The following is a 57,242-nucleotide window of genomic DNA, read 5'->3' as shown; positions in this document are numbered from 1 at the left end:
CGAAAGATCCAACGGTTTGCCGGGCAATGAGTTCAATTTTCTGATCAGCAACGGGCTTTTTCATAACGAAGTTAAGCAACCCACCAAACTGCGTTCCGTACTGGAGCGAAGCTGCTCCGCGTACTACCTGAATGCGTCCGACTCCCTCAACAGGTGGCGTGTAGTAGCTTTCGGGGTAGCCTAAGGCGTCGGCACTGATGTCGTAGCCATTCTGACGTACGTTAAAATTTGACGTTCGGTTAGGGTCTAGCCCGCGTCCGCCAATGCTTAGTTGCAGCCCCGCTCCTTCGTTTTCCCAGATGTTTAGCCCCGCTACCCGAGCGTAAATCTGACGGGCGTTGTTAGTCGAGAGATTAGCCACCAGTTGTTCAGGAATGATCACCTCCGACTTCTTTCCTTCGTAAATGCCCATACTTTCAACGCCCCGCATTCGGGTAAATCCAAAGTCTGACTGCTGATCCGTTACAACAACTTCACTGAGTGTTTCGGTCCGGCTCAGTAGCATAACGACAATGTTCAGATCCCGGTCAGCAAGATTGGTGGTCACACTGGCCGCTTTAAATTCGGGGTGGCTCGTATGAATTACGTAACGGCCCGACGGCAAGTTTAGAAAACGGAATTGCCCCAGGCTATCCGTCACAGTGGAGCGCTTGCCATTATTGAGGTATACGGTACACCCTGTAACGGCCACGCTATCAGTAAGCGCCTGTACTTTGCCAGACAGCTGAAATTGAGCCAGCACGGCCGAAGAACTAAGCCAGATGGCTAAAAAACTAAAAACCAAAAATTTCGTCATCGAAGGAAGTAATCCAGGATTTGGGAGCAAACGAGTCGTGTTCGTTCGCTAGATTGATCGTTGGGTCAATGAGTGGTTTCCCAAGACGACCATTAAGCGCCACATATGAGTCTACATACACCTCAGGTTTATGAAATCCACGTCGCGAGAACTCATCACGTAACAAATGCGCATACTGCAATAGCATGTCGGGTTGCGTACTCATCATTTTCTCCTGCAAGGGCGTCAGAAATTCTGTGTTATTCACAATGACCCGCTTACCCGCGTTGTCTTTGACCGTAAACTGGGCATATCCGGCTTTTTCCATGAGCATGACCCGCCACGAAAAGCGGTAGCCCTGCTCGGTCCAGAATAGTTCACCCGGATATAGCCGATACCGGAACGGCAGCACCAATTGCACGGCGAAGAAAACTGTGAGACCGCTCAACAGCAATTTTTGAGTAAGAGGTTGAAACGCATAGGTTCGATGAGGGCTAAGAAACGCAACTGGTAACGACAACCATCTGCCAATCTGACGAATCAGCATCCGGTGAAAATTTGGCGAGAAAAAAATCAACGCCGTTACGATCATGATATACGGAAACATACCTATAGGAAACAAAACGGCCGTTAGTCCGTGAAACACGACTACGGCTGCGTAGGCCCAGGGGCGCGTGCGCCGGTTCCAAAGCAGAAAGGGAATGCTGAGGTCGTAAAGACAGCTAAACCAGCTAAATAGGTAATGAATCCAGGAGTAATTAAACAAGAAACCAATAATGGGCATGTCGTTACGTGCCGGTAGCCATATTCGTAAGGGTAAAGCCTCCAGCAGCCAGTCACTATTCAGCTTTGCCACGCCAGCAAATAAATACAGCAAAGCCACTAGCAATTTCACAGAATCTAGACACCAGGCAGGAATCTGACCAGAGAGCAATGCCCAACGACGGTACGCATCGACCGAAAAATAAGCATGGGCAGGTAAGAAGATCAGTAATAAACAAACCAGGCTAGTAAAATAGTAGTGATTGAGGTACGTCGTTTTGTCGATTAGTTCGATGTAGGTAAAGCTCAAAAATAAGCTCACCGCCGACAGGCGATAGAACAACCCCAGCGCCACAAACAACGCCGACACGCCACAAACCGCAAAGAGCCCGTAAGTATACGGGCCCAGCGGCTTGATAAATTCAAATCCGTAGAAGGAAAAGAAAAAATGGGGTTTGATATACAGCTCGTCAATCCAGCCTTTGCTCCAGAAGCGAATAACGCTCCCGAAAAGCATGAGTCCGAAGGCCAGCCGAAACACGGCTAACGGAGCCGCCGACGTTGTTTTTTGAACGTACCCCTGCATATTATTCAGGGTTGGTTAATCGCCGTCGTTATCTGTATAAGTAATCGTGATGCTCATAGCTGTTGTCATGTCTACTTTGAGCATCCGGACGGCTTTCTGCATCTCGGTGTACACCTGCACTACAGCCGCATCGTTGGTTTTTACTTCGTCATACAGGTTATTCTTCAACGAATTGAGTTGCTGCGTGCTGGAAGCAAACTGAGCGTTGACAATGTCAACCAACGACGTACCTGTGCGGCTATCTTTTGCCCCAAGCCCGTTTAGATACGTTTTCAGGCTGGGACCTTCCTGCCCCGTTTTTACGCTTTTGCCATTGAAGAAATCAACAAAAGCCTGGTGAGCCGTTTTGGCCAGCGGCAACGACAGATCTTTCTTGTAATAGGCCTCTACTTTCTCGGGGGCGGGTGTACCATTGGTCATTGCACCTGATGGAATGCCAATCTTGCCCGACCGGATGTAGCGCTCATAATGCAACACATACCCATTGACCAGCTTGGAGGTCGAACAGCCCGCGTTTAGAGCCGTGCAGTTAACGAACGTATCCCGATAACCGGTTGTCCATTCGGAATACACCTTCGTGAACATATCGTTCATCTGGCCAGTGAGTCGCTTGAGATAAGCCACCCGTTTGGCGGCATCGGCAGCGGTGGTGTATCGCGCCACAATCGCATCATCGGTCTGACCCAGGCCGTTGATCATGTAATCCATTGCCGGAAAGCCTTGTTTTGGGTAAGAAGCAGGCACTTCAAATGTTCCTGATCCGGCAGCCACATACGCTTCAATACCAGCCACGTCAGTTGGGTAGATATTGAAGAAATTGCGAAGTGTATACTGCTCAGCGGGGCCAACGTCGAACAGTTCAACTTTTTGCCATTCAGTATAGGCATCAACCCAGGCTTGCCGCAAATCTGTCAGCGATGCTTTGTCAGGTTTGGTTGCAAAGGCATCCGACTTAGCAAGCATCACATCGAACTTTGTTTTGAAGTTGGCGTAGCTCGGTATGATAATGTTATCAGCAATGTTAGTCAGCATAGCCTTGCGGTCGCTGCTTGCCTGATCGGTTGGATTGGTCGGGTTAGTTGGCGTTACGGAATCAGTATTCTCGTTTGACGAACAGGCCCACAACAAGCCAAGGAACATACCGACTACTGCAATCTTTTTCGCGATGAATTGTGTCATGACGTAAAAAAGGCTAGAGCGGTACGTTAAGCACCGCTCTATATACGTTAATAGTGAACCGATTACGTATTTTATCCAGCTATGTTAAACTTAGTCTTGATGGCTGTAGCAGCGGCATCAATCTTTGTGTTTGTCAGACCCCAGAAACCATTGGGAACCGAATACACCAGGTTGTTCAGAATGGTATCGGAAAAGGCAGCATCGGCACCGTTCACCTTAGCATATCGTAGACTGTAAATGAAGCCTAGACCTTCGCCAATGGCATGAGCACGAGCCGCGTCGGTTGTGCCCGTCTTCCACTTGCCTAAGTAACCAAGGGCAGCGCCGGCCACCGCTTTTTCCATGGCCGAGCGAATGATAGCCGCCTGCGCTTTCAGGGTCGTCAGGTCATTATTGACAATCGCTGCGCGCCCTTTCAGCAGGGCGGGATATATTTTAGGGAAATCTTCTTTGTTGTATTCCCAGATGTACGAACCGATGAAGCTCTCGCCTGATGAAGTTGCCGTAGCTTTGGCGCCGTAAATTGGGTTGGCCGTCAGAATGCCGTAAGCCTCATCCCAATTCTGCTCCAACTGCGTATACTTTTTGCCAGCAACCAACGTGGAATTGTCAGCCGAAAGACCCTTATCGCTCAGCAGTACGTTACCAATGTAATCCATCTGGAACGCACCAATCAGGGATTTCTGGATGATTTGTCCCCATTCGATGCCTTTTTCATCGACCAGGTATGTACCCAGTTTACCGGCTTTACCTTCCGAAGCCGTAGCCGAAACAGATTTGCTGGCAGCAGCGATGGCGGGGAAGCCTGCTTCAATAGTCTGACGCTCTTTTTCCGCTTCAGCAGCCGGTAGCGACGAGGCCGTTACGTTACGCAACTGAACACCTGAACTGTTTAAAGCAGCATTGGCTGTTCCAGAAAATGGACTGCCCGTGTTGGCAAACATATTTTTGAGCACGTTTGCATCAAGCGTTGCTCCTGTGCCAACCGCCGTACCGTTATAAGTATTGATGGCCCGAAACATCGACAACCGAGCGCTGCCTGTTGTGAGATCAACCGTTTTAGTGCCAGTGTCGTCCACGAAGAAATTGGCGTAGGTTGTAGTGTCTGTCAGTTTCGCGTAATCAACAGACTTACGCAATTGCGGACTAGTTGGAGGAACAATCGGATTTTCTTCCGAACAGGCCGATAAACCAACGGCTAAAACAACAGGAACGATTGGTAAGAGCAGAGAACGTTTGAACATTGATAGCTTGCTTTAACTTTTTGTGCTGCAAAGCTAAGCGCTATTTAGACTAATTATAAAACGTTGCTTTATTTTTTTGTTAACTAGTGTATGCTGTCCTGCTTATTTCCCGAGAATGTTAGCCATTCGTTGAGAGGGTTAGCAAGGAGCATCTAGTGACAATAACGGAAAAGAGGTATTAACGACTTTGCAACTGGGCTATTTTCAAAAGCAAAAGCCGTGGCCTTTTTAGATGAACTGCTGGCCAATGTCGCGTTTCAGAGAATCAAATCGTATCCTTTGTATCCAGAATAGGTCCAACTTAGAACGTAACTACCTGAACAATAATAGTTTAATGAAGCACATTAGGAAAGAAGGGCCCCTGTAAACAGTGCTACTTGGGTACTGCCGTGCTCTGTGTTTACCTTTGTAACTTCACATCACATTCTGGTCATTTTGATTCATGGCAAGCTTTGAGTGGATACTCCAGCCACCCCAATCCCATCAGTACACGTTTTTAGTTGATGACCTTAACCCCTCGGCTACCTACGGCCTCACGACGGACCCAGACAAGTTTAATTATAACCGAGGGCTCATGGGCGTCAACTTCAACCTGGAAGTGGGCATGAACACCGCCCTGGCCAAAGAAGGAGTTTCGGCCGTCTTGCCGCTAGGACGGTACGTTACCATCTTTCAAATCAGTGGCCAGGAAGACGGCGGGTCAATGACCTTCCTTGACTATCAGATTAACCTGTCTCCCCCTGAGCTAAAAACACTGCTTTCTGGTGCCTTCGCGCCCGAGCTGGTCACAGCTTGTATGGAACTGAAGGAGTTACTGAGAGCGGACTTCTCACCGTCTGATGACATCGTACGGCTGGAGAAGATCTAACCAATCAGGTGATTTAAACTTGGGTAAGCTTGCCTGAGATGTCTTAGGTTATGTTTATACCGGCATCGCAGTAACACCGCACGCAGTAAAAATTCAAGTTGGTCACTGCGTGCGGGTTCATTTCAGCACAAGTACCTAGGCCTGCAACAAAATGGCCGGTAAAATACCGGCCATTTTAAGTATGCTTACTCTTTTTCTTTAGCGATTACAGTATCGGTGGACTTCGCTACGTCAACGATTTTTATAGACTTGCCCGTTTTTCGTTCCTCAATCTGTTCAAGCAGTTTTAAGCCCATCAGTCCATTCATCGATCCATCCGTGCCATTGCCTGACCCATTAATGACAATGTCTGGAATCACACGGATCTGGCCCTTGCCGATTTCCTCAGTGATTTTGAAGCGAGTGAAGTTTTCTTCGCCCATCGCTTTGACCTGTAGCTCATACGCTTCGGCCGTCGAGCGACCAATGGCCAGGATTTTCTCAGCTTCGGCGGCACCGGTCTTGGCAATACGTTCGGCTTCGGCATCAGCGGTCAGCTTGGTAGCCTCCGCATCAGCAGCTGCCTGTCGGCGACGTGCTTCAGCATTGGCCTCCGCCCGAATCTTAGTAGCTTCCGACTCGGCCCCAACCTGTAGTTTTAAGCTACGGGCCTCTCCTTCCGACTTCTTCACGGCAGCATCGGCGGTACGTTGCGCAATCTCGACACTTTGCTGAGCTTTCACCACTTCGCGCTGGATGTCGGCCAGGGCTGTCTCCCGCTCCATCCCCTGCCGCTTTTCCTGCGCCATTCGCTGAGTTTCGTAGGTCTTTTCTTCCTCCTGCGCAATCTTCCGATCAGTCAGGGTCTTCATTAAGCTGTCGGGTGGTACAATATCACCAATGAGCGTGTCCACAGCGTTGACGTTGTAGACCTCCAGCACCTGGCGGATATGTTCGCGGGCCGCTTCCTGCCGTTCTTTTCGGGTACTCAGGAAGGCAATCACATCGGAGTCCTGGGCGGAGTTACGGAAATAGTTACCAATTGTTGGCTCCAGTACCTGCGATACGAGGTTTGTCATACTACCAAAGCGGGCAATCACTTTAGGCGCTTCAACCGCCGGAATGTGAATGATCTGCGCTACGTCGAGGTTAAAGGGGAAACCGTCTTTCGAACGGACCGTAATGGTCGACAGGTTGCGATCGAGCGCGTGGGCTTCGGTACGGGCATTGGCCCAGTTCAGCACCAGATTTGTGGTTGGTACGCCCTCGACCTTCATGGTATACGTATTGATAGGGTACTTACCCGGTCCCAGCGGCTCCATCCAGACACCGCGGAAGCCCCGTTGAACGATATTACCATGCTTGAACGACTCGCCCGTTACATCAACGCCATCTTCACCAATGTAAGAGATAACTACCCCAACATGACCGATGGGCACTTCAGTCATGGGGATTTCTTCAATTTGCACCGCCCAGGGGTTGATGTAGTACGAGCCAGCCAGCACCACCTGCGGCTGAAGTCCCCGATTTCCCCCATTTTGCAGGAAGAAGTCAATATTCTGGAAGTTGTTGTGCCCTTCGACCTGCCGACCCGCAATTTGTCCCGGTTGCAGCGGAGCACCATCGAGGGTTGTAATGATACCGACCATGTTTTCTTTGATCACAGTCATATCAGCAATCGTGATGGTAAAGGCAAAGGTGTTGATACGGTACGTTCCAGGGGTTAAAAGGCTGGTTTGACGCCCCTTCTGACCGCCACTGCTTAAGAAGCGTTCGGTATCCTGAAAATTGTCGGAGTCTACACGCCGAGCCAGAATGTTACCCGTGGGCAATTCAGCTCCGTCGTTTGACAAAACCAGACCGATTTTACCTTCCGGAATCACCGTGAACGGCTGCATGGTGATGCCATACTGCCACGGCCACATCCACCAGTAGAGTCCCGGCGCGAGCGCCTGCGCTTGATAACCAGCTTCGCCTTTGGTAGCGATAATCCGGCCGTCGGGCAGACCGCGATCATTGCCGACGAGTACGTACTTTTTGGTTACCAGACCGATCCGGTCTTCGGGCACGATGACCATACCGAACAAAAAGCGAAGAACCCATTTGTATAATACAACAGCCACAACGAGCACGATTATCCATGCCCAGCTTGACATTAGGGGTAAAAACTCCATAACAAGAAAGGTTTATTTGGTTAAGATGGTTGAAAGGTACGCGGAAATCTGGCCCGGGAACCAACCCGCTTAGTAACCGGAAAAAGAAGACGGAGCGCCTACATTGGAAGAGAGATAAGTCTGTTGAATTGACTCATCAAATGTACAGATCACTCCTAAACTGGTATACTACAATTGGACGATTGGTTGCCGGATGGCCGGATTGGATACGGGAATTGATGAGTGGCTGGTCCTCAGAGCTCTTGGGATAAATTAAAGAAGAAGCCCGTTTTCCCCTGGGCATTGATGGTGCCCGTAAACCGGAAAACCATATTGTAGAATGTAACAACGTCGAGGCTCAACCCCGTACCGAAAAGCAGTCGGTTGGCTAGCTTGCTCTGGTATTGTTCGGCGACGGTACTGCTCACGTAACCGGCATCGGCGAACGTGGTAATATAAGCCGCAATGGGTAAGGTATTAAATTGTCGAATGTGCAGCCAATTCAACTCTTTTCGGACATTAAACAACTGGTAGCGCAAACTATTTCGCCAGGTAACTGACTGCTGCCCGTCTATAACGTAAAGGTCGTAGCCTCTAACCATTTCGGCCGAGCTACCCAAGCCCCGCAGATTAAAATAAGGCTGCCGGTTTGGCCAAGTTGTTCGGCCACGCAGGTTAGCCGCGGCATAAAAGTTCTTACCCAGCGGCCAGTATCGGGTAATGGACGCGGAGGCTTCCAGAAAGTGAAAGTTATCGCCGGGTAATAGCCCTGAAGCACTTACAATACCCGAAAACAGCGTTCCCTGTAACGGATAAACTACATTATCACGCCGGTCGTAGCGGTAGCTGTAACTCATTGACAGGTATTTCTGCATCGTGCGGCCGTCCAGAAAGTAGTCCGGATTCAGCAGGGCCACCGTATCGCCAATTGTATTCCGGTTATAACGAGTGTCGAGCGTATGATAATGATACAACCCTCGCCGGTGCGTCAGTGTCATACCAACGTACATACGCTCGCGCAGTGTCTGCTCCGATTTGACATACACCCATTTATCGGCGTTGGTACGGTATGGAATCTCGTTATTGGTCAGATAAGCCAAATCAACCCGCAAGCCTAGTTTCTGAGCCCGGTCAATATAGGGTTTAGAGTACGAGAGGACAGTGCGTTGCAGAAACCCCCGAATGATCTCAATCTGCAATCGGTCGTTGGTGCCCGTTACGTTCCGATAGCTCAACCGGCCCCCGTAAATAGTCCGGCGCAAATCGCGGCCCCGGTCGTACCACCACTCGTTGAAGTTTCGATCCGCCAGATCAAAGACGGGGTAAGCAATGAGGTACCATCGCTCTTTCATAACAATGGTTAGATCGAGTCGGGCCAGCTCGGTCGAGTCGGTTGGTGTCGTCAGGGCCGTAGCCACATCAACAGTCACGAACAGGTTGGTGTTATTTATGTTGCGTTGATCCCAGGCAATCCGGCTCGGTAAGTCAGTCAAGCGAACGGTATCGCCCACGTGCAGCGTCATCTCGCGCAGAATGATGCGGTCACGCGTTCGGTCGTTTCCTTTTAGTGTCACCGACTGAATAACAATTGACTTCGTAGAGTCAATGGCTCCGCTGGCTACGACGACTTGAGAAGACAATAGAAGTATAATCAGTAGGCTAACAAGGGCTAGCCAGTTTTTTGGAATCATTCTCAAATGTACGTCTTTACAAAAAAATAAGCCAACATTATCTCTATATCCTGCAAATTGCTACGTATTATTGTTGCCTTTTCGTTAAAGCTACGACGGCTCTCTAATTCATACAGTACATGCAAACCGAAAAAATTCAGAAGCCGACAAAGACGGCTAAACCTCGGCTAAGCTTCTGGCAAATCTGGAACATGAGTTTCGGGTTCTTTGGCATTCAATACGGTTTTGGTCTGCAACAGGCCAACATGAGTCCTATCTTCCGATACTTGAACGCCAACGAAGCCGAGATACCAGCACTCTGGCTAGCCGGGCCAGTAACGGGCCTACTGATTCAGCCGATTATCGGTGCCATGAGCGATCGAACCTGGTCACCCCGCTGGGGCCGCCGAAAACCGTACTTCCTGATTGGTGCTCTGATTGGGAGCTTTGCCCTCATCATGATGCCGAACTCATCGACCCTATGGATGGCGGCCAGCCTGATGTGGATTCTGGACTCGGGTCTCAACGCATCCATGGAGCCGTTTCGCGCTTTCATTGGTGATAAGCTAAATACGGAACAGCGTACCATTGGGTTTGCTATGCAAAGCTTTTTCGTAGGATTCGGCCAAACGCTCGCCAATTTAATGCCGCGCATTCTCCCTCTCTTCGGTCTAACAATGGTCGCAACCGGGTCAAACGCTATTCCGGATATCACCCGCTGGTCGTTTTACATTGGTGCGGTAGCCATTGTGGCGGCTGTTCTTTGGACAATGTACACCACCGACGAATATCCGCCGGAAGACATGGCTGCTTTTGAACGCGAAAAGCAAGAAGGTGGTGGTGTTCTCAAAGCGTTTACGGAGGTGTTTCATGCACTGCGCGACATGCCAACGACTATGAAGCAGCTTTGGTGGGTGAAATTCTTTACGTGGTATGGCTTGCCGCTGATGTGGCAGTATCTGTCGCTGGCCATCTCACGGCACGCGTTTAACGCACCAACCGCCCAGTCGCCCGGTTTTGAGCGGGGTATTGAGGTTGGAAACGACTGCTTTGCCTTATTTAATGTCGGCTGTTTTAGCATCTCGTTTTTCTTACCCACCATTGCCAAGCGATTAGGTCGACGTGGTACACACGCGCTGTTCTTAAGCCTTGGTGGATTAGGATTTCTTTCCATGCTACTGGGCGAAGACAAGAGTGTGTTTCTGATCGGCATGACTTTGGTAGGACTCGCTTGGGGCTCCATTCTGTCAATGCCTTACGTAATGCTGTCAACCTCCGTTCCGAGCGAGCGGATGGGTGTTTACATGGGCTTGTTTAACGGATTCATTGTAGTGCCGCAAATCATCAACATGATCACCATTCCCTTCCTGTACAATACGCTCTTGGGTGGTGATCCCCGCAATGCCTTGGTGTTGTGCGGAGTTTGCCTGCTCTTAGCGGCAGGAGCATGTTTCCTGGTGAAAGAAAACGCACAAAGTGAAGCCGCTGCTCTTCCGGTAGAACCCGGCGGAAACTAATAGTCAAACTGTTGCCTATTTTTGTCATTCCACAGCCTTATTGTTCTATTGAATGATGATGTTGCGGAATGACTTTTTCATGAGATGACCACAACCACCCGCCCTTACGCCCTGCTATCTGTTGGCGAATTACTAGCCGATTTCATTGGCCACCACGTGTCAAAAAGTTTACTCGATGCTCAGGATTTCAGGCGGTACCAGGGCGGTAGCCCTGCCAACATGGCCGCCAACATGGCCCGCCTGGGTAACCAAACGGCCCTGGTAGCCTGCGTTGGTGATGATAATGTTGGTCGATACTTAATCCGCGAAGTAGCCGAAACGGGCGTTGACACCCAGTTTGTATCCACCGATCCGCTGGAGCCAACAAGTATCGTCATTGTTTCCCGCACCGCCGGCACTCCCGATTTCATTGCGTACCGTACTGCTGACTGTCAGATTAAACCTGATCAGTTGCCCGACTCCCTGTTAGCTCAGGCTCAAATCTTCCACACAACTTGCTTTGCTCTCAGTCGTCAACCCGCCCAGGAGACCATTGTCGATGCCGCCAAACGTGCACAGGCAGCAGGTTGTCAGGTAAGCATTGATGCGAATTACGCGCCCAGCCTCTGGCCTGACCGCGATCAGGCCTGGCAAGTTTTGACTGATTACTGTTCAGCGGGAGCCCTTGTCAAGATTAGTGAAGACGATGCCGCCCGGCTTTATGGCCAAACGCAGTCAACAGAGCGAATTTTGAGCGATCTTCATCGAATGGGCGCGTTGTTGGTTTGCCTGACACTCGGCCCTGATGGTAGTTTGGTATCGTATAATGGGGGAGCGAAGCAGGCACGGATACCAGGTCGAAAAATTGACGTCGTCGACGTTACAGGAGCGGGTGATGCGTATTGGGCAGGTTTTCTGACTGCTTACCTGGATGGTTATGCTCCTGCAAACTGCGCTTATGCCGGAGCGGCTCTAGCTAAATTAAAACTAACCCGACAAGGTCCGCTGCCTAGTTCAGTCGATCGGCAGCTTTTGTACGAATAAAAACAGAGCCGAATGCCACAAATTGCTACCTGCATTCGGCTCTACTAAGTACATCATTTCAGATCACCTAATTTGGCCAGGTTGATTTCTTCAATCGTTGCTTTGAGTTTATCCATGCTAACGCCCCGTCCTTCGGCACTCACGATAAACCGTTTGTTAACCAACACCGCAATTTCGCCTGCTTTGCTGTCATTGTCGTATTTTTCATAAGACTTGTAATCTCCCATTTTACTAGTCTTTTCATAACCGTTAGCCGTTTCTTTATCGACTTCTATCACCGACCAGGCGGCCATGCCCATTAACATTCCTGTACCGCCCGCGTCTATTATCTCTAACTCAATCGTTTCACTGTTATCGTCATTGGCATATTTGCCCGTCGCTGTCGAAACGGCGAAACCTGCAGCTCCGTTTTTCTCACCTGTAGCTTCTTTACGCGCCAGTCCATCGGCATCGGCTGGCAGTAACTCTTTCAACGAACGGAAATCAACCGTCTCAACAGGTCCGTTTTTTTGCGCATCTTCAGCCTGAGCAGCCATCTCTTTCAATGCACCCAGCGCCCCAACTGCCGAGACTGATTCTTCCTCTTTCTTTTCTTCTTCCTTTGCGCTGCTACCACAACTCGTCAGTAATGCCGCTGGAAGTAGGCTGGCTAAAAGTACGTATGATTTCACATTCATAATTGATAAGGGCTTTTAGGGTTGATCTTACGAGTAGTCGCCAAAGTACACTATCTAACAAACTGCCAATCTATTTTTTGAGTAAACGCAATTGTCATGTATCTATTTAACAGCTATTCGAATATTAAAAAGTTATTAATTATGTCTATGATATACAATTAGTTACCATTTCAACATGAGCCAAATTCAAAATAAATAGAAATTTATTTTACAAAATATATTGTATAAACGGTTGTGAATAATTAACATTGAATGCTTAACGCATTTAAACATAAATAATATTTTATGAAAAAGCCATTTATCCTAACCTCTGTGAAGTATGCAGCTGCCGCGCTACTCGCATCATCCACTTTCATGGCCTGCGACCCCGTAGACGATCTGAAAACTTCACCCTCACCAAACAGTTCAGGTGCCAACGCAAAACTGGCTGCGGGCAAAGATTATGTAGAAGATGAAGTATTGATTCAATTTACGGAAGGACTTGATGAAGACACAAAACTTCAAATCTTCGACAAGATTAAAGGGCAGCGTCTTGAGAAAATTCTGACAAAACTGTTAGACAAAGCCGACAAGAAAGATGGATTAGAGTTAGTGAAAATCAAAAAAGGTGTGCTCGAAGCCATTGCGGAATTACAGGGTACACCAGGCATTGAATTCATTGAACCGAACTATATCTATACGCATGCCGCTACGGCCAGCGATCCTTATTACACAAATGGATCACTGTGGGGCATGTATGGACCCAACACCTCACCGGCTAATCAGTACGGTAGTAATGCTGCAGCGGCCTGGGCAGCTAACGTCACCGGATCGGCAAACGTCTACGTCGGTATCATTGACGAAGGTGTACAACTTACCCACCCCGACCTGAGCGGCCAGGTATGGACCAACCCTAGAGACCCTGCCGACGGCGTTGATAATGACGGTAATGGGTATAGAGACGACGTAAATGGCTGGGATTTTGCCGGTAATAACAACAGTATCTACGACGGTGGTACCCGAGGGTCACAGGACGATCACGGTACACACGTAGCAGGCACCATTGGCGGGAAGGCTAACAACGGAGCCGGTGTGGTGGGCCTCAACTGGAACATCAAATTAATTTCAGCTAAGTTTTTAGGGACAAATGGCGGTACAACAGCCAACGCCATTAAAGCCGTGGATTATTTGACGAACCTTAAGAGAAGCGGAGTGAACATTGTTGCCAGCAACAACTCATGGGGTGGCGGTGGCTATTCGCAGGCGCTTTACGATGCCATCAGCCGGGCAAATGCAGCAGGCATCTTGTTTATTGCAGCAGCCGGTAATAGTGGCACTAACAACGACACATCGCCTAGCTACCCAGCCAACTATAACCTCCCTAACGTAATCTCGGTGGCAGCCATTGACCGTAACGGAGCGCTGGCTAGTTTCTCGCAGTATGGCGCCACAACAGTCGACATTGGTGCGCCGGGCGTAGGGGTTATCTCAACAACCGCTTATAACACGTACTCATCGTACAACGGTACGTCGATGGCAACGCCACACGTAACCGGAGCTGTAGCGCTTTATGCGTCTACACATCCTGGTGCCAGCGTAGCCCAGATTCGGAATGCTATCTTGTCAAGTGCGGTGCCAACGGCTTCACTTAGTGGCAAGACAGTTACGGGTGGACGCCTAGATGCCTTTGGCGCACTGTCTAAGTAACAGACTCACATTCATTTCTGACAGGGACGGCTTACACCGTCCCTGTTTTTGTTGGAGCTCTATCTTGACTCACAGGTATATTTCCTTGATTTCGGTAACCGCGAATCAGGAAGTATACACCCAGTAATACCGCGGGGATGCTCAATATCTGCCCCACGTTCAGCGGTAAGCTATCTTCAAATGGTACCTGGTTCTCTTTGAGATATTCATAGAAAAACCGTAAGCCAAATACCCAGATCAGGAAAATGCCCAGCATGCTGCCTCGTGGGGTACGCTCCTTATACCGGTTCCAAAACCATAGTAAAAAGAAGAATAGAACAAGGCATGACAGCGATTCGTAAAGCTGAGCCGGGTGGCGAGGAATTTTGGCGTACTCTGGATTATTTATAAAAATAAACGCCCAGGGCACATCCGTTGGCCGACCCACTATCTCGGAGTTCATCAGATTACCAAACCGGATACTGGCTCCTCCAAGGGCAACTGTTATAACAATACGGTCGGTTACCCACAAAAACGTCTGGCCAGTTTCGAGACTAGATTTTCGGCGCGAGTAGAGCCACAAGCCCGTCAGGATACCGATTGTTGCGCCATGACTAGCCAGCCCCCGATAAGGCGGCAGAATAACTTCGAGCGGATTTTTAAAGAGCACTTCGGGTTCGTAGAACAAAAAATGGCCAAACCGTGCCCCAAGAATAGTGGCAACGACCATGTAAATCAGTAAGGTATCAGTGTCGGCAACGGGCTTGTCTTCTTTCTTAAAAATATAGGTCATGATCTGCATACCAATCAAAAAACCTAAGGCAAACAACAAACCATACCAGCGTACGGAGAAAGAACCGATGTGAAAAATTTCGGGATCTACGTCCCAAATAACGTATTGCAGCATAACAAATCGGGGTCAAAGCCGCCTGGTTACAAACGACGGTGGGCAAAGATACGGATTGCGGGAAAGTTTTCGGGCGTTTTGGTGTTTACGAGTTCATGATGAAATCAATTCTGATCGGATTCGTAAAAGTGTATCAGGGAATCGTATCGCCTTACTTCCCCAATGCGTGCCGCTACACACCAACCTGTTCGCAATATGCCATTGAAGCCATTCGCAAACATGGTGCTATTCAGGGTGGCTGGCTTGGGTTGAAGCGCATTAGTCGTTGTCATCCCTGGGGTGGTCATGGCTACGACCCAGTACCTTAAGCGACTCAGCAAGTCAGTCAATTTATCTGTTCATTTTCGATGACTCTGACAAGTTGGCTCATTTAGGGATTCTGCCCGATTTTTGACGTATTGATTTCTTAACTTTTAGTGTGCTGCCTAGAAACGTACCGACTGATTATGATTGGAATTACTGCTGATAACAAGTTGAAACGCCTGATCATCGTGGGGGATCGGGTATTGATTAAACCTAAAGACCCAACCGATCGCACGGCTAGTGGGTTATATCTACCACCTACCGTACAGGAAAAAGAACAAGTACAGTCGGGATACGTTATTAAAGTAGGGCCTGGTTATCCGATTCCGGTACCAACCGAAGACGAACCCTGGAAAGAAACAGAGGAAAAAGTGAAATATATGCCTCTTCAGGCGCAGGAAGGCGATGTAGCTCTCTATCTACAGCGCAACGCTATTGAGTTACAGTACGAAGGTGAGCAGTACGTGATTGTACCTCAGGCGTCTATCCTGATGCTCGAACGTTCAGAAGATTTGCTTTGATGCGGCTGAAAAGTCGCTTCTTGAAAAACAAGACTGGCGGCTTTCGGGCCGCCCAACTTCAAACACTATGCGAAGCCGTTGGTTGATGAGTTTAACAGCACTCTTAATCTTGCTGACTCTTGGTATGGAAAGCATAGCAAATCAAAGTAAATCGCTCAGAGCGATATTAAACGAAAAGAAAGACCACCGGCGCGTGTTGCTGGTTTACGGCCGCGACGACGCCCAGCATTATATTATTGAACAGCAGGAAGCTCTTAATGAACAAAGAGATGGGCTAGCCGAACGCGATCTGGATGTTATTGTCCTTGTAGCGTCGCTGGTAATGGAGCCCGACCGTCAGTTCCTCATGCATGAGTACAAGCTCAATCCGTCTGACGATTTTGCCGCCTGGTTGATTGGGAAAGACGGGGGCGTGAAGCAATCCTACAAAAAGCCGGTGGCTCCTAAAGACTTATTCCAACTCATCGACAGCATGCCGATGCGCCAGCAGGAAACGAAACATTAATCTGAACCGAGATTGAGCAGATTTAAGGATTAACAAGATTTTGCTATTTACTTCCATCTATTAAAAACAAAATTCCGTTAATCCTTAAACTCCTCTTAATCCCCGTTCTGACTACTCAAACTTAACAGCCTCTGTAACACCCGGCCACGTATCGGTGCGGAAGGGTGCAGCCGGAAAGCCTTGCTGATTATACAGGTTCAGGTCGCCATTATCATCGGCCCAACCGTATCGCACGGCGACTGGCGCAGTTACCGAATCGCTGTGAACAATTACTGAATTCCCCTGTATTTCGGCTTTAGCGTAATGGAATTTCTTGTCGGCTCCGGCAACTTCAAAGCCTTTGAGATAACCGTATTTGTCTTTGGCCAGTAAGCCGCCCCCCACATGGCGAAACGTTAAGACAACCCGATTACCGTCGCTCGTCATTTTATCCAGCATTGGCCCCCGCGATGGTTCCCCGCGTCCTGCCTCATCAGCCGTTTTTTGGTAAGCAACCCGCATAGCCTCCGCAGCCAATCGTTTGCCTACATCGAGTTTATTTTTTGGATGAATATCACCCGACTCGCCAATGTCCGACGTAATAGCCATGCCAGTATTAGGTAACTGAAGCGCCATTGCCTGCGCTTCCCGCAGTTCGGCCCAGGCACTCCCCCGCTGGCTGTTGCCGTTGTTCGCATTGAAGCTCGCCAACTGAACAAACAGGAACGGAAACTCTTGTCCCCAATGCTGTCGCCAGTCCTGAATCATAAGCGGAAACGTCCGTCGATATTGATAAGCCCGACTGGCGTTGGATTCGCCCTGGTACCAGATTACGCCTGCCATAGCATAGGGAATCAGTGGGTTCACCATAGCATTAAACAGCTGAGTAGCATACGTATTTGGTCCTGGATTGTAGGACGACGCAAAGGCCTGAGCCACCCGATATTGCCACTTACCAGCCAACGGAATGGTTAATGCGCTTCCCGACAGCCGAAGCTGCTCTGCCTGGCCCAATATGCCACCTGCTGCCCCCACGTCTACAACTCGCACGGCAATCACATTCCGGCCGGGTTTCAATAAACCTTCGGGCAATGCATAGGCACGGGCCCCACGCCCTTTCATACTCCCTACCAGCTGGCCATTTACGTAGGTAGAGTCGTTGTCATCTACCGAGCCCATGTGCAGGGTGATTTTAGCGAGGTTAGCGCCTTCAGGAATGATCACATCACGCCGAAACCAGACCACGCCATCTAACGTTGGCAAGCCCCCCCACTCCCAATCCGTAGGCACGGTCATGCTTTTCCATTGGTCAACGTTATGCGCAGGATCGGCCCACGTTTGTTCTTCAGCCGCCGATGGCAAACCACCCTGCTGATTCCTCAACAAAGTTTCGATACGCTGTTTTCCGCTCTGAATCACTTCCTCGACTGAATTTGGCAGTTTAGCAGCCACGGTTTTGAGCTCAGTGTCTTGGTTTATAGCCTCGCGACTAGTCCAGGTTTCAGAATGAGTACCTCCCCAGGACGTATTGATTAATCCGATTGGTACGTTTAGCTCCTGCTGTAGTTGTTTGGCAAAAAAATAGCCGACCGCCGTATAGCCCGACGCCGTTTGAGGACTGCATACCGTCCATTCTCCATCAATGTCTTCTTTCGGTGTCAAGCTTATCGCTTTTTTAACCATAAGCTGACGAATCTTGGGGAAGTTGGCAACAGCAACTTCTTTCTGACCGTTGGCCGCAGCACCTAGTGGCCATTCCATATTTGATTGTCCCGAGCAGACCCAAACCTCACCTGTCAGCACGTCATCCAGCGTTATCGTATTTTTCTTGCCTTTCACGACCAGCTGATAGGGCCCACCGGCTTCCATTGGGTCTAGCATAACGCGCCACTTACCGTCTTTGCCAGCCTTCACTGATTTAGTTTGGCCATTCAGCGTAACAATTACCTTCTCAGCGGGATCAGCCAATCCCCACACGGGTACGGGTTTACGCCGTTGCAGCACCATGTGCGAACCAAAAACTTTGGGCAGGCGAACTTCAGCAAAGGCACTCTGTACAATAAGAATAACTGAAAGTAACGCTGTCCATCTTAAACTTTTCATGCATATTCTAGATTTAGTTATACTGTCATTTCATGAGGTAGTGCACCCTGGTCCTGATTGTAAAAAGGTAAAATAGCTATTTTATCCTTATTAAATCTATAAATCCTATTGTAAACGTGGCATCAGAACGTATCATGATTACGGGTGCCAGCGGCAACGTTGGTTTGGAGGCTCTGCGCGAGTTAATGAGACATCCCGACAAAAGTAAATTTGAGGTAATAGCAGGCGTTCGCGCACCGGCCGAATGGAAAATAAATAAGGGCGTACAACCTGATAGTTTAATTACGCTTGATTTTACCAAGCCGGATACCTCCGCTCCGGCTCTGGCGAATATCAACCGCGTGCTGCTGGTACGTCCTCCTCAATTGGCCGACGTTGATAAATTTTTCAGGCCGTTCATAGAGGCCATGAAACAGGCAGGTGTACAGCACGTAGTTTTTCTTTCGCTACAAGGCGTAGAAAGCAATCCTGTAACTCCACATCACAAAATTGAAAAGCTGATTGTCGAGTCGGGAGTACCGTTTACATTCCTGCGTCCTAGTTTCTTTATGCAAAATTTAAGCACAACCCACCAGGATGAGATTCGGCTCAGAAGCGAAATCTTTGTGCCAGCCGGTAACGGTCGTACTAGTTTTGTGGATGTTCGGGACGTTGCCGCTGTTGCCGCGCTTGCTCTTACAAGTCAGCGAGGAGAGCACTTAAACCGAGGCTACGAGTTAACCGGCTCAGAGGCTTTGACTTACGGCGAAGTGGCTCAGATCATGAGCGAAGTGCTGGGTCGGAAGATTACGTATCGTGACCCGTCTATTGTACGATTTATCTGGCAGAAATGGCACAAAGACCATACTCCCCTTGCTTTTACCATGATTATGGTTGCCCTTTACACCGTATCAAAGTTAGGGAAAGCGGCTGGACTCACGAACGAAACAGAACAGCTTTTACAACGCCCTCCCATTACGTTCCGAACATTTGTGGAGGATTACCGGGGTGCCTGGCAACCTTAGCGATTTAAAGACGCTGCCCGTTACGATGCTTACCGTTTAATTCGAGCACATTTGATAAGTTACGGCGCATGGCATATGTATACCGTAGCGTTACGCCATAGCTCATGCCCGTTCCGGAGCCCTGCAATTGAGCCTGCTCCACCACCTTACGATTGACGGAATACGTAACGTCTGTAGTTAATGAATTACCTAAGCCCCAAAATTTTCGGGCAGAAAAACCCAGATCGAAATTGTTGCTTAATCGAACGTTATATTCTGCTCCTAGTTCGGCCAAAATGGTGGCGCGGGAGTTTGTTTGGGTAGAGCTAATCAAACGTAGCGTATCAGGCGTTTCACCCCGTCCATGATATCGGTAGCCAATCAGAGAAAAACGGCCTTCCTGTTGCCCATTGTTAGGCACAAGTCCTACCCCACCGCTTAGCCAGAATCCCGAACGTAACCATGGGCCACTGGTTGACAGTATTAATCGTTTACCTCGTATGATAAGTGCATTTCGGTCGTTTGTGTAGCGAAACACCAAAGGCGAGTTCGCGTTGCTAACCGATACCTGTGAGTGGAGAGGCATGCGGGCGTAGCCAGCCTCAACCATCCATCGTTCGCGGTAAGCCCAGCCAATCACTACACTACCTCCAAACTTCGCTACCCGATCGCTCTCAATTAACCCATTAAACGAATTATCGAGGTGCGCCCGATCTGTCCGCAGGAAGCCGTCAAGGGCTATGTACCAACGGTCTCGAATGTAAGGTCCGCCATAACGCGTTAGTAGCCGACTGTATTGCCGACTACGATCGGGGAGCCGGTAATAATCGGCAACACCTTGCCCACAGGCTGGCAGCACGACTAAGCCGAGTAGTATATACAGTAAGTAGCGTTTTATCATGGGGCCGTCAGTTAACAATTACGCAAATAACGCGATAAACTGTTGTTTGTTAATCACTTATATTTATTTTAATCAACTATCAGACCGTTTTATTTATTGTTGCTACACAAATTAGAATTTAATTAGAGAAAAAACGCTTCATAGCACAAAATGACTTAAAATAACGCACTGACGTACAGAGGCTTATAAACAAACAAGCTCGACTATTCTAGCCGAGCTTGTTTAGGGATACGTTTAATAAATTTAATCTCTCACCTTAGTTTCCAGACCCGCTTCCCTGACCATGCTTCATGACGGGTACAGACACGGTCATGTTATCCCAGGCAATAGCAATGCTGTTGTTTGCTGGGGTAATAGTTAGCTTTTCAATAGGCGTTTTATTCGACGACACAGGGACTTTCACCATAGCTACGTCGCTTCCTTTAATTTTTTCGTAATCGTAGGCTCCCCACTGACCCAGTGTACTGTTTAACAATACACTCCACTCTTTTTCACCAGGAATAGTGTATAGCGTATAGGTACCGGCTTTCACCATTTTTCCGCCAAACATAACATCGTTTTTAAACGTCACTTCGGTTGCTTCGTTAGCGCCTGTCCGCCAAACCTTGCCGTATTTTTCAAGCCCATTGTCGCCAAAGATTACCCGTCCACGTTTAGATGGTTGTCCATACACTACTTTGATGTTTTTGTCAGGGCTTTCTGCAGTAACGCGCGGGCTCATCGGCGGCTTCTTATCCTGGGCCTGTATCACTGACACCATCCCAAATAGGAAAATGAAAACTGCGATTAAATTTTTCATGTGTAAAACTGTTGGTTTGTATGATTTTATAGTCGTATACGACGCAAAGTAAACGATAGTTTTAACAGAACAATATAAACATTATTCCAAAACCTGGTATTTTTACGCATATAACAGTATGCACGCATACTAATTTCTCCATTCAGCCTGTATCTAATGGCAACGACTTATTTCAGCAAGCGTAATCTGCATTTTCTGCTCCATGAAGTGTTCAAAGCAGAAGAGCTAACCAAGTATGATTATTTCAGCGCCCACGACCGCGAAACATTCAATCTTGTTCTGGACTCGGCAACTTACATTGCCGATACGCTTATACACCCCTATCTGAAGGAGGTAGATAAAAATCAACCTGAGCTTACGAACGGACAGGTTACGGTTCATCCTAAAGTAAAGGAGTTTATGAAGGCGATGGGCGAAGCCGGGCTCATCGGTGCGGGTTTCTCTTTTGACCAGGGTGGCCAGCAATTACCCCAGATGATCAGCTCGTGCGTTGGTTTTATTCTCATGGCAGCCAACAACGGGATGATGTACACGGGCTTGTCAACAGGAGCGGCCCACCTCATCACTTCATTTGGATCGCCCGAACTAAACGAATTCTATGTGCCTAATATGCTTGCCGGTAACTGGCAGGGCACCATGGCGCTGACAGAGCCACAAGCAGGGTCGTCGCTCTCAGATGTAACAACGTCAGCGACACCTCTACCCGACGGCACTTATAAAATAAAGGGACAAAAGGTGTTTATTTCGGCGGGTGACCACGACGCTGCCGATAACATCATTCACTTAATGCTAGCCCGTATTGACGGTGCTCCCAAGGGCACAAAAGGTATTTCGTTGTTTGTTGTTCCTAAATACCGCCCGGCTGTTGACGGTGTGAGTAACCATAGTTCCTTTATTGATAATGACGTTCAATCAACGGGTATATACCACAAATTAGGTCAGAAGGGCGTTCCAGCTCTGCACCTGACCATGGGTTCAGACGACAACACCATCGGTTACCTGGTCGGAGAGCCTAATAAGGGCCTTTCGTATATGTTCCAAATGATGAACGAAGCTCGGATTGGCGTGGGCATGACGGCGGCTGCAATTGCTACGGCGGCTTATTACTCAGCGCTGCAATATGCTAAAGAACGTCCGCAAAGCCGCCGATTAAACGAGAAGAACCTGCTGGATGCTCCACAAACGCCCATCATCAATCACCCCGATGTTCGGCGGATGTTGCTGTTCCAGAAAGCCATCACGGAGGGTTCTTTGTCACTACTGATCGAAGCGGCTCGACTCTATGACATTAGCCGCGTTGCCGAAGGAGAAGAAAAAGAAAACGCCTTTCTGCTACTGGACTTGCTGATGCCGGTGGCTAAGTCGTACCCATCTGAGATGGGCGTACAGTCCGTGAGTCAAAGTGTGCAGACGTTTGGCGGTTACGGCTTTACGGAGGATTTCCCGGTTGAGCAACTCTACCGTGACATTCGCATTACCCCTATTTACGAAGGTACAACAGGCATTCAGGCGCAGGATCTGTTAGGCCGGAAAATGACCATGAAGGGCGGCAAAGCTCCGCAATTGCTCTTCGCTGAGATTAGTAGAGCCATTACCGAAGCCAGTACGTTTGACGATCTGAAACCATATGCAGATCAGCTTGGTGAAGAATTGAAGCGGACGCAGGACGTAGTAATGAGCCTGATGCCGCACGCCATGAAAGGCGATACTGAACGCTACCTCGCGGATGCTACCCTGTTCCTGGAGATGTTTGGCATTGTGGTGGTAGCCTGGCAGTGGCTAAAGCAGGCTCTTGTGGCGAAACAGACCCTACTAACCCAAAACCCGCAAGGTGATGATCTGGCATTCTACGAAGGCAAGATTCACACAATGAAGTTCTTTTACCATTACGAAGTCCCCAAAACACTTGGCTTAGCCGTACGACTCAAAGACACTGAAGTCCTGACGATTGTGTCCGAGAAAGAACTGGCGTTGTAGTGCATAAGGCGAATGGCTCTCGTAGACAGGATAACCATTCGCCTTATTCGTGATGAATAACTACTTCGTGTTTGAGCTTTCCAGGTGCCATTGTCATTAGCTCGTCCAGTTCGACAAAAAGTTTACGCACTAGATGTTCGTACTGTCTCACGCCTAAGTCGGTGCCATGGGTTCGCTCTACATTGATACATTGCTTGAAGCCCGCAATCATATCTAAATGTCGACTTAAAGCTTGGGCGTACTGCTGTTCATTCATGATATATTGATGATTAAGAATCCTTTGAGGGCGTCAGGTGGTGTGCCAGACGCCTTGGTTCTCGTATATAACTGATACCACTTGGTAAGGGCAACTCTAAAGTCAGGGTATCTATAATCATCATCTGGAAATATCTCCACCAGATACGCATCTATACCCTCCCGTTCCCAACTGTCTGACCAGTAATAATCCAGCCGCTTTTTAAAATTACGGGAAAGATGCGACGGAATAAAGCTAACAACGTCTACGTCCTTAGGATTAAGCTTCTTTGTTACGAAGCTGCCATTGACCCATTGGGTAAATTCAACGCCGATTTCCTGTCGCAACATCTGGTTGTATTTTGCCCACTCCCGAAATAAGTTCTCACGGGTTTCAGAGGCTGGAAACGGTCTAACAAATTCATCATACAGATTATTCAAGGTAACGGTAAAACCTTGGGCCGGTGTCAGTAGCCCAAATTCATTGAATGTAAGCACGGTGGTAAGTTTATGGGCAAAACTATGATTTTTAGGGTTTATCAGGCACCTATTTCATAAAAGCAAGTAAGAACCCTTACCTTTGCGGCTCAATCACCCGCGCCCTGTAATGCCGCTGATTGCTTCGTCCAATTACCAGCCGCCCGCCCGCTTATGGAACGGGCACCTGCAAACCATCATTCCTTCGCTGTTCCGCAAGGTTACGGTTCCATACGTCCGCGAACGGATCGAAACAGCTGATGATGATTTTCTGGACCTGGATTGGGCGTATGCAGTAAACAGTCATCAGCCAACAGCTAACAATGAGCTGTCATTAACTGCTGGCTGTTCGTTGCCCACTGATCACTGTTTGGTTATTCTTTCGCACGGTTTAGAAGGTAGTTCAACCAGTCAGTACTTAGCGGGCATGGTAAAGCACCTTACCGAAAGCGGATTTGACTGTTTGGCCTGGCATTACCGATCGTGCAGTGGCGAGCTGAACCGCCAGCAACGGTTTTATCACATTGGCGAAACGGGTGATTTACACTTCATCACGAACTACGCGCTCTCGAAGGGCTATCAAACTGTTTACGTAATGGGCTTCAGCGCAGGCGGCAGCGTCACGCTGAAGTATTTAGGCGAGCAAGGATCGAATCTGAATACAGCCATTAAAAAAGCGGTCGTGTTCTCGGTACCGCTCGATTTGATGGGCTCGGCCCGACGGCTTGAACAGTGGGATAGCCTGGTATACAATTACCGATTTAACCGAACCCTTAAACGAAAGGTGTTGCAAAAGGCTGAAGTCATGCCAGGTGTTTTTCCGACAGCGACCGTAAAAAAAGCACGTAGCGTACGCGAGTTTGACAACTTATTTACGGCGCCACAAAACGGCTTTCGTGATGTTACTGACTACTACACGCGTAGCAGTTCGCTCCAATTTATCCCCAACATTGTCATACCAACGCTGATTGTAAACGCGAAAAACGACCCGTTTCTATCGCCCGAGTGTTTCCCGGAAAAATTAGCGCGGGAACTACCCCATATCTGGATGGAGTTTCCGGAACAAGGTGGACACTGCGGATTCCCCTCCCGAACAGGAGGCATTCATGGCACGTACTGGTCAGAAGAAAGGGCGGTCGACTTTTTAACATCGCCACCTCTTGATTAGTCCGCGGCAATTTGTTTAACGAATCAACTATTAATTGCTCCAGACCTTAATTCGGGGCTTCTACTATGCTCACCAAATCACCAACTGCCGAACACACGTTTTACATCATTGATTTCGACAGCACGTTCACCAAAGTGGAAGCGCTCGACGTGCTGGGTGAAATCTCACTCATTGGCCGCCCCGACCGCGACGACGTACTGGATCAAATTAAGGCTATTACAGATCGAGGTATGTCGGGCGAAATTTCATTTACTGAATCGCTCGACTTGCGGCTCAATTTATTGAAGGCTCACCGCGATCATCTGCCTGCGCTTATTGAAACGCTAATGGGTAAAATCTCGGATTCGTTTCAGCGCAACAAGCAGTTTCTCTCCGAGAATGCCGACCATATCTACATCGTATCAAATGGCTTTAAAGAGTTCATTGTTCCGATTGTTACTTCTTTAGGTGTTCGGGCAGAGAACGTCTTTGCGAATACGTTCGTGTACGACGAAACCGGAGCCATTGTTGGTTTTGACGCCGAAAATCCCCTGTCGGCCAATGGGGGCAAATCGCAGGTAATTCGTAATCTTAACCTGGACGGCGAAGTGTACGTCATTGGCGATGGCTATACGGACTACGAGATCCGGGCATCGGGACTAGCCAATCGGTTCTACGCCTTTACCGAAAACGTACTGCGCCCCCGTGTGGTTGAGAAAGCCGATCACGTAGCGCCATCCCTCGACGAATTTTTATACCATAACCACTTGAACCGTAGTCAGTCGTACCCCAAAAGCCGAATCAAAGTGCTTCTGCTGGAGAACGTACACCCAGTAGCCCTACAACTGTTTGAGCAGGAAGGCTTTAACGTCGAGATCCGTAAGGGAGCGCTGGATGAGGACGAGCTTATTGAAGCCATTCGCGACGTATCGATCCTGGGTATCCGGTCGAAAACAACCGTGACACGGCGAGTACTCGAACACGCTAATAAACTCATGTCGATTGGTGCGTTCTGCATCGGCACCAACCAAATCGACCTTACGGCCTGCACCGAGCGAGGCATTGCTGTTTTCAACGCGCCGTACAGCAACACGCGTTCGGTGGTTGAACTAGCGATTGGTGAAATCATCATGCTCATTCGAAATATCGTCCCGAAGAGCAATTCGATGCACAAGGGCGTATGGGATAAGTCGGCCAAAAACAGTTTTGAAGTCCGGGGTAAGAAACTGGGGTTAGTTGGCTACGGCAACATTGGTACCCAACTCTCAGTAGTGGCCGAAGCGTTGGGCATGGAAGTTTACTTCTACGACGCCGTTGATAAGCTCGCGCTCGGTAACGCTCGTAAGTGCAAAACCTTGGACGAGCTGTTGGCTATTGCCGATATCATCAGCTTGCATACCGACGGTCGCAAAGAAAACAAAAACCTCATCAGCTACCGTGAGTTTGCGTTGATGAAAAACGGCGTCATCTTCCTAAACCTGTCGCGCGGCCACATTGTCGATATTCCAGCTCTGGTCGACGCCATTGAGCGGGGGAAAGTTGCGGGTGCGGGTGTGGATGTATTCCCGCAGGAGCCGAAGACCAATAACGAAGAATTTATCAATGCACTGCGCAATTTGCCAAACGTGATCCTGACGCCCCATATTGGTGGTAGCACCGAAGAAGCCCAGGAAAACATTGGCAACTTCGTGCCCGGCAAACTGCTCGAATACATCAACAACGGCAGTACGTATGGTAGCGTAAATTTCCCGGAGTTGCAGTTGCCGCTGTTGAAAAACTCTCACCGCTTACTGCACATTCATGCCAATGTGCCCGGTATTCTGGCGAAGATGAACAATATTTTTGCCAAGTATCATATCAATATCCATGGCCAGTACCTCAAAACAAATGAGCAGATTGGCTACGTGATTACCGACGTGGCTAAAGAATATGCCGATGAGGTAGTAGAAGAGCTAAAGGGCATTGATCAGACCATTAAGTTTAGACTACTTTACTAAAGAGTGAATGAGCGAATGAGTGGTTAGCTGCATACTCATTCTTTCGCTCATTCACTCTTTCGCTCTCTATGAAACAAACCTACTTTACGCCCGGCCCAGCCGAACTTTATCCAACATTCTATCAGCATCTGCAAACGGCGCTCGATGACCAGATTGGTTCAATCTCGCACCGTAGTGAAAAGTTTCGGAGTATATACCGGCACACTGACGAGCAACTCCGTATTCTGCTGAATATTCCGGCTTCGCACGGTATCTTTTTCACGGGTTCGGCTTCGGAGGTTTGGGAACGCGTACTGTTCAATTGCGTCGAGCACGAGAGCTTTCACCTAGTGAATGGTTCGTTTTCCCGAAAATTCTACGATTACGCAAACTCGCTCCACAAGTTCGCTCACCTGTTTGAGAAGCCTTTCGGCGAAGGGTTCGACCTGGCAGAGATTGATGTGCCGGAATATGCTGAACTAGTTTGCTTAACGCACAATGAGACCTCATCGGGGGTACAAATGCGGCCGGTTGAGATGCATAAACTAAAGCGCAAATACCCTAAGAAGCTGTTTTGCGTCGATATGGTCTCCTCGGCCCCTTATCCGGATTTAGACTTCAGCCTGATCGATTCCGCGTTTTTTTCGGTGCAGAAAGCGTTTGGCATGCCCGCAGGCTTAGGCGTATGGATTGCGAGTAAGGCTTGTCTGGAAAAAGCGGAGCGTTTGCAGAAATACGATTCGCTCACCATTGGCGCCCATCACACGCTGCCGACGCTTTGGAAGCACTACGATACGTTTGAGACACCTGCTACGCCAAACGTATTGTACATTTATCTGCTGGGAAAGATTACCGAAGATTTTAATAAAATTGGCATCGACACCATTCGTAAGCAGACCGAAGAGAAAGCACGGCTGCTGTATAAGTTCTTAGACGAGTCTAGTGCTTACGAAGCTTTTGTGAAGGAAGAGCGCCACCGGTCACAAACAGTCATCGTAGCGAATACAGAACAACCATCCGCCGACGTCATTGCCGCCACGAAAGCCGCTGGTATGGTGGTTGGTAGCGGGTATGGTAAGCACAAAGCCACTCAGATCCGGATTGCCAACTTTCCGGCAACCTCCATCAGCCAGGTGAACGCGCTAATCAATCAGTTAAAAAAATAACGTACTCATTTATAGTCACCTTCAAGCAAACGTCTTCTCAATACGAGGGGGCGTTTTTTCATGTGTCTATTCAATCATTGCCCTCCATCCACAACAAACCTTATTTTCGGTTTATAGTTAATGAAACAGTGTTTCTATTAACACAGTACGTAAACTCAACGACTATGAGAAATTTCATTACAGCTACAACCTTGCTCGTATGTTTAACGACGGTTGGTTTTGCGCAAGACAGGTCAGACTCGACAGAGCGTTCTCGGCCACTCATTAACGAGAATACGAAGCAGGAAGCCCGCGAAAAAGCGGCCCAAGCTGAAGAGAAATTTAATGAAGAAGTCGAAAAGTCCCGTAGTTATCAGCAGACCAACCAGCTGAGTTGGTTTCAGCCTAACAACCTGTTTGTTGGCGGAGGACTCGGTCTTGGAGCAGCCAACAGTCAGGCATATGTAGCGATAAACACCCGACTCGGCTATTTCTTTCAGCCAGGCTTCGCAGCTGGACTCCGTTATGACTATGACCGGTTGGTAGGAAACAAATACCGCGCACGCCAGGCAGGTATTTTTGCCCGATACTATCCGTTCCGGACGCGAATCAGCAGCTTTGTCGGTGCCAGCCTGAACTCAGGCCGGGAGTTCTCGGAGACGATTCCAGCCGACGAAAAAGCGCGCTACACCAGCGTTGGTCTGGAAATTGGCGTAATGGCCTGGATTTTACACCGGCTTGGTGCTGAGATCACCTACGAAAGCAGCTTTTACAACAAAATAGACCCTACAGCTAGCCGGGGTAAAGGCGGCCGTATTAAGATTGGTGTCAATTATTATTTCGGCCAGGTGGGTAACCGGGGTGTGCGACTGGCCCGCTAACGTAATAGATTATTTAGGAGAAGCCAATTCGATAAGCCGGATTGGCTTTTTTAGTTGATGGGCAATAACGCCAGGTGATGCTGAGTGTGGATGCTAACAAAGCTCAGCATCTCGCGAACCGTCAGTTTACCCAGGGCAGGATGGGGCATTACGTAACTATCCAGTTCTTGCTCTGACCATGACTTGGTCGCCTGGGCCAATGTATAGTACTCATTAGAAAAGCGCTCCAGTACGTCGGCCTGCCCAACGTTCAGGTCGTCCGGTCGGGGCGACATGCTGGCTGGGGCTTTTACACCCGTGTTCAGCACTGTCCGGTATAAAGATTCTATCACCGCATACGACCGAGAGGGTCCATCAGGCTCACCCCATTGCGTTAACACACCACGCGGACCGGTCATCAACCGAACCACCGGCCGGGCTGACAAATACAGATGCTGGGTTACATCAGCGACTGACCACTTTCCCGCTGGATTGTGATTGAATTGCTGCTGCGAATAACTATTGGCGGTATCGACAAACTGATGACAGTCGCTTAACAGTCGAGACTTTATTGATTCTTTTGTTATGCGCATTGCTCCCCTTTTCGCGTCAAGATTAGATTATTCAAGTCAAAATACCAAGTTATAAAAGGTTAAAACTAATGTAGAAAAATTTTTTAAGTTATTGATATTCAATTATATAACCACCAAAGTATTTATACATCGGGGGATTTATCCAGCTTAGTCAAGTGTTATATATTCGTAGCGGCAGCCTGTTTAAATAGGGCTAAACTGCCCATTTCTTACTCTCGTTATGACCACTGAATCAATCGTACTACCCCAGGCCAAATCGCCTGTCCCCCCCCTTGTTAAGTCTGCCCGACTTTGGATGCCTAAACGTGTAGTCTTCACAGCTGACGCCCTTAAAGAGCCGTTTGGCCAGGCTATGTACGAGCGCATCTCTGCGTTTGACTTACCTATTGAGATTGCCAAGAATAACCGCATCACCGGCCTGCGCGGAGCCGACGAACGCGAAACCTTTCGTATTGCTAAAAATACGTTGGCTATTGTGAACGCTCCACCGAGTGCATTCCGTTTGCAGCCTATTCCACCCTCAGCCGACTGGCAGATGAACCTTGCGGAAGGCTGTCCGGCCCACTGTCATTATTGCTACCTAGCCGGTAGCCTATCTGGCCCTCCGGTGGTGCGTGCCTATGCCAACCTCCCTAAAATGCTTGAGCACACGGCTACATATGAAGGCACTTATCCTCCCAACAAAACCTGGCAAGGTTACGACGCTAATCGCTCTACGAGCTTTGAAGTGAGCTGTTATACCGACGTCCTGGGCATTGAGCACCTCACGGGTAGCTTAGCCGAGTGTATTCGCTACTACGGTACCCGAGAGAACGCCCAGCTTCGGTTTGTGTCTAAGTACAATCAGATCGACAGCTTGCTCGATCTACCGCATAACGGCCATACCCGTGCGCGCTTCAGCTTAAATGCGGAGTCTGTTGCCCGACGGTTAGAGGGTGGTACAGCTTCTGTTGAGGCTCGTTTGCAGGCGATACGCCAGCTGGCACTTCCCCACGAGTTGGGCGGTGGTGGTTATCCCGTTGGCGTTGTTTTAGCGCCCATCATGCCCATACCCGACTGGCGAGAACATTACACGGACCTTCTCGACCGTATCCAGGCTACGCTTGATTTTCCCTGCGACCTGACGGCTGAGTTCATCAGCCACCGCTTCACGCCCGGCTCGAAGGATGTGTTGTTACAGTGGTATCCGAACACGTCGCTGGAGATGGACGAAGCCTCACGGGCGGAGAAGCGTAATAAATTTGGTGGCACTAAGTACGTGTACCGCCCTGAGGATATGAAGGAAATGAAGCAGTTCTTTTATGAGGAATGGGCCAAGCGATTCCCGAACGCTCCGGTGCTGTATTGGACGTAGTGCCCCCTCACCCCAACCCCTCTCCCATTGGGAGAGGGGCTTTTGCTATATGAGGTTTTCGCTAATCATACTAAGTACTTTGTCGATGTGATGCATCACATCATCGTTTGAGAAACGCAGTATTCTCAGGCCAAGGTCTTGAAGAATGAGTTCACGCTCCGCATCGTCGATACGTGCTTCTAATGTATTGTGAACCGAGCCGTCAACTTCGATGACTAGCAGATACTCGTGGCAATAGAAATCAACGATAAATCTCCCAAAACTGTGTTGCCTCCGAAACTTCTTACCATCCAGCTGACGATTTCGAATCTTCTCCCATAAAACAATCTCCGGATTAGTTTGATTTTGTCGCAACTCTCTGCGCAATTCCTTTATTGAAGGTGTACTCGATCCACCTCGGGCCATAAATATGAAAACAGTTAACAGCTGAACATTCACAGAAGCCTAAAAAAGCCCGTCTCCTTTGGGGAGACGGGTTGGGGCGAGGGTATGAGCTATCTACCAAACCTTCGCCTGCTGTACTTCGGGTTTGTACAGCTTCTGACCAGGCTTAACATTAAATGCCTGATAGAACGGTTCAAAGTTTGTCAATGGACCATTGACCCGAAATTTAGCGGGCGAGTGCGGATCAGTGGAAATACCCACGCGCTCAGCTTCATCGCGTACCTTGATGCGCCACACCTGCGCAAACCCTAAAAAGAAGCGCTGGTCGGGCGTGAAGCCGTCTATTTTTTCAGTGCTCTGGCCCTGCTTTGTCAGTTTAAACGCTTGGTACGCTAACGTAATACCGCCTAGATCGGCTAAGTTCTCGCCTAGTGTTAATCGTCCGTTTAGGTGCAAGTTATCCAGCACTGTGTACCCGTTGTATTGGTTAACAACCACCTGAGCTTTTGTTTTGAACCGTTCAGCATCCTGCTTTGTCCACCAGTCGCGCAGGTTACCACTGGCATCATACTGGCGGCCCTGATCGTCGAACAAGTGAGTCATTTCATGGCCGATGACCATGCCGATACCTCCGTAGTTAATGGCATCGTCAGCGTCTTTGTCAAAAAAAGGAAATTGTAAGATGCCCGCCGGAAACACAACCTCATTGTTTGTAGGATTAGCGTAGGCGTTGACCGTTGGTGGCGTCATGCCCCATTCAGCCCGGTCGACAGGCTGGTTAATCTTGGCAAACTCTTCCTTAAGATAATGTTTGCGGGCGCGTTGTACATTGCCGAAGTAATCGTCGCGCTTTACGTCCACGTCCGAATAATCTTTCCATTTATCGGGATAGCCGATTTTCTTAACAAACCGATCAAGCTTTACTAAAGCCACTTTTTTAGTTTCGGGAGCCATCCAATCTAACTTTTCGATACGCTCCCGATACACTTTTTGCAGGTTGTTTACCAACGTTAACATTCGCTCTTTCGCTTCAGCCGGAAAATATTTCTTGACCCATAGCTGCCCCAGTGCTTCACCCAGCGAACCATCAATACGGCTGGCGATACGTTTCCAGCGTTCAGGTTGCTGAGGTTGGCCATACAGCGTTTTGTTGTTGAATTCAAAACTGGCTTTTTCAAACTCTCGGCTTAAGGCGCTGGCATTATGGTCTAACACATCGAACACTAACCGATCTTTCAAAACGGGCATAGGGACCGTCGGCAGCATCTTGTCTAACGCCTGATAATATCCGGGCTGAGACACCAAAACGGTATCTATTCTGGAGAGGCCCATGGTATTCAGCAGCGTCCGCCAATTCAGGTTAGGCATCCGCTGGGTCAGGTCGGCCACAGCAAATTTGTTGTAATTGGCCACCGGGTCGCGTAGGTCCGTAGCGGATTTGTGCGACTTTGCCAGCTCGGTTTCAAACTGAAGGATGGCGTCGGCTTTTGTCTTAGCCGAGATCGAATCTACGCCGGTCAAGGTGAAGAGCTTGGCTACGTAGGCGACAAAAGCGGCTCGAATCTTCTTGGTAGGCTCATCGGTTTTGGTGTAGTAATCTTTTTCGGGTAACGACAGCCCTGCCTGACCGAAGTTAATCCGATTGATTGAACTCTGCCGGTCATCCGCGCCAACGTACAAACCAATGAACTCGCCCCCCCGGTTAGTCTCATCGGCCGCCAGGTAATTGAGTACCTGTTTGTAGTCGGTCAGGGCAGCAATCTTAGCGAGTTCAGCCTTTACAGGCTCATAACCGAGTTTATCGATTGTAGCCGTATCCATACCACTAGCGTAGAAATCACCGACCTGCTGCTCCACCGTACCGGTTTTAGCATCGGCGCTGGCAGCCTCCTCCAGAATCGACTTAGTCTTCAATTGGTTATCTTCATACAACTGATAGAACGAACCCCAGCCCGTTTGGTCGCCCGGAATTTTCGTTTTCTTGACCCAAGTGCCGTTAGCGTACGTAAAAAAATCGTTGCCGGGACTAACAGTGGTATCCATCCCCGACTTATCAAAGAAAGATGTACGCGTTGGTGTTTCCTGTTCTTTCTGACAAGCGGTGAATACGAACACGCTCATTCCGAGCGCTAAAAATTGTTTAGTACGTTTCATAAAGGGTTTTGTAATGAAGTCAATGTGGTGGTACTTTTGGGTAAAGATAATGTATTGGCAACATACTGATTTGTTAGCCATTCGCGTATTTACGTTATACACTAATCGCATCATTAACTCGTAGTACTTATGAAGAATTTCCTGTTAACCTGCCTCATTGTTGGCGTATCACTTGGCACGTATGCACAGACCGAACTGAGCTATCACGGAAAAAAGATCAATGAAAAAGGGGCCATTCCGGCCGCTCAGCTACCGGCTAAAATGGGCAACAAAGAAAAAATGCCTGCTAAAGTTGAAGGTACTGTCGAAGATGTCTGCAAGATGAAAGGATGCTGGATGAAAGTAAAAACCGCCGACGGACAAACCATGCGGGTTACCTTTAAAGATTACGGCTTCTTTGTACCTAAAGATATTGTCGGCAAAACCGTAGTGGTTGAGGGAACCGCTGAAACAACGACCACGCCTGTTGACGAACTCCGGCATTACGCCGAAGATGCAGGAAAGTCAAAAGAAGAAATCGCTAAAATTACCGAACCCGAGAAAGCGCTAACATTCGTCGCTGATGGCGTGATTGTGAAGAAGTGAGTCTTCACCTGCTTGTTGTTATCAGCCATATGCTTAATTTTCGTTCGAAGCAGTGACCCGTCTATTGGTCAAGTACTCCTGCTAAACCATTTACCCAATAGTAACCCCACCACTTATGTACTTAGAAGAACGCGTTGAACAAGTTGAGCAAATCATTACAGATCATGGCCGTCAAATTGAAAGCATCGCTAAGGGATTAGCTGATTTAACTTCAGACGTACGAGCCATTCGGCAGGATATGACTGAAGGATTCAACAAAATTGACGGCCGTCTTGATAGCATTGATACTCGACTTGATAGTATTGATGCCCGTCTCGACAAGTCTGATGCCCGCTTTGATAGTATTGATGCCCGTCTCGACAAGTCTGATGCCCGCTTTGATAGCATTGACGCCCGTCTCGACAAGTCTGATGCCCGCTTTGATAGTGTTGACTATCGACTCGCTGAAATGCAGCAAACACAATTATTAATATTGAAACTACTGACTGAACGTTCTTAATAATTCACTGACCATTCATTAATTTCAAGGCCGCAGCCGAGTACTGCGGCTTTTTTATACCTAACCACTAACAGACTCATGAAAAAATTGTACCTGCTGGCCGGGCTCTCGCTGCTGGCGTCACCCCTACTTGCCCAACGGACGCTTATTCACTGCGGTAATCTTTTTGATGGCGTTCGCAACGACCTGCAACGCGAAATGACTGTTGTGGTCGAAGGCAACAAAATTACCGCTGTCCAAAAGGGGTTCACGTCGCCCATGGGTCAGGATAAGGTGCTTGATATGAAGTCTAAAACCGTTTTACCCGGCCTGATTGACATGCACGTCCACCTAGAGACCGAAACCCGGCGCGGTGGTCTGGTCGATCGGTTTACGCAAAACGTGCCCGACGTAGCGTTTCAGGCAGCTAAATATGCTAAAACAACTTTACTGGCTGGCTTCACCACCGTTCGCGACCTCGGCGGCAGTGGCATTAACGTAGCGCTACGTAACGCCGTCAATCGGGGGATGGTGGACGGACCGCGCATTTTGACCGTTGGTAAATCCATCGCCACGACGGGCGGTCACGCTGACCCGACCAATGGTTATCGTAAAGACCTGATGGGTGATCCCGGTCCAGAAGAAGGCGTCATCAACGGCCCCGACGAAGCCCGCAAAGCCGTACGTCAACGCTACAAAGACGGCTCTGATCTCATTAAAATTACCGCCACCGGGGGCGTATTGAGTAACGCCAAAGATGGGTCAGGACCGCAATTTTCGGACGAAGAGTTAAAGGCTATCATTGAAACGGCTAAAGACTATGGATTTGCCGTAGCTGCCCACGCTCACGGAGCCGAAGGTATTAAGCGGGCCGTGCGCGCTGGTGTGCAAACCATTGAGCACGGCACCTACATGGACGACGAAGCCATCGAACTATTCAAAAAACACGGCACTTATTACGTGCCCACAATCATTGCGGGTAAAACCGTAGCTGATTCGGCCCGGATGTTTGGTTATTATCCGGCACTAGTTACACCGAAGGCGCTGGCGGTTGGTCCGAAGATTCAGGCAACGTTCGGTAAAGCGTATAAAGCGGGGGTAAAAATCGCTTTCGGCACGGATGCGGGCGTGTATATCCACGGCTACAACGCAAAAGAGTTTGAGTACATGGTTGAAGCGGGCATGCCTCCGCTGGAAGCGCTCAAGTCAGCCCTGATGACCAACGCGAAGCTGTTGGGCATGGATACTCAGATTGGCTCCGTTGAAGCGGGTAAGTTCGCCGACATCATTGCCGTTGACGAAAACCCGATTCAAAATATCAAAACGCTGCAAGCCGTCCGGTTCGTCATGAAAGACGGAAAGGTGTATAAGCAATAGAGATGTAAAGCGGTTTAAGCGTAGCCTGGACGGCCACGTCCGAGCAAGAGAAGCTTTATCATTCCCGGACGTGACCGTCCAGGCTACGTTTTACGTTTGGTTAGTTTATTAATTTAGCTTACAGCGAAATACCCAGGTAATGAGCCTAACTCTTTCAACCACCTGAGCGGTCAGCTATTTATAAAACGAATCAGTTCAGCGTTCACCTGCTTGGGTTCCTCGTGGTGCACCCAATGAGTCGCCTTTTCATGAAAAATAAGCTGTCCATTTTCGCAAAGGTCAATGCTGGGCTGAGCCATTTCTCGCTTTAGAAACTGGTCTCTAACACCCCAGATCAGCAGCGTTGGCACCGTAATGCGTGCTTTCGCGCTTCGCTTTGGCGCACGTCGTAAAGCAGCCCGATACCAGTTTACCATTGCCCTAAATGCCCTGGGCTGCCCCCAGGCTTCTTTATAGAGCTGAATGTCGGCTTCTGTAAATGTACCGCGTCGGCTGGTGCTTCTTAAAGTTCGGGCGGGCGCATACCAGTTACCTACTCTAAATAACGTTTCTGGTAACCACGGCAGCTGGAAAAACCCGATGTACCAACTGCGTAGCATCTGCCCTTTGTCGCGACTAACGAACCGTTTCATTACAGTTGGGTGCGGAACATTGATAACCACCATCCGCTCTAGCCGGTCCGGATACGTAGCGGCTGTCCACCACGCTACAGCCGCTCCCCAGTCATGTCCAACAATCACCGCCTTTTGCCGACCAGCCGCGTCGATTAATCCGATTACGTCGGCAGCCAAATGGTCTATTGAATACGCACCGAGTCCTTTTGGTTTTTCGCTTAGGTTGTATCCGCGTTGATCGGGTACCCAGACGCAGTAGCCAGCTTGGGCCAGTTCATCAATCTGATGGTTCCAGCCATACCAGAACTCCGGGAAGCCATGCAACAAAATCACGAGCGGACCTTCGGTCGGCCCAGCTTTAATGACATGAAGCTTTATGCCATTGGTTTCAACGAAATCATGCTCCATACGTATTGGAATAACTTCCTTATGTCGCACTCGGTCTTCCAGAAGCATGTATCTTCTGGAAGGCTAATCTTGCTTCCCCCGAAACCGTCAGCAATGCTAAATGTTAGCGCTGATGAGGTAACTCAATTCTGGTTGAATGATAATCCTAACATTAGTCCACGCAGTTCAGCAAGCCCACGCAATCGACCAATGGCCGTGTAGCCAGGGTTCGTGCGCTTACCAGACGTCAAATCATCGAGCATCCGGTGGCCATGATCGGGGCGAAAAGGCATTCGTAGGTCCGTTCGGCCTTCGCTAGACCGCCGTTTTTGTTCGGCCAGTAACGCTCGCATCACGCCAGGCATTGGTACATCGCCTTCGAGGTGATTAGCCTCCTGAAAACTACCTCGGACTGAATGGTCTCGGACCGACTGGTCGTCAGCATCACGTTCGGTACTGCGCAGATGAATAAAGTGAATTTTGGGACCCAGTCGCTCAGCCATACCCACCAGATCATTATCAGGCCGAACGCCATAAGATCCTGTGCAAAAACATAACCCATTGGCGGGCGATTCGGCAGCGGCCAGCAAAGCACGAGCATCAGCTTCGGTACTGACCACACGCGGCAATCCCAGAATTGGGTATGGTGGATCGTCGGGGTGAATGGCCAGCCGAACACCTACTGTCTCAGCAACCGGTACAATTTCACGTAGGAAGCTGTATAAATTTTGGCGCAGATCATGATCGCTGATATCTTTATACGTATCCAAAGCATCACGAAACTGCTCGACTGTATAACTTTCTTCGGAGCCGGGCAGACCGGCAATGATTGTTCGTGTCAGGCGCTTCACGTCTATGTCGGTCATTTTGTCGAGGCATGCCCGCGCCCGGCGTTTACCCTCATCGTTATAGAGATACTCAGCACCGGGTCGTTGAAGAATATACAACTCAAAAGCCGCAAATTCCGTCGCATCGAATCGCAAGCCGGTAGATCCGTCGGGCATGGGATGATCCAGATTCGTCCGGGTCCAGTCCAGCACGGGCATAAAATTATAACAGACCGTGTCGATACCCACCTGCGCCAGATTGGCGATAGACTCCTTGTAGTTTTCAATGTACTGCCGGTAGTTACCAGTACGTGTTTTAATACCTTCGTGCACCGGAATACTCTCAACAACAGACCAGGTAAGCTGCTGGTTTTCAACGATCTCCTTCCGCTGTTGTATCTGATCAACCGGCCAGACTTCGCCGTTACGGATGTGGTGGAGGGCCGTTACGATTCCTGTGGCGCCCGCTTGTCGGACGTCGTTAAGCGATACGGGGTCGTTCGGTCCGAACCACCGCCAGGTTTGTTCAAGCATAGTGTGCGTATTGAGTAGGGATAGTCATGGACTGATGCAAAACTAGTACTGATTCATCAGTCCGTAACTGATCAATGATCTGGGGTTTTTACTAGGTATTTAGGTAAAAAAGCGTTTTACCCTGCTTTTCTCCTGAAAAGCTCCTACTTGTTTTGGTAAATTCAACCACAACTGGCCGTTTTCGTTGGCGCATCGTTACGCTGCTGTTCCTGGCAACAACGATTAACTACATTGACCGACAGGTATTGTCGTTCACGATGACCGACGAGGTATTTCGGAAAGAGATGCTGGACGTATCCCCTGATGCCGTGCTCACAAAAGAAGCGACTGACCGGTTTAAGGTGCTTTACGGCGACGTTGATGCTGCGTTTAAGTTTACTTACGCCATCGGCTTATTACTGGTTGGCTGGCTCATCGACAAAATAGGTACCAAACGCGGCTTTTCACTGGGCATCATCGTGTGGAGTGTTGCGGGAGTGCTCACCGCTTTTGTCAATAGCATGGCGGGGTTACGCTGGGCCAGGGCGGTACTAGGATTAGGGGAAGCCGCTAATTTTCCGGCGTCTGTGAAAACAATAGCCGAGTGGTTTCCCCGACGCGAGCGTTCGTTTGCCAATGGCCTTTTCAACGCAGGTACCAACATCGGCATCATTCTGACAGCCCTTGTTATACCCTACCTGATCTTGCAATACGGCTGGCGTAGTTCGTTCTTCATAACAGGCCTATTGGGCTTTCTCCTGCTGGCTTTATGGTGGTTCACCTATAGCAAACCAGAGCGAAATCCGAAGCTTTCGGCCGATGAACTAGCTTATATCCGGAGTGATAACGAGCAAGCCCCTCCGTTAAAAGTCTCATGGGGGCGGTTGCTTGGCTATAAACAAACATGGGCCTTTGCCGTCGGTAAGTTCATGGCTGACCCGATCTGGTGGTTCTACATGTCGTGGTTACCCGATTTTTTCAACTCAAACGACGCCCTCGATCAGAAACTTGACCTCAAAAGTTTTGGAATGCCCTTTCTGATCATCTATGTCGTATCCGACGCCGGTAGTGTATTTTTCGGTTGGCTCAGTACGCAGTTCATGAACCGGGGCTGGTCGGCGAACCGCGCGCGCAAAACAACCATGCTTATTTGCGCCCTATGCGTTGTCCCGATTTTTTTCGCGGCCCAAACAAGTAGCCTTACCGTCGCCATTGCGCTGATTGCGCTGGCCACTGCGGCTCACCAAGGTTGGTCGGCAAACATGTACACATTTGCTTCCGACCTCTTTCCTAAAAACGTTGTGGCATCAGTCACTGGCATCGGTGGCATGTTTGGAGCGGTTGGCGGTATTTTACTGGCACTTTTGGCAGGACGTATCATTACGGCCTTCGGTTATTTACCCATGTTTATCATAGCGAGTTGTGCCTATTTAATCGCCTTAGCCATCATTCATTTAGTTTTACCTAAATTAGAGCCCGTTAAAACAGAAGAGCTACTGGAAGAATTTGTCGTTGGTGCTAAATAAGCAAGTGTACACTTGCTATGCATCAATCGACGATTACCCACTGTTACGTATGAAAATAATTACCTTCGGCGAAGTCATGCTACGGCTAAGTCCGCCGGGCGTTGAGCGATTCGCTCAGACTGACACGCTGACTATGCATTTTGGGGGAACGGAAGCCAACGTCGCCGTTTCGTTGACTCAACTTGGTTTACAAGCAGCCCATGTTACCCGCTTCCCAGACCACGCTCTCGGTCGGGCAGCCGCTGGTTATCTCCGCCGATACAATGTCGACACCCAACACATTCGCTTTGGCGACGGACGACTAGGGCTTTATTTTCTGGAAACAGGTGCCGGAAGCCGCGCTAGCCAGATTATTTACGACCGGGTCAATTCGGCCTTTTCGCGCATCCAACCCGACGACATTAATTGGGAAACGGTGCTGCAAGGTGCCAGCTGGTTCCACTGGACCGGTATTACGCCCGCCCTCTCGCAGGGAGCCGCCGACTGTCTATTGGCCGGTATTCAGGCAGCGAATCAACTGGGCGTTCCGGTCTCGGGTGATATAGTTTACCGCAGTAACCTCTGGCAATACGGACGTCCACCCCAGGAAATCATGCCCGCCCTCACTGAAGGCTGTACGCTCGTTTTGGGTAGTAAAGCCCTCTTTTCGGAGCTATATGGCGTTGTAGGCAGTACGTTTCAAGAATCGGGGCGGGCGCTGATGGAACGCTTTCCAAAGGTTAAGTACGTCACCGATACCAAACGAAACTCAATCAGTGCCTCGCACAACCAACTTTCGGCCAAGCTGTTTGACGGCACAACGGTTCATAAATCAAGAGTGTATGACATTCAGCCGATTGTCGATCGCATTGGCACGGGTGATGCCTACATCGCTGGACTGATTTATGGCTTGTTAACCTTTGACAATCTTCAGCAGGCCGTTGATTTTGGCGCAGCAGCCTCGGCGTTGAAGCACACCATACCCGGCGATGTTAACCTGGCAACGGTCGCCGAAGTACAAACCCTGGCGAGTGGTGACAGCTCAGGTAAATTGAAACGATAATTCATTGTCATTAGCAGTCATTAAGTGGCCATTCACGTCATTAGGTAATCATTCTTTGAGTGATTGGCACATGACCACTTCACAAACAATGACCACCTAATGACCCAATAACAACTATCTGATGGCTAAAACAGCCCGACTATCCGTCTATCAAACCATCCGGCAAGTACCGCTGGTGCCTGTATTTTACAATCCTGACACTGAAATCTGTGCTGAGGTCTTGAAAGCCTGCTACCGGGGCGGTGTTCGGGCGTTTGAATTCACAAACCGGGGCGACTTTGCCCACGAGCGCTTCGCCGACCTCAGCCGGTTATGTGCCCGTGAGTTTCCGGATATGGCCTTAGGAGCCGGTACTATTCTAGACGGCCCAACGGCCGCGCTTTATCTTCAGCTCGGTGCCGACTTCATAGTTGGGCCAACGTTTAGTGAGGAAGTGGCCCGCGTGTGCAACCGCCGGAAAGTGGCTTACCTGCCCGGTTGCGCTACCCTTACCGAAATTACGACGGCTCACGAGTGGGGTGTCGAGATTGTGAAGATCTTTCCGGGTGAGGTACTCGGTCCTAATTTCGTCAAGAGTCTGAGCGGCCCCTTACCGTTTGTCAGCGCTATGGTTACTGGGGGAGTTGAACCGAATAAGGAAAGTCTATCGAAGTGGTTCGGGGCGGGCGTAGTGGCCGTTGGCATGGGATCGCAACTTTTTCCAAAAAATGTGCTTGCCGACCGTGCTTTCGATAAGATCGAAGCCACGGTTAGCGATGTAGTTCGTATTATTGCCGAATTATGACCAATCGGGTAACAAACCTAATTTTCAAGTAATAAACTCAGAGCTGCTCATTGACCACGGCAGACTGCTTCTCTACTTATCATGTCCCGACTTAATCGTTCGACGTATCCCGCCCCAACATTTCCTGAAAAGATTCTGCAATTTGGTACGGGCGTACTTTTGCGCGGCTTACCTGATTATCTGGTGCAAAAAGCCAATGCAGCCGGAAAGTTCAATGGCTCTATTGTCGTTGTAAAGTCCACCGATAGCCGAACGGATGAATTTTCGAGTCAGGACAACTTATATACAGTAGCCGTTCGTGGGGTTCAGCAAGGCCAAGACGTAGCTGAAACAACCCTTGTGTCGGCTGTTAGCCGGGTGTTAGCGGCTCAGACACAATGGAATGAGGTGTTGATGATTGCCCGCAATCCGAATCTGCAAATCATTATTTCGAATACTACGGAAGTTGGCCTGAACTATACAGAAGAAAGCATATTTCAGCACCCGCCCCAGTCATTTCCAGCTAAACTGACCGCTTTTTTATACGAACGATTCCGCAGTGTTGGAGGCTCGAAGGCGAAAGGCCTGGTTGTCATCCCGACTGAGCTGGTTACGGATAACGGCCTCAAGCTCCGCGAAGCCGTTGAAAAGCTGGCAAAATTTAATGAGCTGGGTAAACTGTTTACAAAATGGCTCAAATTTCATGTTCGCTTTTGTAACTCACTCGTCGATCGGATTGTCACCCGCCCAACTGCCGAAGCTCAACAGGCTCTGGAAACTGAACTGGGCTACGAAGATGGCCTGTTAACATTTACAGAACCTTACCACCTCTGGGCCATTGAAGGCGACGACCGCGTTCGGCAAACACTAACCTTTGCCGATGCCTCAACGCCCCAGATTATCATTGACGAAGACATTAATTTTTATCGGGAGCGCAAACTTCGTGTCCTCAACGGTACTCATACGCTGACGATGCCTCTGGGATACCTCCTTGGTTTGGAGACAGTCGCCGATGAGATGCAACATGCAGCCATGAGTCGGTTTGTTGAGTTACTAATGCTCAACGAAATTGTGCCTACAGTTCCCCATTATGGTATTCCAGGTATGGACAAAGCCGCCGTTGCTCAATTCGCTCACGACGTGCTCGACCGCTTCCGCAATCCCCACCTCGATCACCTGTTGCTGAACATTTCGCTACAGGAAACGGCCAAGATGCAGGCTCGGAACGTAGCAACGATTCAACGCTATTATGAGCAGTTCAACGCAGTCCCTCCCCTTACGGCGTTAGGGTTTGCCGCTTATCTGTTGTTTATGAAAAGCGTTCGGGTGGAAGAGGGCCAGTATTTAGGCGAAATTTCGGCCAATGGCGGCATCATCACGTATCCCATTCGCGACGAGCAGGCAGGCTATTTCCACGAAACATGGCAAGGCGTTGATCCTAAAAATCCAGCTACGTTACAGGCGTTTGTCGGAAGCGTACTAGCCAATCAATCTATTTGGCAAACCAACCTAACCGCATTGCCAGGCTTTGCCGACACCGTTACCGCTCAACTGAGTGCCTTACTAACAGACGGTGCCGCTAGCGTGGTAGAAAAAGCGGTTTCGTAGGTCATTGCTATATAGCACGCTCGCTACCGACGAGGCTCGCAACTCTCTGTTTGTGAGCCTCGTTTATTTTCATGCAGGCAGACGAACGCGGTTATCAGCTTCGCTTGTTTGCCTGCATGAACGTAATAAATTTGTAATGGACTCAACCAGGTAGGGGCCAACTAAACGTTCAACCAATTCCAGCCTATTAGTAAGCAGCTATGATTACACCCGAACTCATTGGCCAGATTGCTACGGCTCTGTCTGTAATCGTGAGCAGTATTGCCATGGGTGCTAACTTATTTGATATTATCGTTAACGAAGTAAATCTGATTAAAGGTTTTCCGAACAGTGTCGAATACGTTCGCAAGTATTGGGCCTACCGCAACCCAGGCGATTTTTATAAGATTATTACTCCGCTTTATGTGCTGGTAACGCTCGTCGCCCTGGCCGTCTTTTGGGACGTGACTTATGAGCGTCGATACCTATTGCTTGGCGCTTTGCTGGCGTACGGGGCCACCCAGGCCATTACGGTCATTTATTTCTTTCCGCAAAATGCTATTCTTCGCGAGGGCAGGCTGGAGGAGGTTGAAAAGCTATTTACCCAATTTGCCACGACCCGCTTATACCTGGATTTGCTTCGCAACCTGTTAACGTTAACTGCCAGCGTTTTAGCCTTGGTAGCTCTAACCAGACCCCTTCCCTGATTTTTTATCCACGTTAAGCTGGTAGTCTATGGTGAGCTACTCTCAAAGCGTAACTTGCAGCCTTCGTTCGCGTTCGACATCATAACGAATTCCATGTTCATCCGCGGTTTGTTTTTCGTTTTGTTAAGCGTATCAGCTTACGCTCAGAAACCAGTTCCTCCGGCGCTTCATTCGGACCCCGAGGGGGCTTTGTCAGCGTATCGTGAAAATTTGGCACAGCTACGGAAGGAGCATCATAACCATCACGATCTGCCTGATTTAAAGTTTTTTCTCTTCGGTATGGGCGACCGGTTAAAGCTTATTTATCGTAGCGGGCGGCTGTTGAACGCGTTAACGGGTAACATTGAAGAGCAATGGGACGTAAAGCATGAGATCATTGTACCATCCGAATATTTAGTACACTTAACGCTTGCCGACGGACTGATCTTACAAATTCGGGAAGACGAAACAGGTATCTGGCTGCTGCAACCCAGCAAACGCCCAAAACTGATCCCCGGCACACGTAGTCGGGTAAGTTTGCCCCGCTTTTCCGACAAAGCCTATGGTCCTGTGTTGCGCGTTTTACACCAGGAAGTCCTTGTTAATATTGTCAATGGCCGACCGATCCCAAACTTTCTCGTCTACACGAAACCAAAGCTTCGCAATGCAGCCTCAATGGCCATGGTGATCCGCGAAACAGATAATCTTCATCTCATTCGCGACTGGATCATGGCTATTCGTAGTCCGTTCAATCGCGTTCATCCAAGCATTGTGGAGCCAGACAATGCCGGCCAGACCATGTTTTTAATTTCTCTGGTATCCGATAAAACTCATCCGGCGGTAGCCCCAGCCGTTGATTCATTGAAACAGTTCCGGAAGGGTGACCACATTATTGGCAAAACCGATAATGCAGAACACCCCGTTTTCCAGACAAAATGGATTAAATACGGACTTAAATCGCTTGGCTTACCCGATCCGTACGTCATTCCCACCCAGTACGATAGCTATTCATCGCTGTTTTGGTGGGGATATAAAGACCAGCACGTCTCCGGAAAGCATTTCGACGAGAGCATAAGCGCTACCACTCCCCACTTTGTTTGGGCTGAAGATCATTTCTACGACCGAGCCGATGTGCCGCAGCGACGCGGCACTGTCGGAAATGTAGATTATCCCTTAAGCTGGGAGCAGAAAGCCAGCGATGCGCATTATCCCGGTTTAACCGTATTAGACAAAGGGCTGGCTAAACAGAAACTGGCCTTCCCGCATACTAGTCAGGCCGCCGAGATGTTTTTGCTGTTAAGCAGTCGGTAAATAGTAAACTTCTACGGCAACGACCCGCGTGTGCCTACCTTTGCCATCATGAATTATCTATACATCTTCCTTGCGTTTCTGACCGGCCTGGCTGTAACGGTTCAGGGTGGCGTAAATGCGAACCTGCGGCAGGCTATGAACAACCCTTTATTGGCCGCAGCCATCTCATTTGGCTCAGGATTTCTGGCATTGATTTTAGTGCTGCTTACGTCGAGTCCGGCCATCCCAACGCTGGATACGGTTCGGCAGGTAAGTTGGTGGAAATGGACCGGTGGCGTTATTGGCGCTGTATACGTAACCACCGTTATCATCAGCGTTCCTAAGATCGGTACGGCCAACTTAGTGAGCCTGAGTGTAGCCGGACAATTGTTGGCCGCTATTGTCCTTGACCACTTCGGATTACTGGGCTTTACGCTGCATCCTGCCAACGGTTGGCGGCTGCTTGGCGTTGCCCTGATTATGGTTGGTGTTCTATTAGTCGTAAAAAACTAAGCGATTCATTTACAGTTCTTCGTTTAGGCCCGATGGGTATAACCTTACTCAAAACCGTAGACTGACACCGTAAACCGATGATAAACTACCGCTTCTATCCATCGCTACTGAACGTCTTTTCGCGTTACGTAGGCGGAGGTAATCTCTCCGCGCAGGAGTTGATCGACTCCATCAACCGGGTGCCGACACCGACTACAGCGGCTCAGGAGCGCGGCATTTCGTTCGAAGAAGCCATTGTGAAAGGAACCGACGAAGCCCGTTTTGATCCTGATATTGTAAAACGCGTCCGTAAACTCCTCCCCCGCCCCATCGTCGATACGCAGGTTTATTGCCAGTGGCAGATTGACGACGTATTGTTTTACGGGTATGTCGACCTCATTGGCAAGTTTAAAGCGGTTGACCTTAAAACCACGGCTTCGTATCAGCCCGGGCGTTACGTGCATAATCACCAGAACCTGTATCTCCATGCCCTCAAGCGGAAAGGCATTAAGCTCATGGAATATGTCATTACTGACTTCCAGGATGTGTACGTAGAAAGCTATGCCTTAACGCACCCCATCGACAAGCAATTAGAGGAAATTCGGTTGTTTAAGGCATTTCTGGAAGAACACCGTTCGCTCATAACTGACAAGAAAATCTTCGTGAATGCGGGCGAAGACCCCAGTGCAGCCCGTTGAAGTGCCTAACTTTGAGGCATGATTCAACAAACGCTTCACCTATATCGTAGCGCCTATCAGGGCCTTTCACCATCCGTTTGGTTGCTGGCGGGTGTTATGCTCATCAACCGGTGTGGCACCATGGTGTTGCCGTTTCTGACGCTCTACTTAACGCAGCACCTGCATTACAGCGTAACCGACGCCGGTATTGTGATGGCTGTTTATGGTTCTGGCGCCTTTGTCGGAACGTTTCTCGGCGGTCGCCTGACGGATCGGTTTGGCTTTTACCACACGCAATTGTTTAGCTTGTTGTTCAGTGGTTTCTTCTTACTTGGCCTGCAATTCGTGACTCATTTTTACGCGCTCTGCGCCAGCGTTTTCATCTTTACCCTACTGGGTGATGCCTTTCGACCGGCCAACCAGACAGCCATTGCCCATTATAGCGACGCCGACAGCCGCACGAGGGCCTTTTCCTTAAACCGACTGGCTATCAACCTCGGCTGGGCTGTGGGGGGCGGTTTAGGTGGTTTTTTAGCGGGTATCGACTATAGTCTGCTGTTCTGGGTCGATGGTCTGACCTGTATTGCCGCTGGGCTAGTGCTTGGGGCGCTGCTGCCCGCTCCGAATCGAGTAGAGGATAATCAGGCTACGTCGGCGGTAAAAGATGCGCAGCAAGACACAGTTCAAGTAGTTAAATCACCGTATCGCGATGTCTTATTCTTAGTTTTTGTGTGTTTCGTTGCCTGCTATCTAATGGTATTCATGCAGCTCTTCAGCATTGTTCCATTGTTCTTCAAGCAAGTTGTGCATTTGAATGAGCAACAGATCGGCGCATTGATGGCCCTGAATGGCATTCTTATCGTTATTATTGAAATGGCGCTCGTTCACAGCCTGGAGCAACAAAAACGGTCTAAAATCAGACTCATTACGTGGGGCGTCCTACTAACGGCTGTTTCTTACTTTTCGTTAGGACTGGGCAACCAGATCGCCATTGCATTTGTGTATGTTGTTCTGGTAACTATCAGCGAAATGCTGACCATTCCGTTCATTCAATCCTTTACGGTCGACCGGTCGAGTCCGGCGACGCGTGGGCAGTACCTTGGCCTATACGCCATGGGTGGAGCGTTAGCTCAAACAGCAGCGCCAGCATTCGGGTCCTTCATGGTTGAGCAATTTGGTTTTCAAACCCATTGGCTGGTCATTACAGCCATCAGCCTGGTAACGGCCGGTGGATTTTGGTGGCTGGCAAAAGCATTGGAAACCAAACCCCATGAAATTTCTATCAACTACTGATTAAAGCCTACGCTTCTCGATTTACCTTCGCCCGTGTCTCCACCTAGCCTGATCAGCATGCGATTTACGTCATTTTGCCTTCTGCTATTTGCTGTAACGATTCTACGCAAATTTGTCGGATCAGTCATATTCCAGTTTGGACCTTCCACGGAACGGCCGACGATATAATTCTTATTTCCGAAACCGAACGGTTGGTTCATCGGCTGAAGCAGTGCAACGGCAACGTAACGTTCTCCCGCTTAGCGAATGAAGGGCACGGGATTCAGTACCTCTACGAAGACAAACGCATCTTCGACTGGTTGTTAAAGCAGAAGAAGCGGTAAACTAGCCGACTTTTTTTCAATTGAGATCGGTTCAACGGCCTGTGTTCCACACAAAGTGCAACCTTCAACTCAATTGCCTCTCCTAACTTTCTTTACGACCTTTGCCGAATGCACAGCGTGAGAAATGGACTCCCTTGTGGCCGGTCGTTCTTTCACTCTTTCACTCTTTCACTCTTTCGCTTTGAAACTTTGGCAAAAAGAAGGCGTCAGCACGTCTGACCGCATTGAACGCTTTACCGTCGGGCGCGACCGCGAGATGGATCTTTACCTCGCTCCTTTTGATGTATTGGGTAACCTGGCTCATGCGCAAATGCTCGAAACCATCGGCTTACTTACGAATGATGAACTAACGGCATTAGAAACCGAGCTAAAAACCATCTATCAACAGATTCTGGCTGGTGAGTTCATTATTGAAGAAGGTGTTGAGGATGTTCACTCACAGGTTGAGCTGATGCTAACCCGGGCGTTGGGCGATACAGGTAAGAAAATTCATGCCGGTCGCTCACGGAATGACCAGGTGCTAGTTGACCTTAAACTCTTTACGCGCGACCAGCTGTGGCACGTAGCCGAAGCCGTTCAGCAGGTTTTTGATCGGCTAATAAACCGGTCGGAGCAGCATAAAAACGATCTATTACCAGGATATACGCACCTGCAAATCGCCATGCCCTCCTCCTTTGGGCTGTGGTTTGGTGCCTATGCCGAAGCCCTCGCCGATGATATGCTGACCTTACAAACAGCTTACCGATTAGCCAATCGAAATCCGCTTGGCTCGGGTGCCGGTTATGGTTCGTCGTTTCCCCTGAACCGGACACTAACGACGGAGCTTTTGGGCTTCGAAGGCATGAACGTAAACGTAGTGTATGCCCAAATGAGCCGGGGCAAAACCGAACAAACTGCCCTGACCGCCATAGCTGCCATAGCCGCTACTATCTCGCGGATGGCGATGGACATTTGCCTGTACAACAGCCAGAACTTTGGGTTTCTCACCTTGCCCGATGCCCTCACAACCGGCAGCAGCATCATGCCGCACAAGAAAAATCCTGACGTAGCTGAACTCCTCCGCGCCAAAACGAATCGCCTGAAGGCCCTACCGATGGAGGTTACGCTGGTAATGAGCAATCTACCTTCCGGCTATCACCGCGACATGCAGATTTTGAAAGAGATTTTAATGCCTGCCTTCGATGAAATACTGGATTGCCTCAGCATTACCGATTTCATGCTCGAACACCTTCAGGTAAAGCCTAACCTGTTGGATGACCCGAAATACGATTTACTGTTTAGCGTCGAACGGGTCAATGAGCTGGTGTTGCAGGGCGTGCCCTTTCGCGAAGCGTACCGGACCATCGGCAAGGAGATCGCCGAGCATACGTATCAGCCTCCCCGCGACTTACACCATAGTCACGAAGGTAGTCTTGGTAACCTCGGTAATGACCTGATCAGGCAACAAATGAACCAGGCCATGGCTGGTTTTGGCGCGGAACGAGCGCGGGTCGCCGTTGAACGCTTGTTAGGACGGAATAGTTAATTGAGTAACTTTCCAAAAACTAGGAGCTTGTATGGTAACGACAAACGAATTTGTTGAAACATCAGCCATTCCCAAGTCGCTGGTGTATGAAACGCTCAACGGACGCCCTTTATACTACAAGGGATACCACGACGTCGTGGCTGGCATTCTCAAACCCGAAGACATAATGGGAAGTAGTGATTTACAAAGCATCATTGTGATGGTACTAGCGGGAACACTTTGGAATAAAGTCGACCGTAAACAATACCAGCTTGCCACAAATCAATCTAGACTTCATGTAGGTCTTGGCGATAATCTGTCCGCTGATGTCGCCATTTTTGAGAAGTCATCGTTACCCAGATTGAAAGGCAAATATTTCGATGTTCCCCCTAAAATAGTACTGGAAGTAGATATCAAGATCGATCTCAACGAAATCGGTAGCGATGTTGCTTATATCTCTGAGAAAACGCAGGAGTTGATCAATTTTGGTGTAGAGCGGGTGTTTTGGGTACTTTCCAAAATTCGAAAAGTAATCATAATCCAGCCTAATCAAGATTGGATCGTCACCGACTGGGGAAACGACATAACAATAATGGACGATTGCATTATAAACATCAAAAGACTGCTGGACGAAGAAGAAATTACCTACTAGCAAGCAATGAGGGCTGGCAAATTGCCAGCCCTCATTATTTGTTACTCTACTCGATACGCGATCAGCTTATTGCCGAAGAACGTTGGTACAATCAATAGTTTCTTTTTGGCGACGTACTCAATATCAGCCGAATTTACTTTCTGCTCACGCGTATCTAAAAGTTTTTCTTTCTGGCCGCTGCCCATGACATGAAAAATTTGCCCGTTCCAGTCCGATACGAAGTAGTTGCCTTTCCCTTCGGGCACGATGCCATCTGTAACCGTCATTCCATCGGCAATCGTCGTCGACGTTTTTGTATTGATGTCTACGGATCTTAATTCACCTTTTTTCGTAGCGCCAACCATTAATCTGTCTTTGCCCACAGCCAGTAGTCCGTTGGGTTTGTCAAGCTGTTCGCCTTCCATCCACACTTCCCAGTTGTCGTCTTTGAGCCGATAGATTTTATCCGAACGACTATCTGATACGTATACAGTACCATCGTTCGCTACGGTTACGTCGTTCAAGAAGGCTCCCTTCTGGTTTACGGCGTCCCAGGTTTTCTCGGCCTGACCGGTTTCGGTGTTGATAGCCACCAATCGGTACACATCCGTTACGTAGAGCCGGTTTTTAAACAAGCCCATGCCTTTGGGTGCATTCAGCCCCGATGTCCACCGCAGGTTTTCAATTTTCCCATCGAGCGACACTTTAGAGATAAACCCGCTGCCATCCAGCTCATCGGCTTTCCCGTCAATATTCGCTACGTAAAGCGTGTTTTTCCCATCATAAAGCACCGATTCCGGAACGCGCAGGGTTGTGTCTGTCTCCCATGCCTTTACTAACTTCAGCGGCTTGGCGGTAAACTCAGGCCGCATCGCCACTAATGAGGCAGAAATTAATAGACCAGCAGTGATGGCAGGGTACAATTTCATAAATAGTGTTAAAAGTCTAGCGAGTGAAATATTTGAAAAAATTTTCGTTGTACCTTATTAATAGAAAAGTCACAAGCAAGCTCAAAAATGGTAGAAACAATGGTATTTTTCTAACCTATTCGTTATCAGGGTAAATTTTTTAATAAACATTCTGATAATGAACGCGTTTACAAACTCGCACGCAAACAATAACCTCCTTTTTCTGATGGAAAATCTTCAGCCAATGGCCGCTCGGTCGCCAGTGACAACTGCGCCCTTAAAAGAAAGCATCCGTGATATGATACGGCTGCAAAAGGATTATCAACTCTCAGACGAATTGTTCTGGGAAGTATTTAACACCCGCGTTCTACTCAATGAAGAGATAGATGTAAACGCTTTTATTCATGACATGAATAGTTCATCAGCTCGGGCTTAACTGCCGATACTGATTGTGTGCGCCTGAATACCCGCCGGAAGGCCGCTATTCAGGCGCATATTTATTTGTAAAGCAGTACATCGGATCCCTAGTTCAACTTTACCGCCAGCAGCGCCTTGGATTTGGCATACACATAAGTCACAACCACCAACGTAACGATTCCTCCCAATAACACCGAAGGCACGGTACCAAACAACCGGGCCGCCAGCCCCGACTCGAATGCTCCGATCTCGTTCGATGAGCTCACGAAAATGCCATTGACGGCCGCCACTCGACCCCGCATGTGGTCGGGCGGGAAAATCTGCATAATCGTTTGCCGGATAATGACGCTTACACTGTCAAACGCACCCGTTAAGGCAAGCATGACAAGCGACAGATAGAAATTTGTCGACACCGCAAAAACAATGGTCGCAACGCCGAAGCCCGCAACGGCTAACAACATATTTCGCCAGGCATTATCGATGGGTGGATACTTCGTCATAACGGCCAGCGTTAGCACGGCCCCAACCGACGGAGCTGCCCTTAAAAAGCCCAGCCCCTCGGCTCCTACTTTCAGAATATCTTCGGCAAAGACTGGCAAAATTGCGACAACTCCCCCAAACAATACCGAGAACAAGTCAAGAGAGATAGCGTAAAGCACAATCTGGGTTTTAAACACAAATCGAAATCCTTCTTTCAGGCTTTCCCTAAAACCCAGAACTGGTGCATCACTGATGGGCACAGGCTTTCGACTAACCAACGTAATAAGCAGAAAGCACACCACCAGCAAACCAATCACAACGAGTAGGGTATTATCAAACCCTAGTCCACTGTAAAGAAAACCCGCTACACCTGGCCCGACAATGGCTCCAGCCTGCCAGAATGAACTGCTCCAGGTGGCCGAATTAGGATACAACTCCCGAGGTACCAGAAACGGCTTCAGCGATGAACTGGCGGGCGAGTAGAATCCTTTTGCCGTACCAATCAGCATGAGAACACCGTAGATAGTGGCTAGCTGCGTTGTCTGCGACAGCTGAGATACAATGGCGGGTTGAAAAACCGCGTATAAAATGACCGAGCTAAGCGTAATGACGCCCAGGCTCCATTGCAAAATCCGCTTTTTATCCCGCCGGTCGGCCAAGTGTCCGCCAAACAAAGAGAGCGCAATGAACGGTATGGCCTCCGCCAGCCCTACCAGACCCAGCGCCAGCGGATCGTGCGTGATCTTATAGAGTTCGTAGCCCAGCACAACCTCCTGAATCAGCAGCGTAGCCGTGATCAGGAAGCTATTCATCACAAAATAACGGAAGTCGGGAATGCGCAGAGAAGCGTAGGTATCGTTGGGGTATTCCTGAACCATAGTTGTTGTGTTGGAGCCGTTGACTTTATCTTTGACCATCCAACCTTAATTAAGGAACAAATCAATGTCATCTCAGTTCAGGACCCGAATTAAAATTTGTTGCATCAGTAGCTCGGAAGAGGCTCGGCTGGCCATCCGGCTCGGAGCCGATGCCCTTGGGTTAGTGGGCCGCATGCCCAGTGGTCCGGGTGTGGTAGCCGATGAGCTGGCCGCTCACATTGTTCGGTCAACCCCGCCCCCTATTGCTACGTTTATGCTCACCAGCGAAACGATTACGGCTGATATAATAGCCCATCAGCAGCGCGTCGGCGCAAACACTATTCAGCTTGTCGATGCTGTATCGCCAGCTACGTACGTTCAAATTCGGGAAGCTTTGCCCGCCGTCAAACTAGTGCAGGTCATTCATGTCATCGACGAACGTAACATTGCTGAAGCCTTACAGGCTGTCGAGGAGGGAGCCGATGCTTTGCTGCTCGATTCTGGCAATCCAACCCTGGCGGTAAAAGAGCTGGGGGGCACAGGACGAATTCATAACTGGGCCATCAGCCGACAGATCGTTGAGCAATCGGCCGTGCCAGTTTTTCTGGCGGGTGGACTGAACGTACAGAATGCTCGTGAAGCCATTGAACAAGTGCAGCCGTTTGGCTTAGACATTTGTAGCGGTGTTCGTACAAACGGCCAGTTAGACGAACGGAAGCTCGAAGCGTTTATCGCGGCCCTTAGTTAACAACAAAAACCCGTGCCATAAGCATAGCACGGGTTTCACTTCTATAATGGCGAAGATTCCGAGCAATTAGGCAACGGTAATCTCTTTCACCAGTTTCTCTTCTTTCACCTCAACTTTTGGTAGTTCAACCGTCAGGATGCCGTCGGTGTAAGCCGCCGTAATCTGGTCGGCGTTCACATTCTTAGGCAAACGGAAGCTACGCTCGAAAGCGTTGAAGCCGAATTCATGACGAGTGTATGTCTCGGTGGTTTCGTCAGCCTTCACTTCGTGCTTGTAAGCAATGGTGAGCTTGTTGTTCTCAACGTTAACTTTTACGTCTTCTTTCTTCAAACCCGGAGCTGCTAGTTCCAGTTGGAAAGCAGTTTCGGTTTCTTTAACGTTCACAGCGGGAGCATTTACGTTCGTGTTTTGATAGCGCGCTACGATGGGGCGGCCATACACACGAGAGCCGAAGAATGGGTTGAAGAAAGTGGGAAGGCTGTTATATCGAACTAAAGTTGCCATGTTCTTGGTACGTCTTAATTGGGTTATCTATCAAGTGTTACACTCTCTATTAGTCAAACTTTGTACCAAGCATTGTTTCAGTCAAATTCAAGACATTATGTCATAATAATTACATTATCGCTTCTTTTTCATGACACAATGTCTTGATAGCGTAGGTTAATAGATGACACATAGATAGCCAGACGTCGCTATCATCGCTTGTCGATACGCTGTCTATTATAAATTTAATATAAGGTGGTTTGCCTATGACTCATCAACATCTAATTTTACCATTTAATAAATTACTCACCATTCACTTACAAATCAGCCTCATGCGTAAACTTTTATTATTTTTTCTGGTATTAGGGCTCCTGCTCTTATCACCGCCACTAGCCATAGCTCAGCAAACAGCCGTTGATTTTTTTGAGAACGGTATCGGTAAAAGCAAGTCAGGCGACTACACTGGTGCTTTGCAAGCGTTTAGTATGGCTATTACTATGAACCCCGAGAACTCGGCCAGTTATTACAACCGAGGGCTTGCTAAAGCTAATTTGAAAGACCACCGGGGCGCTGTGCTGGATTATGACCGGGCCATTGAACTGAATGCCAAAGATGCGCTCGCTTACCTCAGTCGGGGCGTCAGTAAAAGTAAACAGGAAGACCACCGAGCCGCCCTGCTTGATTTTAGCCGCTCCATTGAATTGAATCCCGACGATCCACAGGCTTATTACAACCGGGGGGTTAGCCGTAGCCGTGTTGACCAACCTAAGGGAGCTCTTACCGACTTTTCAAAAGCGATTGAGCTCGATCCCACCAACGTGCAGATTTACTACGTTCGCGGAGTTACAAAGCAGCGGCTCGAAGACTATTCCGGTAGTGTGGCTGATTTTTCTAAAGTAATCGAAATGAGTCCCAAGCGTTCACAGGCCTACGCGGGTCGCGGTTTGTCGAAAGTAGAGTTAAACGATTTTACGGGGGCCGTAGCCGATCTGAACAAAGCTATTGAGCTAACCCCCGAAGATGGTGATTCTTACTTCTACCGCGGTTATGCCAAAAGTAAGCTGGAAGATTACAAAGCGGCCTTGCCAGACTACGACCGGGCCATCGCGCTCAAAGGAGACAACTATCAGGCTTACTACGGCCGGGGTTTCTGCCGCAGCAAACTAGGCGATCAGAAGGGAGCTGTTCAGGATTTCAATCAGGCTATTGATATGAACAATGCCAACGCCGAAACCAAAGTGATTTATAACGGGCGCATTACGCACGCCGTTCTGGACAATCTGCGCAACGTAGTGCAGGAACGTAACAAGATTAACGAGCTTAGCTCCGAACGAGCCGAAGCGTATTTCAGCCGTGGTCTGAGCAAAAACAAGCAGGGTGATCCTAAATCGGCCATCGCTGACCTGAATAAGTCGATTGAGCTTAGCCCGACCTATGCCGAAGCGTATTTCTCGCGGGGTATGATCAAATCGTCCCAGGGCGACCAGAAAGGGGCTATTATGGACTGCAACAGCGCCATTAAACTAAATCCTCGCTATGCCGAAGCCTACTACGTCCGGGGAATCATCAAACATAGCCTCGGTGACGAAAACGGCGGTTGCCTGGACCTCTCGAAAGCGGGTGAATTAGGCTACAATCCCTCTTATAAAGTGATTAGCGATTATTGTAACTAATAGAGAAGTACTCGTGCTGTTTTAATAAACGGGTCCAAAACTTAGGTGTAAGTTTTGGACCCGTTCTATTGTTTTCGACCTTGAAACAAGGCAGGCTCATAAGGTACGTTTGTCTACTTTAACCTTTGGAGGGTTTGTTGACTATCAACAATGGATAAAGGGCTTAAGCTTTCCGTAACTACTGTTATAAATTTTACCTTCTTTCGGATGAGTGAATTTTATACTACTCCCCAAATGTTGGACAGGTTTTGGGAGTAGTATAGCCGGAAGCTGAAATTGTAAGTTAAAACCTGCCTAACCGGGGCGTTCGCTCTGTCGCCGGGGAGCTGAATTACTAAGTTGCTAGACGTACAATAACGTGTTGAGTGGGCGTGTAGGCAAGCAGCTTTGTTCCACCCAACGCCCGGGTGTTGATGGTGGGCAAGTAAGCTAACACAAACAAACGTACCTGACACCTTTACACACTTGGCTTCGTTGGGCTGAAAACTCTCCTCCGGGGGCGAGCAATCTGTCGCCGGAGAGCCACTTACGGCGAGCGAATCACAGAACACGTTAGTTTATAATTTCTGCTGTTGGGTCCGCATTAATTCTCGCCACGTTTTCCCGCCATGTACGCAGTTCATCCGGTGTCAGCCTTATCCAATCTGTGACTTCGCCAACAATTTTCAACGGTGCTTGACTTCGATACGAGCGTGTTGGGTTGCCTGGAAATTTTTTGTCTGTAACATTTGGGTCATTCTCAAAACTCCCTGTAGGTTCAACAATGTAAACACGTTCGTCTCCATCACCTTTGGCTAAGGCCGCGGCAAGCCCCGCCCCGTTAGCTAAGGCTGTAAAATAAATGTGATTCATTATGACTTCGGGCTTATAATTCGACCTAAACCCTGCTGTTAGCAAATCACCAATCTGCAAATCCGCTTTCGTTCCGTGATAAAAGGGGCCGTTGTCTACAATGTCAGACCCGTCAGGTGCGATATTCTTGCTTTCCATTCTTTCTAACCTTGTTTACCTTGTCGCCCGCAACCCGCCGAACTCAAAAAAATGCCCAACGACCCCATGTGGTGATGGCACGTAGTGCCTTTACACCCCCTGTCTGATGTACGCATGCTTTCTAAGACTCTCATTATCAAGCCGTGCCTAAGTTAGTAAAAAGACCCAAATCTGCACCTGTGATGCCAAACTGAGCGCATATTACTTTTGACTTTACTTCTGTTCGGCGTTGGGCTTGTCGCTGGAGAGCCACCTAATTCACTTTTTTGACTATACCAACTGGGGCGTTTCTCGTGTCAACCGAAGCTGACCAACAAGCCAAACAACTTGCCTTCGGGACGTGCGGCCTGTCGCACAGAAACTGGACTTTGAAACACTATCTGTTGTGTTCACCCAACGACCGCAGAGGCCGATGGGCGTAGCCCTTTACGCCCCTGCCCGGTTGGGCTGTCGGCCTGACCTCGCGGCTGGCATCCTGTCGCCGGGGAACCGACTTACGCAGATTCAGGACCGTATTGATGTTTGTATTTAGGCCGGTAAAAGCTGATGCCCTCGACAAAATCAAAATCTTTTTTGTTGAAGGTGAACAGTTCAACCGGATACGTTAAAGCAGTTGCCGCAATAATCATGTCGGCTATACCCGGTCGCTTGGCGTAGTGTTCCCAAGTCAGAGTGAGGAGTCGGCGCGAGA

General features: G+C 49.0%; 55 protein-coding genes (1 of these 55 running past the window's edge). 32 read left to right on the top strand and 23 right to left on the bottom strand.

Annotated elements, in window-relative coordinates:
• The 4 genes from ACFSUS_RS27840 to ACFSUS_RS27825 form a co-directional block, all read right to left on the bottom strand.
• On the bottom strand, positions 1 to 796 hold the beginning of the coding sequence (locus ACFSUS_RS27840) for a TonB-dependent receptor domain-containing protein (RefSeq protein WP_381528184.1). 1,628 nt of this gene lie to the left of the window's left edge; only the first 796 of its 2,424 coding nucleotides appear in the window; its start codon is at positions 794 to 796; its stop codon lies beyond the left edge, outside the window.
• On the bottom strand, positions 774 to 2,123 hold the full coding sequence (locus tag ACFSUS_RS27835; RefSeq protein ID WP_381528182.1) for an HTTM domain-containing protein: 1,350 nt from the start codon (positions 2,121 to 2,123) through the stop codon (positions 774 to 776). Before ACFSUS_RS27835 ends, ACFSUS_RS27840 begins: the two co-directional genes overlap by 23 nt.
• A 15-nt stretch (positions 2,124 to 2,138) precedes the next feature.
• The gene (locus tag ACFSUS_RS27830; protein ID WP_381528180.1) at positions 2,139 to 3,302 is read right to left on the bottom strand and encodes an imelysin family protein; all 1,164 of its coding nucleotides are present in this window, start codon (positions 3,300 to 3,302) and stop codon (positions 2,139 to 2,141) included.
• A gap of 71 nt (positions 3,303 to 3,373) precedes the next feature.
• The gene (locus ACFSUS_RS27825) at positions 3,374 to 4,546 is read right to left on the bottom strand and encodes a DUF4856 domain-containing protein (protein ID WP_381528178.1); all 1,173 of its coding nucleotides are present in this window, start codon (positions 4,544 to 4,546) and stop codon (positions 3,374 to 3,376) included.
• A gap of 442 nt (positions 4,547 to 4,988) precedes the next feature.
• Between ACFSUS_RS27825 and ACFSUS_RS27820 the strand changes: the two genes are divergently transcribed.
• Positions 4,989 to 5,414, top strand: a complete 426-nt coding sequence (locus ACFSUS_RS27820) for a hypothetical protein (protein WP_381528176.1) — start codon at positions 4,989 to 4,991, stop codon at positions 5,412 to 5,414.
• A 185-nt stretch (positions 5,415 to 5,599) separates the two neighbouring features.
• Here ACFSUS_RS27820 and ACFSUS_RS27815 read toward each other — a convergent pair whose 3' ends face one another.
• Both ACFSUS_RS27815 and ACFSUS_RS27810 read right to left on the bottom strand, forming a co-directional pair.
• Complete coding sequence (locus tag ACFSUS_RS27815; RefSeq protein WP_381528174.1) at positions 5,600 to 7,567, bottom strand: SPFH domain-containing protein; 1,968 nt, start codon at positions 7,565 to 7,567, stop codon at positions 5,600 to 5,602.
• Positions 7,568 to 7,800: 233 nt separating this feature from the next.
• Positions 7,801 to 9,237, bottom strand: a complete 1,437-nt coding sequence (locus ACFSUS_RS27810) for a BamA/TamA family outer membrane protein (protein WP_381528172.1) — start codon at positions 9,235 to 9,237, stop codon at positions 7,801 to 7,803.
• 119 nt (positions 9,238 to 9,356) lie between these two features.
• Between ACFSUS_RS27810 and ACFSUS_RS27805 the strand changes: the two genes are divergently transcribed.
• Positions 9,357 to 10,733: an MFS transporter gene (locus ACFSUS_RS27805; protein ID WP_381528169.1), complete on the top strand. Its 1,377-nt coding sequence runs from the start codon at positions 9,357 to 9,359 to the stop codon at positions 10,731 to 10,733.
• A gap of 84 nt (positions 10,734 to 10,817) precedes the next feature.
• Complete coding sequence (locus ACFSUS_RS27800; protein WP_381528166.1) at positions 10,818 to 11,756, top strand: carbohydrate kinase family protein; 939 nt, start codon at positions 10,818 to 10,820, stop codon at positions 11,754 to 11,756.
• 53 nt (positions 11,757 to 11,809) lie between these two features.
• Here ACFSUS_RS27800 and ACFSUS_RS27795 read toward each other — a convergent pair whose 3' ends face one another.
• Positions 11,810 to 12,433, bottom strand: coding sequence for a transposase (locus tag ACFSUS_RS27795; protein ID WP_381528164.1), 624 nt, complete (start codon positions 12,431 to 12,433; stop codon positions 11,810 to 11,812).
• A 285-nt stretch (positions 12,434 to 12,718) separates the two neighbouring features.
• On the opposite strand from ACFSUS_RS27795, the gene ACFSUS_RS27790 reads away from it, so the two are divergent.
• Positions 12,719 to 14,119, top strand: a complete 1,401-nt coding sequence (locus ACFSUS_RS27790; protein ID WP_381528162.1) for a S8 family peptidase — start codon at positions 12,719 to 12,721, stop codon at positions 14,117 to 14,119.
• Positions 14,120 to 14,150: 31 nt separating this feature from the next.
• On the opposite strand, the gene lgt is transcribed toward ACFSUS_RS27790, so the two are convergent.
• Positions 14,151 to 15,005, bottom strand: coding sequence for a prolipoprotein diacylglyceryl transferase (gene lgt / locus ACFSUS_RS27785; RefSeq protein WP_381528160.1), 855 nt, complete (start codon positions 15,003 to 15,005; stop codon positions 14,151 to 14,153).
• Between the two features lie 98 nt (positions 15,006 to 15,103).
• On the opposite strand from lgt, the gene yidD reads away from it, so the two are divergent.
• The 3 genes from yidD to ACFSUS_RS27770 all read left to right on the top strand — a co-directional run bounded on the left by yidD (position 15,104) and on the right by ACFSUS_RS27770 (position 16,334).
• Entirely contained in the window at positions 15,104 to 15,313 is a 210-nt protein-coding gene (yidD, locus tag ACFSUS_RS27780; RefSeq protein WP_381528198.1) for a membrane protein insertion efficiency factor YidD, read from the top strand.
• Positions 15,314 to 15,451: 138 nt separating this feature from the next.
• A complete protein-coding gene (locus ACFSUS_RS27775) occupies positions 15,452 to 15,829 on the top strand; it encodes a co-chaperone GroES (RefSeq protein WP_381528158.1) in 378 nt (125 codons plus the stop codon).
• A 124-nt stretch (positions 15,830 to 15,953) separates the two neighbouring features.
• Positions 15,954 to 16,334 (top strand): DUF4174 domain-containing protein, encoded by a 381-nt coding sequence (locus ACFSUS_RS27770; protein ID WP_381528156.1) that lies wholly within the window; start codon positions 15,954 to 15,956, stop codon positions 16,332 to 16,334.
• A 111-nt stretch (positions 16,335 to 16,445) separates the two neighbouring features.
• Here the strand turns inward: ACFSUS_RS27770 and ACFSUS_RS27765 are convergent, their stop codons facing one another.
• Positions 16,446 to 18,416: a sialate O-acetylesterase gene (locus tag ACFSUS_RS27765; RefSeq protein ID WP_381528153.1), complete on the bottom strand. Its 1,971-nt coding sequence runs from the start codon at positions 18,414 to 18,416 to the stop codon at positions 16,446 to 16,448.
• A gap of 116 nt (positions 18,417 to 18,532) precedes the next feature.
• Between ACFSUS_RS27765 and ACFSUS_RS27760 the strand changes: the two genes are divergently transcribed.
• Positions 18,533 to 19,420 (top strand): NmrA family NAD(P)-binding protein, encoded by an 888-nt coding sequence (locus ACFSUS_RS27760; RefSeq protein WP_381528151.1) that lies wholly within the window; start codon positions 18,533 to 18,535, stop codon positions 19,418 to 19,420.
• A gap of 4 nt (positions 19,421 to 19,424) precedes the next feature.
• On the opposite strand, the gene ACFSUS_RS27755 is transcribed toward ACFSUS_RS27760, so the two are convergent.
• Positions 19,425 to 20,300, bottom strand: a complete 876-nt coding sequence (locus ACFSUS_RS27755; RefSeq protein WP_381528149.1) for a hypothetical protein — start codon at positions 20,298 to 20,300, stop codon at positions 19,425 to 19,427.
• Positions 20,301 to 20,556: 256 nt separating this feature from the next.
• Positions 20,557 to 21,099 carry a DUF2911 domain-containing protein gene (locus ACFSUS_RS27750; protein ID WP_381528147.1) on the bottom strand — a complete coding sequence of 181 codons (543 nt, stop codon included), beginning with the start codon at positions 21,097 to 21,099 and terminating at the stop codon, positions 20,557 to 20,559.
• A 156-nt stretch (positions 21,100 to 21,255) separates the two neighbouring features.
• Here ACFSUS_RS27750 and ACFSUS_RS27745 point away from each other — a divergent pair, with 156 nt between their 5' ends.
• Positions 21,256 to 23,076, top strand: coding sequence for an acyl-CoA dehydrogenase (locus ACFSUS_RS27745; protein ID WP_381528145.1), 1,821 nt, complete (start codon positions 21,256 to 21,258; stop codon positions 23,074 to 23,076).
• Between the two features lie 43 nt (positions 23,077 to 23,119).
• Here the strand turns inward: ACFSUS_RS27745 and ACFSUS_RS27740 are convergent, their stop codons facing one another.
• Together ACFSUS_RS27740 and ACFSUS_RS27735 are read right to left on the bottom strand one after the other, a co-directional pair.
• The gene (locus ACFSUS_RS27740; RefSeq protein WP_381528143.1) at positions 23,120 to 23,332 is read right to left on the bottom strand and encodes a hypothetical protein; all 213 of its coding nucleotides are present in this window, start codon (positions 23,330 to 23,332) and stop codon (positions 23,120 to 23,122) included.
• The gene (locus ACFSUS_RS27735) at positions 23,329 to 23,808 is read right to left on the bottom strand and encodes a DUF6932 family protein (protein WP_381528141.1); all 480 of its coding nucleotides are present in this window, start codon (positions 23,806 to 23,808) and stop codon (positions 23,329 to 23,331) included. Before ACFSUS_RS27735 ends, ACFSUS_RS27740 begins: the two co-directional genes overlap by 4 nt.
• Before the next feature lie 109 nt (positions 23,809 to 23,917).
• Here ACFSUS_RS27735 and ACFSUS_RS27730 point away from each other — a divergent pair, with 109 nt between their 5' ends.
• From ACFSUS_RS27730 to ACFSUS_RS27715, 4 genes are all read left to right on the top strand, one after another.
• On the top strand, positions 23,918 to 24,955 hold the full coding sequence (locus ACFSUS_RS27730) for a YheT family hydrolase (protein ID WP_381528139.1): 1,038 nt from the start codon (positions 23,918 to 23,920) through the stop codon (positions 24,953 to 24,955).
• Positions 24,956 to 25,020: 65 nt separating this feature from the next.
• Positions 25,021 to 26,931, top strand: a complete 1,911-nt coding sequence (gene serA, locus ACFSUS_RS27725) for a phosphoglycerate dehydrogenase (RefSeq protein WP_381528137.1) — start codon at positions 25,021 to 25,023, stop codon at positions 26,929 to 26,931.
• Positions 26,932 to 26,999: 68 nt separating this feature from the next.
• A complete protein-coding gene (locus tag ACFSUS_RS27720) occupies positions 27,000 to 28,076 on the top strand; it encodes an aminotransferase class V-fold PLP-dependent enzyme (protein ID WP_381528135.1) in 1,077 nt (358 codons plus the stop codon).
• Positions 28,077 to 28,240: 164 nt separating this feature from the next.
• Complete coding sequence (locus ACFSUS_RS27715; RefSeq protein WP_381528133.1) at positions 28,241 to 28,936, top strand: hypothetical protein; 696 nt, start codon at positions 28,241 to 28,243, stop codon at positions 28,934 to 28,936.
• 50 nt (positions 28,937 to 28,986) lie between these two features.
• Here ACFSUS_RS27715 and ACFSUS_RS27710 read toward each other — a convergent pair whose 3' ends face one another.
• Positions 28,987 to 29,508: a DinB family protein gene (locus ACFSUS_RS27710; RefSeq protein WP_381528132.1), complete on the bottom strand. Its 522-nt coding sequence runs from the start codon at positions 29,506 to 29,508 to the stop codon at positions 28,987 to 28,989.
• Positions 29,509 to 29,728: 220 nt separating this feature from the next.
• On the opposite strand from ACFSUS_RS27710, the gene ACFSUS_RS27705 reads away from it, so the two are divergent.
• Positions 29,729 to 30,862, top strand: coding sequence for a spore photoproduct lyase family protein (locus tag ACFSUS_RS27705; protein WP_381528130.1), 1,134 nt, complete (start codon positions 29,729 to 29,731; stop codon positions 30,860 to 30,862).
• 45 nt (positions 30,863 to 30,907) lie between these two features.
• Here the strand turns inward: ACFSUS_RS27705 and ACFSUS_RS27700 are convergent, their stop codons facing one another.
• Together ACFSUS_RS27700 and ACFSUS_RS27695 are read right to left on the bottom strand one after the other, a co-directional pair.
• Positions 30,908 to 31,267, bottom strand: a complete 360-nt coding sequence (locus ACFSUS_RS27700; protein ID WP_381528128.1) for an endonuclease domain-containing protein — start codon at positions 31,265 to 31,267, stop codon at positions 30,908 to 30,910.
• A gap of 93 nt (positions 31,268 to 31,360) precedes the next feature.
• A complete protein-coding gene (locus ACFSUS_RS27695) occupies positions 31,361 to 33,400 on the bottom strand; it encodes a M13 family metallopeptidase (RefSeq protein ID WP_381528126.1) in 2,040 nt (679 codons plus the stop codon).
• A gap of 129 nt (positions 33,401 to 33,529) precedes the next feature.
• On the opposite strand from ACFSUS_RS27695, the gene ACFSUS_RS27690 reads away from it, so the two are divergent.
• The 3 genes from ACFSUS_RS27690 (at position 33,530) to ACFSUS_RS27680 (ending at position 35,840) form a co-directional block, all read left to right on the top strand.
• Positions 33,530 to 33,985, top strand: coding sequence for a DUF4920 domain-containing protein (locus tag ACFSUS_RS27690; RefSeq protein WP_381528124.1), 456 nt, complete (start codon positions 33,530 to 33,532; stop codon positions 33,983 to 33,985).
• 115 nt (positions 33,986 to 34,100) lie between these two features.
• The gene (locus ACFSUS_RS27685; protein ID WP_381528122.1) at positions 34,101 to 34,484 is read left to right on the top strand and encodes a hypothetical protein; all 384 of its coding nucleotides are present in this window, start codon (positions 34,101 to 34,103) and stop codon (positions 34,482 to 34,484) included.
• 78 nt (positions 34,485 to 34,562) lie between these two features.
• Positions 34,563 to 35,840, top strand: a complete 1,278-nt coding sequence (locus ACFSUS_RS27680) for a metal-dependent hydrolase family protein (RefSeq protein ID WP_381528120.1) — start codon at positions 34,563 to 34,565, stop codon at positions 35,838 to 35,840.
• 170 nt (positions 35,841 to 36,010) lie between these two features.
• On the opposite strand, the gene ACFSUS_RS27675 is transcribed toward ACFSUS_RS27680, so the two are convergent.
• Both ACFSUS_RS27675 and uxuA read right to left on the bottom strand, forming a co-directional pair.
• A complete protein-coding gene (locus ACFSUS_RS27675; protein ID WP_381528118.1) occupies positions 36,011 to 36,910 on the bottom strand; it encodes an alpha/beta fold hydrolase in 900 nt (299 codons plus the stop codon).
• A 74-nt stretch (positions 36,911 to 36,984) separates the two neighbouring features.
• The gene (gene uxuA, locus ACFSUS_RS27670) at positions 36,985 to 38,202 is read right to left on the bottom strand and encodes a mannonate dehydratase (RefSeq protein ID WP_381528116.1); all 1,218 of its coding nucleotides are present in this window, start codon (positions 38,200 to 38,202) and stop codon (positions 36,985 to 36,987) included.
• Positions 38,203 to 38,354: 152 nt separating this feature from the next.
• Here uxuA and ACFSUS_RS27665 point away from each other — a divergent pair, with 152 nt between their 5' ends.
• The 12 genes from ACFSUS_RS27665 to ACFSUS_RS27610 all read left to right on the top strand — a co-directional run bounded on the left by ACFSUS_RS27665 (position 38,355) and on the right by ACFSUS_RS27610 (position 50,016).
• Positions 38,355 to 39,707, top strand: coding sequence for an MFS transporter (locus ACFSUS_RS27665; protein ID WP_381528114.1), 1,353 nt, complete (start codon positions 38,355 to 38,357; stop codon positions 39,705 to 39,707).
• Between the two features lie 49 nt (positions 39,708 to 39,756).
• Positions 39,757 to 40,749 (top strand): PfkB family carbohydrate kinase, encoded by a 993-nt coding sequence (locus ACFSUS_RS27660; protein WP_381528111.1) that lies wholly within the window; start codon positions 39,757 to 39,759, stop codon positions 40,747 to 40,749.
• Between the two features lie 121 nt (positions 40,750 to 40,870).
• The gene (locus ACFSUS_RS27655) at positions 40,871 to 41,533 is read left to right on the top strand and encodes a bifunctional 4-hydroxy-2-oxoglutarate aldolase/2-dehydro-3-deoxy-phosphogluconate aldolase (protein WP_381528109.1); all 663 of its coding nucleotides are present in this window, start codon (positions 40,871 to 40,873) and stop codon (positions 41,531 to 41,533) included.
• 81 nt (positions 41,534 to 41,614) lie between these two features.
• Positions 41,615 to 43,120, top strand: coding sequence for a tagaturonate reductase (locus ACFSUS_RS27650; protein ID WP_381528107.1), 1,506 nt, complete (start codon positions 41,615 to 41,617; stop codon positions 43,118 to 43,120).
• A gap of 200 nt (positions 43,121 to 43,320) precedes the next feature.
• On the top strand, positions 43,321 to 43,806 hold the full coding sequence (locus ACFSUS_RS27645; RefSeq protein ID WP_381528105.1) for a hypothetical protein: 486 nt from the start codon (positions 43,321 to 43,323) through the stop codon (positions 43,804 to 43,806).
• Positions 43,807 to 43,899: 93 nt separating this feature from the next.
• Positions 43,900 to 45,096 carry a hypothetical protein gene (locus ACFSUS_RS27640; protein WP_381528102.1) on the top strand — a complete coding sequence of 399 codons (1,197 nt, stop codon included), beginning with the start codon at positions 43,900 to 43,902 and terminating at the stop codon, positions 45,094 to 45,096.
• A gap of 48 nt (positions 45,097 to 45,144) precedes the next feature.
• Entirely contained in the window at positions 45,145 to 45,588 is a 444-nt protein-coding gene (locus tag ACFSUS_RS27635; RefSeq protein WP_381528100.1) for a DMT family transporter, read from the top strand.
• A gap of 77 nt (positions 45,589 to 45,665) precedes the next feature.
• Entirely contained in the window at positions 45,666 to 46,265 is a 600-nt protein-coding gene (locus tag ACFSUS_RS27630; RefSeq protein WP_381528098.1) for a PD-(D/E)XK nuclease family protein, read from the top strand.
• A gap of 18 nt (positions 46,266 to 46,283) precedes the next feature.
• Positions 46,284 to 47,537: an MDR family MFS transporter gene (locus tag ACFSUS_RS27625; RefSeq protein WP_381528096.1), complete on the top strand. Its 1,254-nt coding sequence runs from the start codon at positions 46,284 to 46,286 to the stop codon at positions 47,535 to 47,537.
• 74 nt (positions 47,538 to 47,611) lie between these two features.
• Positions 47,612 to 47,860 carry a prolyl oligopeptidase family serine peptidase gene (locus ACFSUS_RS27620; protein WP_381528094.1) on the top strand — a complete coding sequence of 83 codons (249 nt, stop codon included), beginning with the start codon at positions 47,612 to 47,614 and terminating at the stop codon, positions 47,858 to 47,860.
• Positions 47,861 to 48,041: 181 nt separating this feature from the next.
• A complete protein-coding gene (argH, locus tag ACFSUS_RS27615; protein WP_381528092.1) occupies positions 48,042 to 49,385 on the top strand; it encodes an argininosuccinate lyase in 1,344 nt (447 codons plus the stop codon).
• 31 nt (positions 49,386 to 49,416) lie between these two features.
• Complete coding sequence (locus ACFSUS_RS27610) at positions 49,417 to 50,016, top strand: Uma2 family endonuclease (RefSeq protein WP_381528090.1); 600 nt, start codon at positions 49,417 to 49,419, stop codon at positions 50,014 to 50,016.
• A gap of 41 nt (positions 50,017 to 50,057) precedes the next feature.
• Here the strand turns inward: ACFSUS_RS27610 and ACFSUS_RS27605 are convergent, their stop codons facing one another.
• Entirely contained in the window at positions 50,058 to 50,924 is an 867-nt protein-coding gene (locus tag ACFSUS_RS27605) for an SMP-30/gluconolactonase/LRE family protein (protein ID WP_381528088.1), read from the bottom strand.
• Positions 50,925 to 51,081: 157 nt separating this feature from the next.
• Between ACFSUS_RS27605 and ACFSUS_RS27600 the strand changes: the two genes are divergently transcribed.
• Positions 51,082 to 51,339, top strand: coding sequence for a hypothetical protein (locus ACFSUS_RS27600; RefSeq protein ID WP_381528086.1), 258 nt, complete (start codon positions 51,082 to 51,084; stop codon positions 51,337 to 51,339).
• A gap of 88 nt (positions 51,340 to 51,427) precedes the next feature.
• Here the strand turns inward: ACFSUS_RS27600 and ACFSUS_RS27595 are convergent, their stop codons facing one another.
• Positions 51,428 to 52,678: an MFS transporter gene (locus ACFSUS_RS27595; protein WP_381528084.1), complete on the bottom strand. Its 1,251-nt coding sequence runs from the start codon at positions 52,676 to 52,678 to the stop codon at positions 51,428 to 51,430.
• A 64-nt stretch (positions 52,679 to 52,742) separates the two neighbouring features.
• On the opposite strand from ACFSUS_RS27595, the gene ACFSUS_RS27590 reads away from it, so the two are divergent.
• A complete protein-coding gene (locus tag ACFSUS_RS27590; protein WP_381528082.1) occupies positions 52,743 to 53,405 on the top strand; it encodes a phosphoribosylanthranilate isomerase in 663 nt (220 codons plus the stop codon).
• Between the two features lie 66 nt (positions 53,406 to 53,471).
• On the opposite strand, the gene ACFSUS_RS27585 is transcribed toward ACFSUS_RS27590, so the two are convergent.
• Positions 53,472 to 53,909 carry an Hsp20/alpha crystallin family protein gene (locus ACFSUS_RS27585; RefSeq protein ID WP_381528080.1) on the bottom strand — a complete coding sequence of 146 codons (438 nt, stop codon included), beginning with the start codon at positions 53,907 to 53,909 and terminating at the stop codon, positions 53,472 to 53,474.
• 311 nt (positions 53,910 to 54,220) lie between these two features.
• Here ACFSUS_RS27585 and ACFSUS_RS27580 point away from each other — a divergent pair, with 311 nt between their 5' ends.
• On the top strand, positions 54,221 to 55,561 hold the full coding sequence (locus ACFSUS_RS27580; RefSeq protein WP_381528079.1) for a tetratricopeptide repeat protein: 1,341 nt from the start codon (positions 54,221 to 54,223) through the stop codon (positions 55,559 to 55,561).
• A 552-nt stretch (positions 55,562 to 56,113) separates the two neighbouring features.
• Here the strand turns inward: ACFSUS_RS27580 and arr are convergent.
• Positions 56,114 to 56,551 carry an NAD(+)--rifampin ADP-ribosyltransferase gene (gene arr / locus ACFSUS_RS27575; RefSeq protein ID WP_381528077.1) on the bottom strand — a complete coding sequence of 146 codons (438 nt, stop codon included), beginning with the start codon at positions 56,549 to 56,551 and terminating at the stop codon, positions 56,114 to 56,116.
• 494 nt (positions 56,552 to 57,045) lie between these two features.
• Positions 57,046 to 57,242, bottom strand: a 197-nt coding sequence (locus ACFSUS_RS27570; protein WP_381525658.1) for a PIN domain-containing protein, incomplete at its 5' end; no start/stop codon positions are given.

The organism is Spirosoma soli (assembly GCF_042684525.1).
In the GTDB taxonomy this organism is placed as follows: Bacteria; Bacteroidota; Bacteroidia; order Cytophagales; family Spirosomataceae; genus Spirosoma; species Spirosoma soli.
The sequence above is the reverse complement of the archived record's forward strand: the minus strand, read 5'-3'. Positions and strand labels throughout refer to the sequence as shown.

Coding starts and splice junctions, on each gene's coding strand:
- ACFSUS_RS27835 (WP_381528182.1), bottom strand. CDS start 2,123: ATGCAGGGGTACGTTCAAAAAACAACGTCGGCGGCTCCGTTAGCCGTG.
- ACFSUS_RS27830 (WP_381528180.1), bottom strand. CDS start 3,302: ATGACACAATTCATCGCGAAAAAGATTGCAGTAGTCGGTATGTTCCTT.
- ACFSUS_RS27825 (WP_381528178.1), bottom strand. CDS start 4,546: ATGTTCAAACGTTCTCTGCTCTTACCAATCGTTCCTGTTGTTTTAGCC.
- ACFSUS_RS27820 (WP_381528176.1), top strand. CDS start 4,989: ATGGCAAGCTTTGAGTGGATACTCCAGCCACCCCAATCCCATCAGTAC.
- ACFSUS_RS27815 (WP_381528174.1), bottom strand. CDS start 7,567: ATGGAGTTTTTACCCCTAATGTCAAGCTGGGCATGGATAATCGTGCTC.
- ACFSUS_RS27810 (WP_381528172.1), bottom strand. CDS start 9,237: ATGATTCCAAAAAACTGGCTAGCCCTTGTTAGCCTACTGATTATACTT.
- ACFSUS_RS27805 (WP_381528169.1), top strand. CDS start 9,357: ATGCAAACCGAAAAAATTCAGAAGCCGACAAAGACGGCTAAACCTCGG.
- ACFSUS_RS27800 (WP_381528166.1), top strand. CDS start 10,818: ATGACCACAACCACCCGCCCTTACGCCCTGCTATCTGTTGGCGAATTA.
- ACFSUS_RS27795 (WP_381528164.1), bottom strand. CDS start 12,433: ATGAATGTGAAATCATACGTACTTTTAGCCAGCCTACTTCCAGCGGCA.
- ACFSUS_RS27790 (WP_381528162.1), top strand. CDS start 12,719: ATGAAAAAGCCATTTATCCTAACCTCTGTGAAGTATGCAGCTGCCGCG.
- lgt (WP_381528160.1), bottom strand. CDS start 15,005: ATGCTGCAATACGTTATTTGGGACGTAGATCCCGAAATTTTTCACATC.
- yidD (WP_381528198.1), top strand. CDS start 15,104: ATGAAATCAATTCTGATCGGATTCGTAAAAGTGTATCAGGGAATCGTA.
- ACFSUS_RS27775 (WP_381528158.1), top strand. CDS start 15,452: ATGATTGGAATTACTGCTGATAACAAGTTGAAACGCCTGATCATCGTG.
- ACFSUS_RS27770 (WP_381528156.1), top strand. CDS start 15,954: ATGGAAAGCATAGCAAATCAAAGTAAATCGCTCAGAGCGATATTAAAC.
- ACFSUS_RS27765 (WP_381528153.1), bottom strand. CDS start 18,416: ATGAAAAGTTTAAGATGGACAGCGTTACTTTCAGTTATTCTTATTGTA.
- ACFSUS_RS27755 (WP_381528149.1), bottom strand. CDS start 20,300: ATGATAAAACGCTACTTACTGTATATACTACTCGGCTTAGTCGTGCTG.
- ACFSUS_RS27750 (WP_381528147.1), bottom strand. CDS start 21,099: ATGAAAAATTTAATCGCAGTTTTCATTTTCCTATTTGGGATGGTGTCA.
- ACFSUS_RS27745 (WP_381528145.1), top strand. CDS start 21,256: ATGGCAACGACTTATTTCAGCAAGCGTAATCTGCATTTTCTGCTCCAT.
- ACFSUS_RS27740 (WP_381528143.1), bottom strand. CDS start 23,332: ATGAATGAACAGCAGTACGCCCAAGCTTTAAGTCGACATTTAGATATG.
- ACFSUS_RS27730 (WP_381528139.1), top strand. CDS start 23,918: ATGCCGCTGATTGCTTCGTCCAATTACCAGCCGCCCGCCCGCTTATGG.
- serA (WP_381528137.1), top strand. CDS start 25,021: ATGCTCACCAAATCACCAACTGCCGAACACACGTTTTACATCATTGAT.
- ACFSUS_RS27720 (WP_381528135.1), top strand. CDS start 27,000: ATGAAACAAACCTACTTTACGCCCGGCCCAGCCGAACTTTATCCAACA.
- ACFSUS_RS27715 (WP_381528133.1), top strand. CDS start 28,241: ATGAGAAATTTCATTACAGCTACAACCTTGCTCGTATGTTTAACGACG.
- ACFSUS_RS27710 (WP_381528132.1), bottom strand. CDS start 29,508: ATGCGCATAACAAAAGAATCAATAAAGTCTCGACTGTTAAGCGACTGT.
- ACFSUS_RS27705 (WP_381528130.1), top strand. CDS start 29,729: ATGACCACTGAATCAATCGTACTACCCCAGGCCAAATCGCCTGTCCCC.
- ACFSUS_RS27700 (WP_381528128.1), bottom strand. CDS start 31,267: ATGGCCCGAGGTGGATCGAGTACACCTTCAATAAAGGAATTGCGCAGA.
- ACFSUS_RS27695 (WP_381528126.1), bottom strand. CDS start 33,400: ATGAAACGTACTAAACAATTTTTAGCGCTCGGAATGAGCGTGTTCGTA.
- ACFSUS_RS27690 (WP_381528124.1), top strand. CDS start 33,530: ATGAAGAATTTCCTGTTAACCTGCCTCATTGTTGGCGTATCACTTGGC.
- ACFSUS_RS27685 (WP_381528122.1), top strand. CDS start 34,101: ATGTACTTAGAAGAACGCGTTGAACAAGTTGAGCAAATCATTACAGAT.
- ACFSUS_RS27680 (WP_381528120.1), top strand. CDS start 34,563: ATGAAAAAATTGTACCTGCTGGCCGGGCTCTCGCTGCTGGCGTCACCC.
- ACFSUS_RS27675 (WP_381528118.1), bottom strand. CDS start 36,910: ATGCTTCTGGAAGACCGAGTGCGACATAAGGAAGTTATTCCAATACGT.
- uxuA (WP_381528116.1), bottom strand. CDS start 38,202: ATGCTTGAACAAACCTGGCGGTGGTTCGGACCGAACGACCCCGTATCG.
- ACFSUS_RS27660 (WP_381528111.1), top strand. CDS start 39,757: ATGAAAATAATTACCTTCGGCGAAGTCATGCTACGGCTAAGTCCGCCG.
- ACFSUS_RS27655 (WP_381528109.1), top strand. CDS start 40,871: ATGGCTAAAACAGCCCGACTATCCGTCTATCAAACCATCCGGCAAGTA.
- ACFSUS_RS27650 (WP_381528107.1), top strand. CDS start 41,615: ATGTCCCGACTTAATCGTTCGACGTATCCCGCCCCAACATTTCCTGAA.
- ACFSUS_RS27645 (WP_381528105.1), top strand. CDS start 43,321: ATGATTACACCCGAACTCATTGGCCAGATTGCTACGGCTCTGTCTGTA.
- ACFSUS_RS27640 (WP_381528102.1), top strand. CDS start 43,900: ATGTTCATCCGCGGTTTGTTTTTCGTTTTGTTAAGCGTATCAGCTTAC.
- ACFSUS_RS27635 (WP_381528100.1), top strand. CDS start 45,145: ATGAATTATCTATACATCTTCCTTGCGTTTCTGACCGGCCTGGCTGTA.
- ACFSUS_RS27630 (WP_381528098.1), top strand. CDS start 45,666: ATGATAAACTACCGCTTCTATCCATCGCTACTGAACGTCTTTTCGCGT.
- ACFSUS_RS27625 (WP_381528096.1), top strand. CDS start 46,284: ATGATTCAACAAACGCTTCACCTATATCGTAGCGCCTATCAGGGCCTT.
- ACFSUS_RS27610 (WP_381528090.1), top strand. CDS start 49,417: ATGGTAACGACAAACGAATTTGTTGAAACATCAGCCATTCCCAAGTCG.
- ACFSUS_RS27605 (WP_381528088.1), bottom strand. CDS start 50,924: ATGAAATTGTACCCTGCCATCACTGCTGGTCTATTAATTTCTGCCTCA.
- ACFSUS_RS27600 (WP_381528086.1), top strand. CDS start 51,082: ATGAACGCGTTTACAAACTCGCACGCAAACAATAACCTCCTTTTTCTG.
- ACFSUS_RS27595 (WP_381528084.1), bottom strand. CDS start 52,678: ATGGTTCAGGAATACCCCAACGATACCTACGCTTCTCTGCGCATTCCC.
- ACFSUS_RS27590 (WP_381528082.1), top strand. CDS start 52,743: ATGTCATCTCAGTTCAGGACCCGAATTAAAATTTGTTGCATCAGTAGC.
- ACFSUS_RS27585 (WP_381528080.1), bottom strand. CDS start 53,909: ATGGCAACTTTAGTTCGATATAACAGCCTTCCCACTTTCTTCAACCCA.
- ACFSUS_RS27580 (WP_381528079.1), top strand. CDS start 54,221: ATGCGTAAACTTTTATTATTTTTTCTGGTATTAGGGCTCCTGCTCTTA.
- arr (WP_381528077.1), bottom strand. CDS start 56,551: ATGGAAAGCAAGAATATCGCACCTGACGGGTCTGACATTGTAGACAAC.